The organism is Citrobacter sp. Cb031, from assembly GCF_030336725.1.
Classification (GTDB): domain Bacteria; phylum Pseudomonadota; class Gammaproteobacteria; order Enterobacterales; family Enterobacteriaceae; genus Citrobacter; species Citrobacter braakii.
Genome location: NZ_JAOWDA010000034.1, coordinates 290,178 through 347,848, shown reverse-complemented (window position 1 = coordinate 347,848; position 57,671 = coordinate 290,178). Strand labels below are relative to the sequence as shown.

56 protein-coding genes, 1 tRNA gene, 1 pseudogene and 1 other annotated feature (1 of these 59 only partly in view) are annotated in these 57,671 nt (G+C 50.8%); of the genes and pseudogenes, 28 read left to right on the top strand and 30 right to left on the bottom strand.

Translation table 11 applies throughout. The features are described 5' to 3' along the window. The 6 genes from OGV93_RS18125 to osmB form a co-directional block, all read left to right on the top strand. On the top strand, positions 1 to 554 hold the 3' end of the coding sequence (locus OGV93_RS18125; RefSeq protein WP_287109913.1) for a carboxymuconolactone decarboxylase family protein. The gene continues 592 nt to the left of window position 1, outside the view; 554 of the gene's 1,146 nt are visible here — the last part of the coding sequence; its start codon lies beyond the left edge, outside the window; it ends in the stop codon at positions 552 to 554. An 89-nt stretch (positions 555 to 643) separates the two neighbouring features. Continuing rightward, complete coding sequence (locus OGV93_RS18120) at positions 644 to 2,578, top strand: exoribonuclease II (protein WP_109017874.1); 1,935 nt, start codon at positions 644 to 646, stop codon at positions 2,576 to 2,578. A gap of 265 nt (positions 2,579 to 2,843) precedes the next feature. Next, entirely contained in the window at positions 2,844 to 4,835 is a 1,992-nt protein-coding gene (pdeR, locus tag OGV93_RS18115; RefSeq protein WP_047502364.1) for a cyclic di-GMP phosphodiesterase, read from the top strand. 182 nt (positions 4,836 to 5,017) lie between these two features. Beyond that, positions 5,018 to 5,200 (top strand): YciZ family protein, encoded by a 183-nt coding sequence (locus tag OGV93_RS18110; protein ID WP_016153241.1) that lies wholly within the window; start codon positions 5,018 to 5,020, stop codon positions 5,198 to 5,200. A gap of 95 nt (positions 5,201 to 5,295) precedes the next feature. Next, complete coding sequence (gene yciT, locus OGV93_RS18105) at positions 5,296 to 6,048, top strand: DNA-binding transcriptional regulator YciT (RefSeq protein ID WP_109017875.1); 753 nt, start codon at positions 5,296 to 5,298, stop codon at positions 6,046 to 6,048. Between the two features lie 268 nt (positions 6,049 to 6,316). Continuing rightward, positions 6,317 to 6,535, top strand: a complete 219-nt coding sequence (gene osmB / locus OGV93_RS18100; protein WP_003020583.1) for an osmotically-inducible lipoprotein OsmB — start codon at positions 6,317 to 6,319, stop codon at positions 6,533 to 6,535. Positions 6,536 to 6,625: 90 nt separating this feature from the next. Here the strand turns inward: osmB and yciH are convergent, their stop codons facing one another. The 5 genes from yciH to pgpB all read right to left on the bottom strand — a co-directional run bounded on the left by yciH (position 6,626) and on the right by pgpB (position 10,278). Continuing rightward, positions 6,626 to 6,952 (bottom strand): stress response translation initiation inhibitor YciH, encoded by a 327-nt coding sequence (yciH, locus tag OGV93_RS18095; protein WP_016153243.1) that lies wholly within the window; start codon positions 6,950 to 6,952, stop codon positions 6,626 to 6,628. Further along, complete coding sequence (gene pyrF / locus OGV93_RS18090; protein ID WP_131405208.1) at positions 6,953 to 7,690, bottom strand: orotidine-5'-phosphate decarboxylase; 738 nt, start codon at positions 7,688 to 7,690, stop codon at positions 6,953 to 6,955. Positions 7,691 to 7,879: 189 nt separating this feature from the next. Continuing rightward, positions 7,880 to 9,049 (bottom strand): lipopolysaccharide assembly protein LapB, encoded by a 1,170-nt coding sequence (gene lapB / locus OGV93_RS18085; protein ID WP_016153245.1) that lies wholly within the window; start codon positions 9,047 to 9,049, stop codon positions 7,880 to 7,882. A gap of 6 nt (positions 9,050 to 9,055) precedes the next feature. Next, positions 9,056 to 9,364, bottom strand: coding sequence for a LapA family protein (locus OGV93_RS18080; protein ID WP_006684318.1), 309 nt, complete (start codon positions 9,362 to 9,364; stop codon positions 9,056 to 9,058). Positions 9,365 to 9,513: 149 nt separating this feature from the next. Then, positions 9,514 to 10,278 (bottom strand): phosphatidylglycerophosphatase B, encoded by a 765-nt coding sequence (gene pgpB, locus OGV93_RS18075; RefSeq protein ID WP_049043120.1) that lies wholly within the window; start codon positions 10,276 to 10,278, stop codon positions 9,514 to 9,516. 202 nt (positions 10,279 to 10,480) lie between these two features. Between pgpB and ribA the strand changes: the two genes are divergently transcribed. After that, positions 10,481 to 11,071: a GTP cyclohydrolase II gene (gene ribA / locus OGV93_RS18070; RefSeq protein WP_016153247.1), complete on the top strand. Its 591-nt coding sequence runs from the start codon at positions 10,481 to 10,483 to the stop codon at positions 11,069 to 11,071. 50 nt (positions 11,072 to 11,121) lie between these two features. Here the strand turns inward: ribA and acnA are convergent, their stop codons facing one another. From acnA to topA, 5 genes are all read right to left on the bottom strand, one after another. Then, positions 11,122 to 13,797, bottom strand: coding sequence for an aconitate hydratase AcnA (gene acnA, locus OGV93_RS18065; protein ID WP_287109910.1), 2,676 nt, complete (start codon positions 13,795 to 13,797; stop codon positions 11,122 to 11,124). A gap of 266 nt (positions 13,798 to 14,063) precedes the next feature. Then, positions 14,064 to 14,234, bottom strand: coding sequence for a YciX family protein (locus tag OGV93_RS18060; RefSeq protein WP_165500163.1), 171 nt, complete (start codon positions 14,232 to 14,234; stop codon positions 14,064 to 14,066). Positions 14,235 to 14,237: 3 nt separating this feature from the next. Then, complete coding sequence (locus OGV93_RS18055; protein WP_481967620.1) at positions 14,238 to 14,399, bottom strand: YmiA family putative membrane protein; 162 nt, start codon at positions 14,397 to 14,399, stop codon at positions 14,238 to 14,240. Positions 14,400 to 14,692: 293 nt separating this feature from the next. Continuing rightward, a complete protein-coding gene (gene cysB / locus OGV93_RS18050; protein ID WP_016153251.1) occupies positions 14,693 to 15,667 on the bottom strand; it encodes an HTH-type transcriptional regulator CysB in 975 nt (324 codons plus the stop codon). A gap of 208 nt (positions 15,668 to 15,875) precedes the next feature. Then, positions 15,876 to 18,473, bottom strand: a complete 2,598-nt coding sequence (gene topA, locus OGV93_RS18045; protein WP_200084019.1) for a type I DNA topoisomerase — start codon at positions 18,471 to 18,473, stop codon at positions 15,876 to 15,878. 397 nt (positions 18,474 to 18,870) lie between these two features. Here topA and OGV93_RS18040 point away from each other — a divergent pair, with 397 nt between their 5' ends. Continuing rightward, complete coding sequence (locus OGV93_RS18040) at positions 18,871 to 19,122, top strand: YciN family protein (protein ID WP_003020616.1); 252 nt, start codon at positions 18,871 to 18,873, stop codon at positions 19,120 to 19,122. Positions 19,123 to 19,175: 53 nt separating this feature from the next. On the opposite strand, the gene sohB is transcribed toward OGV93_RS18040, so the two are convergent. Beyond that, positions 19,176 to 20,222, bottom strand: coding sequence for a protease SohB (gene sohB, locus OGV93_RS18035; protein ID WP_200084018.1), 1,047 nt, complete (start codon positions 20,220 to 20,222; stop codon positions 19,176 to 19,178). 210 nt (positions 20,223 to 20,432) lie between these two features. Here sohB and OGV93_RS18030 point away from each other — a divergent pair, with 210 nt between their 5' ends. Both OGV93_RS18030 and cobO read left to right on the top strand, forming a co-directional pair. Further along, entirely contained in the window at positions 20,433 to 21,194 is a 762-nt protein-coding gene (locus tag OGV93_RS18030; protein WP_016156651.1) for a YciK family oxidoreductase, read from the top strand. Then, complete coding sequence (cobO, locus tag OGV93_RS18025; RefSeq protein ID WP_016153255.1) at positions 21,191 to 21,781, top strand: cob(I)yrinic acid a,c-diamide adenosyltransferase; 591 nt, start codon at positions 21,191 to 21,193, stop codon at positions 21,779 to 21,781. Before OGV93_RS18030 ends, cobO begins: the two co-directional genes overlap by 4 nt. Before the next feature lie 83 nt (positions 21,782 to 21,864). Here cobO and rluB read toward each other — a convergent pair whose 3' ends face one another. The 3 genes from rluB to rnm all read right to left on the bottom strand — a co-directional run bounded on the left by rluB (position 21,865) and on the right by rnm (position 24,336). Then, complete coding sequence (gene rluB / locus OGV93_RS18020; protein ID WP_006684306.1) at positions 21,865 to 22,740, bottom strand: 23S rRNA pseudouridine(2605) synthase RluB; 876 nt, start codon at positions 22,738 to 22,740, stop codon at positions 21,865 to 21,867. A gap of 100 nt (positions 22,741 to 22,840) precedes the next feature. Continuing rightward, positions 22,841 to 23,461 (bottom strand): L-threonylcarbamoyladenylate synthase, encoded by a 621-nt coding sequence (locus OGV93_RS18015; RefSeq protein ID WP_016153256.1) that lies wholly within the window; start codon positions 23,459 to 23,461, stop codon positions 22,841 to 22,843. Then, positions 23,458 to 24,336, bottom strand: coding sequence for an RNase RNM (gene rnm, locus OGV93_RS18010; RefSeq protein WP_029139558.1), 879 nt, complete (start codon positions 24,334 to 24,336; stop codon positions 23,458 to 23,460). The genes OGV93_RS18015 and rnm overlap by 4 nt, the downstream gene beginning before the upstream one ends. A 135-nt stretch (positions 24,337 to 24,471) precedes the next feature. Here rnm and trpL point away from each other — a divergent pair, with 135 nt between their 5' ends. The 6 genes from trpL (at position 24,472) to trpA (ending at position 31,140) form a co-directional block, all read left to right on the top strand. Further along, positions 24,472 to 24,516 (top strand): trp operon leader peptide, encoded by a 45-nt coding sequence (gene trpL, locus OGV93_RS18005; protein WP_012905981.1) that lies wholly within the window; start codon positions 24,472 to 24,474, stop codon positions 24,514 to 24,516. Further along, positions 24,493 to 24,587: a sequence feature (Trp leader region), on the top strand. It overlaps the preceding gene by 24 nt. A gap of 23 nt (positions 24,588 to 24,610) precedes the next feature. Further along, the gene (locus tag OGV93_RS18000) at positions 24,611 to 26,173 is read left to right on the top strand and encodes an anthranilate synthase component 1 (protein ID WP_016156654.1); all 1,563 of its coding nucleotides are present in this window, start codon (positions 24,611 to 24,613) and stop codon (positions 26,171 to 26,173) included. Then, positions 26,173 to 27,768, top strand: coding sequence for a bifunctional anthranilate synthase glutamate amidotransferase component TrpG/anthranilate phosphoribosyltransferase TrpD (gene trpD / locus OGV93_RS17995; protein ID WP_003020639.1), 1,596 nt, complete (start codon positions 26,173 to 26,175; stop codon positions 27,766 to 27,768). The genes OGV93_RS18000 and trpD overlap by 1 nt, the downstream gene beginning before the upstream one ends. A gap of 3 nt (positions 27,769 to 27,771) precedes the next feature. Then, positions 27,772 to 29,130 (top strand): bifunctional indole-3-glycerol-phosphate synthase TrpC/phosphoribosylanthranilate isomerase TrpF, encoded by a 1,359-nt coding sequence (gene trpCF / locus OGV93_RS17990; RefSeq protein ID WP_287110149.1) that lies wholly within the window; start codon positions 27,772 to 27,774, stop codon positions 29,128 to 29,130. A 10-nt stretch (positions 29,131 to 29,140) separates the two neighbouring features. Beyond that, the gene (gene trpB / locus OGV93_RS17985; protein ID WP_003020645.1) at positions 29,141 to 30,334 is read left to right on the top strand and encodes a tryptophan synthase subunit beta; all 1,194 of its coding nucleotides are present in this window, start codon (positions 29,141 to 29,143) and stop codon (positions 30,332 to 30,334) included. Continuing rightward, entirely contained in the window at positions 30,334 to 31,140 is an 807-nt protein-coding gene (gene trpA, locus OGV93_RS17980; RefSeq protein ID WP_016156657.1) for a tryptophan synthase subunit alpha, read from the top strand. Before trpB ends, trpA begins: the two co-directional genes overlap by 1 nt. A 32-nt stretch (positions 31,141 to 31,172) precedes the next feature. Here trpA and OGV93_RS17975 read toward each other — a convergent pair whose 3' ends face one another. The 3 genes from OGV93_RS17975 to ompW all read right to left on the bottom strand — a co-directional run bounded on the left by OGV93_RS17975 (position 31,173) and on the right by ompW (position 33,877). After that, positions 31,173 to 32,645, bottom strand: coding sequence for a GGDEF domain-containing protein (locus tag OGV93_RS17975; RefSeq protein WP_287109907.1), 1,473 nt, complete (start codon positions 32,643 to 32,645; stop codon positions 31,173 to 31,175). Between the two features lie 185 nt (positions 32,646 to 32,830). Beyond that, positions 32,831 to 33,106, bottom strand: a complete 276-nt coding sequence (locus OGV93_RS17970) for a hypothetical protein (RefSeq protein WP_016153262.1) — start codon at positions 33,104 to 33,106, stop codon at positions 32,831 to 32,833. A 132-nt stretch (positions 33,107 to 33,238) separates the two neighbouring features. Beyond that, positions 33,239 to 33,877, bottom strand: coding sequence for an outer membrane protein OmpW (gene ompW, locus OGV93_RS17965; protein WP_016153263.1), 639 nt, complete (start codon positions 33,875 to 33,877; stop codon positions 33,239 to 33,241). Positions 33,878 to 34,160: 283 nt separating this feature from the next. On the opposite strand from ompW, the pseudogene OGV93_RS17960 reads away from it, so the two are divergent. The 4 genes and pseudogenes from OGV93_RS17960 to yciA all read left to right on the top strand — a co-directional run. Next, positions 34,161 to 34,247 (top strand): annotated as a pseudogene (locus OGV93_RS17960) (YkgJ family cysteine cluster protein); the annotation flags it as partial. Positions 34,248 to 34,275: 28 nt separating this feature from the next. Beyond that, positions 34,276 to 35,019, top strand: coding sequence for a YciC family protein (locus OGV93_RS17955; RefSeq protein ID WP_016153264.1), 744 nt, complete (start codon positions 34,276 to 34,278; stop codon positions 35,017 to 35,019). Positions 35,020 to 35,073: 54 nt separating this feature from the next. Beyond that, a complete protein-coding gene (locus tag OGV93_RS17950; RefSeq protein WP_016153265.1) occupies positions 35,074 to 35,613 on the top strand; it encodes a septation protein A in 540 nt (179 codons plus the stop codon). Positions 35,614 to 35,778: 165 nt separating this feature from the next. Continuing rightward, on the top strand, positions 35,779 to 36,180 hold the full coding sequence (gene yciA / locus OGV93_RS17945; RefSeq protein WP_016153266.1) for an acyl-CoA thioester hydrolase YciA: 402 nt from the start codon (positions 35,779 to 35,781) through the stop codon (positions 36,178 to 36,180). 75 nt (positions 36,181 to 36,255) lie between these two features. Here yciA and tonB read toward each other — a convergent pair whose 3' ends face one another. Beyond that, positions 36,256 to 36,972, bottom strand: a complete 717-nt coding sequence (gene tonB / locus OGV93_RS17940) for a TonB system transport protein TonB (RefSeq protein WP_287110148.1) — start codon at positions 36,970 to 36,972, stop codon at positions 36,256 to 36,258. Positions 36,973 to 37,196: 224 nt separating this feature from the next. Between tonB and OGV93_RS17935 the strand changes: the two genes are divergently transcribed. Then, positions 37,197 to 37,493: a YciI family protein gene (locus OGV93_RS17935; protein WP_003020675.1), complete on the top strand. Its 297-nt coding sequence runs from the start codon at positions 37,197 to 37,199 to the stop codon at positions 37,491 to 37,493. A 51-nt stretch (positions 37,494 to 37,544) separates the two neighbouring features. Here the strand turns inward: OGV93_RS17935 and OGV93_RS17930 are convergent, their stop codons facing one another. Next, positions 37,545 to 37,718 carry a YciY family protein gene (locus OGV93_RS17930; protein WP_016153268.1) on the bottom strand — a complete coding sequence of 58 codons (174 nt, stop codon included), beginning with the start codon at positions 37,716 to 37,718 and terminating at the stop codon, positions 37,545 to 37,547. 142 nt (positions 37,719 to 37,860) lie between these two features. Here OGV93_RS17930 and cls point away from each other — a divergent pair, with 142 nt between their 5' ends. After that, on the top strand, positions 37,861 to 39,321 hold the full coding sequence (cls, locus tag OGV93_RS17925) for a cardiolipin synthase (RefSeq protein ID WP_047418116.1): 1,461 nt from the start codon (positions 37,861 to 37,863) through the stop codon (positions 39,319 to 39,321). A 34-nt stretch (positions 39,322 to 39,355) separates the two neighbouring features. After that, positions 39,356 to 39,685, top strand: a complete 330-nt coding sequence (locus OGV93_RS17920) for an HI1450 family dsDNA-mimic protein (RefSeq protein ID WP_003020691.1) — start codon at positions 39,356 to 39,358, stop codon at positions 39,683 to 39,685. A gap of 36 nt (positions 39,686 to 39,721) precedes the next feature. On the opposite strand, the gene OGV93_RS17915 is transcribed toward OGV93_RS17920, so the two are convergent. The 7 genes from OGV93_RS17915 to ychE form a co-directional block, all read right to left on the bottom strand. Continuing rightward, on the bottom strand, positions 39,722 to 40,558 hold the full coding sequence (locus OGV93_RS17915) for an ion transporter (RefSeq protein ID WP_287109905.1): 837 nt from the start codon (positions 40,556 to 40,558) through the stop codon (positions 39,722 to 39,724). A gap of 46 nt (positions 40,559 to 40,604) precedes the next feature. After that, entirely contained in the window at positions 40,605 to 41,609 is a 1,005-nt protein-coding gene (gene oppF / locus OGV93_RS17910; protein ID WP_016156729.1) for a murein tripeptide/oligopeptide ABC transporter ATP-binding protein OppF, read from the bottom strand. Beyond that, positions 41,606 to 42,619, bottom strand: a complete 1,014-nt coding sequence (gene oppD / locus OGV93_RS17905; RefSeq protein ID WP_003833364.1) for a murein tripeptide/oligopeptide ABC transporter ATP-binding protein OppD — start codon at positions 42,617 to 42,619, stop codon at positions 41,606 to 41,608. The genes oppF and oppD overlap by 4 nt, the downstream gene beginning before the upstream one ends. Before the next feature lie 11 nt (positions 42,620 to 42,630). Next, on the bottom strand, positions 42,631 to 43,539 hold the full coding sequence (oppC, locus tag OGV93_RS17900; protein ID WP_247799633.1) for an oligopeptide ABC transporter permease OppC: 909 nt from the start codon (positions 43,537 to 43,539) through the stop codon (positions 42,631 to 42,633). Between the two features lie 14 nt (positions 43,540 to 43,553). Further along, positions 43,554 to 44,474 (bottom strand): oligopeptide ABC transporter permease OppB, encoded by a 921-nt coding sequence (gene oppB, locus OGV93_RS17895; RefSeq protein WP_003020708.1) that lies wholly within the window; start codon positions 44,472 to 44,474, stop codon positions 43,554 to 43,556. Positions 44,475 to 44,595: 121 nt separating this feature from the next. Further along, a complete protein-coding gene (gene oppA / locus OGV93_RS17890) occupies positions 44,596 to 46,227 on the bottom strand; it encodes an oligopeptide ABC transporter substrate-binding protein OppA (RefSeq protein WP_016153271.1) in 1,632 nt (543 codons plus the stop codon). Positions 46,228 to 46,999: 772 nt separating this feature from the next. Then, positions 47,000 to 47,647: an NAAT family transporter YchE gene (gene ychE, locus OGV93_RS17885; protein WP_003020714.1), complete on the bottom strand. Its 648-nt coding sequence runs from the start codon at positions 47,645 to 47,647 to the stop codon at positions 47,000 to 47,002. Positions 47,648 to 48,134: 487 nt separating this feature from the next. Here ychE and adhE point away from each other — a divergent pair, with 487 nt between their 5' ends. After that, the gene (gene adhE, locus OGV93_RS17880) at positions 48,135 to 50,813 is read left to right on the top strand and encodes a bifunctional acetaldehyde-CoA/alcohol dehydrogenase (protein WP_016153272.1); all 2,679 of its coding nucleotides are present in this window, start codon (positions 48,135 to 48,137) and stop codon (positions 50,811 to 50,813) included. A gap of 237 nt (positions 50,814 to 51,050) precedes the next feature. Here adhE and tdk read toward each other — a convergent pair whose 3' ends face one another. Next, a complete protein-coding gene (tdk, locus tag OGV93_RS17875) occupies positions 51,051 to 51,668 on the bottom strand; it encodes a thymidine kinase (RefSeq protein WP_019076935.1) in 618 nt (205 codons plus the stop codon). A 623-nt stretch (positions 51,669 to 52,291) separates the two neighbouring features. Here tdk and hns point away from each other — a divergent pair. After that, complete coding sequence (hns, locus tag OGV93_RS17870; RefSeq protein ID WP_003020723.1) at positions 52,292 to 52,705, top strand: histone-like nucleoid-structuring protein H-NS; 414 nt, start codon at positions 52,292 to 52,294, stop codon at positions 52,703 to 52,705. 137 nt (positions 52,706 to 52,842) lie between these two features. Here hns and galU read toward each other — a convergent pair whose 3' ends face one another. The 3 genes from galU to rssA all read right to left on the bottom strand — a co-directional run bounded on the left by galU (position 52,843) and on the right by rssA (position 55,971). Beyond that, positions 52,843 to 53,751 carry a UTP--glucose-1-phosphate uridylyltransferase GalU gene (gene galU, locus OGV93_RS17865; protein ID WP_016153274.1) on the bottom strand — a complete coding sequence of 303 codons (909 nt, stop codon included), beginning with the start codon at positions 53,749 to 53,751 and terminating at the stop codon, positions 52,843 to 52,845. A 204-nt stretch (positions 53,752 to 53,955) separates the two neighbouring features. Then, the gene (rssB, locus tag OGV93_RS17860; protein ID WP_016153275.1) at positions 53,956 to 54,969 is read right to left on the bottom strand and encodes a two-component system response regulator RssB; all 1,014 of its coding nucleotides are present in this window, start codon (positions 54,967 to 54,969) and stop codon (positions 53,956 to 53,958) included. A gap of 90 nt (positions 54,970 to 55,059) precedes the next feature. Continuing rightward, a complete protein-coding gene (rssA, locus tag OGV93_RS17855; protein WP_016156731.1) occupies positions 55,060 to 55,971 on the bottom strand; it encodes a patatin-like phospholipase RssA in 912 nt (303 codons plus the stop codon). A gap of 111 nt (positions 55,972 to 56,082) precedes the next feature. Between rssA and OGV93_RS17850 the strand changes: the two genes are divergently transcribed. The 3 genes from OGV93_RS17850 (at position 56,083) to OGV93_RS17840 (ending at position 57,671) form a co-directional block, all read left to right on the top strand. Then, positions 56,083 to 56,538, top strand: coding sequence for a YchJ family protein (locus tag OGV93_RS17850; protein WP_287109902.1), 456 nt, complete (start codon positions 56,083 to 56,085; stop codon positions 56,536 to 56,538). A gap of 55 nt (positions 56,539 to 56,593) precedes the next feature. Continuing rightward, positions 56,594 to 57,436, top strand: coding sequence for a formyltetrahydrofolate deformylase (gene purU, locus OGV93_RS17845; RefSeq protein ID WP_016153278.1), 843 nt, complete (start codon positions 56,594 to 56,596; stop codon positions 57,434 to 57,436). Positions 57,437 to 57,592: 156 nt separating this feature from the next. Next, positions 57,593 to 57,671, top strand: a tRNA-Tyr gene (locus tag OGV93_RS17840).

Genomic DNA, 57,671 nt, shown 5'->3' with positions numbered 1-57,671 from the left:
AATTCGCTCACGCTTCGCCATTTAGTGCAACAAACGCTACCTGGCACGCTGCGCCATTCCCAATCGAAAAATATCATTCTCAGGACGAGACGACGGCCAGACATTTTCCCGATGAACTGCAAGCGTTGGTGCCATTACTGATCCATTCACCGGTCATTTTGGATTTATTCACGACACTGATTTCCAGTACCCGGCGTAGCGCTGTACCGGTGCGGGCATTTTCACTGGCGGCGCTAATGACGTCACGGATTAACGGCAGCGTGGCCTGCTTTAATGAACAGGCACATACAGCCAATGAATTAGCCAACGTTATCGCCCTGCTTCGCCAGGAGGAACGTGAATTACAGCGTTGGGAACAGCGACATCCGGTTGAGCGCGTCACCCTGCAGGCGGTACAATGGCTAACCCGAGCGCCCGACCGTTTTAGCGCCGCGCTGTTAACCCCTTTGTTCGATCAGGGCATCTCTTCTGGACAAGCGATTAACCTGCTGGCCTGGAGCGGATTGTGCGGATGGTTGAATCGCTTGAAAATCGCGCTGGGCGAGACTTATTAACCGATCCACTTACTGAAAGAGCGCTTGCCGCAACTGAGAGAATCGCGTAAAACTGTCAGCCGCTCTTTTAGCCACGAAAATAGACAATTATGCTTCAGGACAACCCGCTGCTAGCGCAGCTTAAACAGCAACTGCATTCCCAGACGCCACGTGCTGAAGGGGTGGTAAAAGCCACGGAAAAAGGCTTTGGCTTCCTGGAAGTCGATGCACAAAAAAGCTATTTCATTCCACCGCCGCAGATGAAAAAAGTGATGCATGGCGACCGCATTGTTGCGGTTATCCATACAGAAAAAGATCGTGAATCTGCCGAGCCGGAAGAACTGATCGAACCCTTCCTGACGCGCTTCGTGGGTAAAGTTCAGGGCAAAAATGATCGTCTGTCCATTGTGCCGGATCATCCGTTACTGAAAGAAGCGATCCCTTGCCGTGCCGCCCGCGGCGTTGAGCACGATTTTAAAGAAGGTGACTGGGCCGTCGCTGAAATGCGTCGCCACCCGCTGAAAGGCGATCGCACCTTCTATGCCGAGTTAACCCAATTTATCACTTTTGCTGATGACCACTTTGTCCCGTGGTGGGTCACGCTGGCACGCCATAATCTCGAAAAAGAAGCGCCGGACGGTGTGGCAACTGAGATGCTGGATGAAGGTCTGGTTCGTCAGGACTTAACCGCCCTCAACTTTGTCACCATCGACAGCGCCAGCACCGAAGATATGGACGATGCGCTTTATGCTGAAGAGCTGGCCGACGGCAAACTGCAATTAACTGTCGCCATTGCCGACCCTACGGCCTGGATTGCAGAAGGCAGCAAGCTGGATAAAACAGCAAAAATTCGCGCGTTTACTAACTATCTGCCGGGGTTCAACATCCCGATGCTACCACGCGAACTGTCTGACGATCTGTGCTCTTTACGCGCGAACGAAGTGCGTCCGGTTCTGGCTTGTCGTATGACCATCGCCGCGGATGGCGCGATTGAAGACAACATCACCTTCTTCGCAGCGACGATTGAGTCGAAAGCGAAGCTGGTCTACGACAACGTCTCCGACTGGCTGGAAGGCGCCGGCGACTGGCAGCCTGCAAATGACGCGATTGCTGAACAAATCCGTCTGCTACACCGTATTTGCCTGAGCCGCGGTGAATGGCGTCATAACCATGCTCTGGTATTTAAAGATCGCCCGGATTACCGTTTTGTTCTTGGTGAAAAAGGTGAAGTCCTGGACATCGTCGCTGAGCCACGCCGCATCGCAAACCGAATCGTGGAAGAATCCATGATTGCGGCAAACATTTGCGCCGCCCGCGTGCTTCGCGACAAGCTCGGCTTCGGTATTTATAACGTCCATATGGGATTCGACCCGGCCAACGCCGACGCTCTGGCCGCGCTGCTAAAAACCCATGGTATGCACGTTGATGCCGAGGAAGTCCTGACGCTGGAAGGTTTCTGCAAACTGCGCCGCGAGCTGGATGCGCAGCCTTCTGGTTTCCTCGACAGCCGAATTCGCCGTTTCCAGTCTTACGCTGAAATCAGTATCGAGCCAGGGCCGCACTTTGGGCTGGGTCTGGAGGCTTATGCCACCTGGACCTCTCCTATTCGAAAATATGGCGATATGATTAACCACCGCCTGCTTAAGGCCGTCATCAAAGGTGAAACCATCGCCCGCCCTAGGGATGATACCACGGTGCAAATGGCGGAACGTCGTCGCCTGAACCGGATGGCTGAGCGCGATGTGGGCGACTGGTTATATGCCCGTTTCCTGAGTGACAAAGCCGGGACCGATACCCGCTTTGCGGCCGAGATAATTGACGTTAGCCGCGGCGGTATGCGCGTACGTTTAGTTGATAATGGCGCAGTCGCATTTATTCCTGCCCCATTCCTGCACGCCGTTCGGGACGAGCTGGTATGCAGCCAGGAAAGCGGCACGGTGCAAATTAAAGGTGAAGTGGTTTACAAAGTCACGGATGTGATTGACGTAACCATCGCCGAAGTTCGCATGGAAACCCGCAGCGTTATCGCGCGTCCAGCCGCGTAACTCGTATCAATCCAGCGACCTTTCTCATTTTGTGAAAGGTCGTTTCTTTTTTCCGCCCAAATTCCCACCACCGCACTACACTTCTTTCATTCGGTCAATTTTATTTTTTTACTTTTTTCAGTTCCGCTGGCTTTGCTTTTTACGGATTCTGGATTAAACATAAATATATAAAAAAAACAATACGTTCAGCCATAATCACCCCGAATGAATCATGGCTACCCATACTTTTGAGGCTCTATGCGCTTTAAACGGGATAGTACACATGATGAAAGACGTCCGGGAGCTGGTTACGTTGTATAGCTATGTGGGCACTCATAACCCCTACTGGCGTTTGTCAGAGGATTGCAACATCCTGCATTTCTCTATCGACGAAGCGTCAGAAGCTGATCAGACCATCGAATTATTACCTGAACAAGCCGATCGCATTCGCGAGATGACGGTGATCACGTCAAGTCTGTTAATGACGTTGCCCATTGAAGATGACGACATTCCCGTGCATCTGGTCGGTCGAAAAATCAATAAGCGCGAATGGGCTGGTAGCGCATCCGCCTGGGATGACACCCCCTCCGTCGCCCGCGATCTGGCCCACGGCCTCTCTTTTGCCGAACAAGTCGTTTCCGAAGCCAATTCCGTTATTGTCATTCTTGACCGCATGGGCAACATTCAGCGGTTTAATCGCCTGTGCGAAGAGTACACCGGCCTCAAAGAACGTGAAGTCATTGGTCAAAGTGTATTCACATTATTTATGAGCCGTCGTGAAGCGGCGGCTTCACGGCGCAATATTGAGGTCTTTTTTCGCGAAGGTAACTCGTATGAGGTTGAACGCTGGGTCAAGACCTGCAAAGGCCAGCGTCTGTTTCTGTTTCGCAATAAATTTGTGCATAACGGTAGCGGCAAGAACGAAATTTTTCTGATCTGTTCCGGGACCGATATCACTGAAGAACGCCGCGCGCAGGAACGACTGCGGGTGTTGGCAAATACCGACTCCATCACTGGATTACCAAACCGCAACGCAATTCATGAACTGATCAGCAATGCAATTGAGAACGCGGGCGATACGCAGGTCGGTATTGCATACCTCGATCTGGATAACTTCAAAAAGGTAAACGATGCCTACGGGCATATGTTTGGCGATCAGCTACTACAAAGCGTGTCGCTGGCAATCCTCAGTTGCCTCGAAGACAACCAGATCCTGGCGCGATTTGGCGGTGATGAATTCATTGTTCTTGCCACCGAAACATCCCAGGGCACACTGGAAGCCACCGCATCACGCATTCTGACGCGCCTGCGCCAGCCCTTCCGCATCGGTCTGATTGAAGTCTATACCGGATGCTCTATTGGTATATCCCTCGCACCTCAGCATGGTCAGGACTGCGAGAGCGTCATTCGTAACGCGGATACAGCCATGTACACCGCGAAAGAAGGCGGCCGTGGGCAGTTTTGTGTTTTTTCTCCGGAAATGAATCAGCGAGTATTTGAATATCTGTGGCTGGATACTAATCTGCGTAAGGCGCTGGATAACGATCAACTGGTTATCCATTATCAGCCAAAGATAACCTGGCGCGGTGAAGTGCGCAGCCTGGAGGCGCTGGTTCGCTGGCAATCTCCGGAACGCGGCCTCATTCCACCGCTGGAGTTTATCTCCTACGCCGAAGAATCGGGGCTCATCGTCCCGCTGGGGCGTTGGGTTATTCTCGACGTTGTGCGCCAGGTCGCGAAATGGCGCGACAAGGGAATAAACCTGCGCGTGGCGGTAAACGTTTCTGCCCGCCAGCTCGCCGACCAGACGCTGTTTACCGCACTTAAGCAGGTACTTCACGAGCTCAACTTTGAGTATTGCCCCATCGATGTTGAATTAACGGAAAGCAGTTTGATAGAAAATGAGCAACTGGCGTTGTCAGTCATTCAGCAGTTTAGCCAGTTAGGAGCGCAAATCCATTTGGATGATTTTGGTACCGGTTATTCGTCGCTGTCTCAACTGGCCCGCTTCCCGCTAGATGCCATTAAACTGGATCAGACCTTTGTCAGAGAGATCCACAAACAACCTATTTCACAATCGCTGGTACGGGCCATAGTTGCGGTAGCGCAGGCGCTCAACCTGCAGGTCATCGCCGAAGGCGTGGAAAGCGCGAAAGAGGATGCGTTTCTGACCAAAAATGGCGTCAATGAGCGTCAGGGGTTTTTATTCGCCAAACCAATGCCAGCCGCCGCATTTGAACGTTGGTATCGCCGCCATCTGAGTAAAAAAATGCGCTAATGCAGAGAGAATGAAGGTGATAAATAGCCATAAATGGACATTACATGACGACGCTATCCGCATGTAATCACAGAATATATAATATTCTTCAATCGTTCAGGTTAATACTATTTTTCCCTTCTCTTTTGCCATGAAATTCTGCATCATGAAATTCACACTCTATTGCCATTAGGATGACGACCATGTCTGATATCGACGCTCAGCGTCTGGCCGAACGTATTGATACCGTGCTGGATATCCTCGTTGCAGGTGATTACCACTCAGCCATCCACAATCTTGAAATTTTGAAAGCTGAACTGTTAAACACGGTCAAAGAAGATGCCGAATCTTTGGCGAAAAAGCAGAAGGCGCCATGGGAGATCTGATGACAGTGATCTTTTGATGTCGCTGCTATCAGCAAACTGCAGATAATGCAGTTTCCGTTTAATTTCCGATACGATATCGCAATAAAATTAATACTATGAATTCCCGACAACAATCTATTTTGCAGATGGTGACCGATAAAGGTCAGATGAGCGTCGCCGATCTGGCAAAAGTCACCGGTGTCTCCGAAGTGACGATTCGACAGGATCTGAACACGCTGGAAAAACTGAGTTACTTACGCCGAGCCCACGGTTTTGCTGTTTCATTGAACAGCGATGATGTTGAAACGCGCATGATGACCAATTTCACTCTGAAACGTGAACTGGCTGAATTCGCTGCATCTCTGGTCAGTCCAGGCGAATCCGTATTCATTGAGAATGGCAGCAGCAATGCACTTCTGGCCAGAACGCTGGCAGAGCAAAAAGATGTCACCATCATCACCGTGAGCAGCTACATTGCTCATCTGCTCAAAGAAACGCCCTGTGAAGTGATACTTCTCGGTGGAATTTACCAGAAAAAAAGTGAGAGCATGGTCGGCCCCTTAACTCGCCAGTTTATCCAGCAGGTACACTTCAGTAAGGCCTTTATCGGCATTGACGGCTGGCAGGCTGATACCGGTTTTACCGGACGCGATATGATGCGTTCCGACGTGGTTAACGCGGTGCTGGAAAAAGGCGCAGAAGTTATTGTGTTGACCGACAGCTCAAAATTCGACGCCATTCACCCTTACACGCTGGGTCCATTAGAGCGATTCAGCCGCGTAGTAACGGACTCCAGACTCAGCGCCAGCGTACAAATGCAGCTCGAACATTCAGGATTAATCGTCAATATCATTGATGCCCACGCATAAAATCTTCAGTAGATGGTTTGTCAGCAGACAAATCATCTGCTCTCTGAGAGTTATCTGACAATCCAATTAAGACTTTTTACCTGTCGTTAACAGGATAAAGTCGTAAAATTAATGTTAGCGATATAACAGGAACGAACCTCCAACTTCAGGATAGTGTTTGTAATGACTTCGCTAAACGGTTTCACGGAAATATCTTCGATAGTCTTAATTTGACGCTATCCTTAAAGAACACTGGATTCCGTGAATCAATAATTCAGGAGAAAGTATTATGTTAGTAACGAGCAAAAAAATGACCGCTGCCATTCTGGCGATTACTCTGGCAATGTCGCTGAGTGCCTGCTCTAACTGGTCCAAACGAGATCGTAACACCGCAATCGGTGCTGGTGCAGGTGCAATAGGTGGTGCAGTCCTGACTGACGGTAGCACGCTGGGTACGCTGGGTGGTGCTGCAGTAGGTGGTATTATTGGCCACCAGGTGGGTAAATAATCTACGGTTAAACGGCTCGATATAATAATACGTTTACTTTTTCAGGTCTGTATTATTAAAAAGCCACGGAAATTTTCCGTGGCTTTTTTATTAACCGCCAGCCAGTTTAACTTTCATTCCTTTAGCTTCCAGCAGCGATTTAATCAGGTCGCGTTTATCCCCCTGAATTTCAATCACGCCATCTTTCACTGCTCCACCGCAACCACACTTTTTCTTCAGTTCTGCGGCTAATTTGGTCAGTTCGGCATCGTCTTGGTCAATACCGGTAATCAGGCACACGCCCTTCCCTTTGCGACCACTGGTCTGGCGCTGGATACGAACAATGCCATCGCCTTTTGGACGCTCAGGCGCTGTTTTCGGTTCATCAATACGCCCGGAGTCGGTAGAGTAGACCAGACGAGAGTTTGAGTCGTTCATTTACGCACCTCGTTTCAGGGAAGCATTGATCATCTTCAGCGTCTGCGCGGGATCAGCCGACTGGGTGACCGGACGACCAATCACCATGTAATCCACACCTGCTAACTGCGCCTGTTCCGGTGTCATAATACGACGCTGATCGCCCGCCTCGCTGCCTTCTGGACGAATCCCCGGCGTCACCAGCTTAAATGCCTGGCCCAACGCCTGCTTGAATCGCACCGCTTCCTGAGCTGAGCATACGACACCATCCAGACCACAATTCTGGGTTAAGCGCGCCAGTCTTTCAGCATAATCCGCAGGTGACAACGTCACGCCGAGATCGGCGAGGTCGCTGGCTTCCATACTGGTCAGAACCGTCACGGCAATCAGCAGCGGCGCGTCCTGGCCAAAAGGCACTAAGGCTTCACGGGCTGCAGTCATCATACGCGCCCCGCCAGAAGCGTGAACGTTAACCATCCAGACGCCAAGGTCGGCAGCAGCGGCAACTGCATGTGCGGTGGTATTGGGAATATCATGAAATTTCAAATCAAGAAAGATGTCAAAACCACGCTGTTGTAGATCGCGAACCAACTGAGGTCCAAAAAGCGTGAACATCTCTTTGCCCACTTTCAAACGGCAATCACGAGGATCAATTCTGTCGACAAAAGCTAATGCTTTATCACGATTAGAATAATCGAGAGCGACAACGACAGGAGAATCGGTAACAGCACGAGAAGAAGATGAAGCAGTAAACGTCATGACCAGACCTTCTTGAGGATGGGCGCCCACGGCGGCGCGAAATGGGTAAACGGCGTGCATTCTACCTGCGGTAATAGAAAATTAACAGGCGCGATTACATTTCTGCCAGGCGAGCCGGCAACGGAGGTTGAGGATGGATCTATTACACATCAACAGTATGTTGTAACTAAAATGAGTTTTTTTTAAAAATTACAGCCCATCAAGTCCGCGAATGGGCTTAATGGTTGACCATGAACGGCAGGATGGACAGTGCCAGTACAGCGTATACGCCGTAAAACCGCACTTCTGGCAGCGGTAGCGCGGTTTACTGCGTACCTGCTCTCCGACCATATCGCGCAGAACCATCAGGCTCTCTTTGGCACGCCCTTCTTCGGCTTCGTGGAGATGATAATCCATCAGCTTGTGGAACACGCGCATCGTAGGATGACGTTGCAGCTGACGAGTGATATAGACCTGAGCGGTATCAGCCCCCTCACGCGCCTCAAGAATATCAGCCAGCATCAGTTCGGCGGCGGCACCAGTATTCTCCTCGACGGCCCGACGTAAAAACTCCGCCCACTCATCGTTTTTCCCCAGATGCTGGTAGCAGCTTTGCAGCATTTCCAGCGTTTCGCTGACCAGCTCTTTGTCCTGGGAAATGACCCGTTGCAGGCTTTCAACCGCCTTCGCGTAATCACCTTTTTCCATGTACACGCGACCCATCATGATGGATACACGTGCACTGTTTTTGTCTGCCGCGGCGCCTTTTTTCAACAGCGTCATGGCGCGATCCATATCGTCGCTGCCCATTTGCTGTAAGGCCAGTTCGCAGTAGAAGTGGGCTATCTCATTACGCTGCTTGTCTTTGCCGAGTTTTACCAGACGCTCTGCTACATCAATGGCTTTTTGCCATTCGCTGGTGGCCTGATAAATTTGCAACAGTTGCTGTAATGCGCCAACCCGAAAATCAGTTTCATCGGTAAGCTGATTGAACATGTCTTCCGCGCGGTCGTACAGTCCCGCGGCCATGTAGTCGCGCCCCAGCTGTTGCACGGCCAGCAAACGCTGCTCGTAGGTCAGCGAGGCACTTTCCATTAACGTTTGATGGATGCGGATTGCGCGATCGACTTCACCGCGAGAGCGGAACAGGTTTCCGAGGGTGAGATGAGCCTCAACGGTGCCTGTGTCCTCTTTTAGCATATCAAGGAACAGATCCACCGCTTTATCTTGTTGGTTGCTCAGGAGGAAGTTAACCCCGGCGACATAGTCACGAGAAAGACGGTTAGCTTCATCCTGCTTGGTTTGTTGCGCACTTCTGCGACCCATATACCACCCATAGGCAGCGGCTACAGGTAAAAGCAGAAACAACAACTCCAACATAAATAATTATTCCTTCACAACCGACGAATCGGCAGATACCGCAACGTCGGTCGCAGGCGCAAGCTGGTTTTCCAGTCGTTTGATTTTACGTTCGGCGCGCGCAAGAGACACACGAACCTTCAGCCAGAAAAGGCCGCAAATTAGCCAACCAATCGCAAACCCTGCGGCAAACAATACAGCAAGCAGCGTAGAGATACGATACTCACCCTGAGCCAGCAGGTAATTAAACGTAACCTGTTGATCGTTTTGCGCACCCAATGTCACCGAAATAACAAAAATCGCCAACACCAGTAAGAAAATGAGTAAATATTTCACATTACTTCCCGTTATGTGGTTTGAGCGAATAAATCGTGTCCAACTTACCGCGTTGAGCCCTTTAAATTACCATTTTCACAACGAGTGCGAAACGGAAAAGCGCTTTCCACTTTCTGATTTGAGGGCAAAATTTGAAAAATCAATCATCGCTAGCTTTCTTGTTCTCGCTGCGCGATTTCTTTTTTCTCCTGCACTGGTGGGGTTAATGGTCCGCATACCCGCTGTGCAAGCCAGGTTGCCAGCGTCACCAGCAGCCACGAAATCAGCGTTGCCACCACCAAATCACGGGGCCAGTGCATGCCTAACAGCAAGCGGCTGCCCATCACGCCGGTCGCCCAGGTCAGCAAAAACACAATCGTCAGCGTACGTCTGCGCGGCCATAACAGCCCTACGCCCAATAAAGCCCAACTGGCGGCAAACATCGTATGTCCGGACGGAAAGGCAAACCCCGTTTCTTTTTGCCAGTGCTTGCGTAAAAACGTTGGAATATCCTGCTGTTCAGCCAATTGTTCTTTGACTAAATGCCCACGATCTTTACGTTTTAAAGTGTAGAACTCATCAACCGGAATATGGTGCGTTTTTTCCAGCCACACGACAAAAGGTCGCGGTTCTTGCACCCTGTCTTTTACCCAGGACTTCACGCCCTGTCCCACTAAAATCGCCGCTGCCAGAATAGCAAACAACATTATCGCGGCTTTAAGACGAAAACGCAGGCACCACAGAAACCATGCACAAAGCGCAACGTGAGTGATAATTCCCCACGGCTGCGTCACCGTTTCCGTTACCCAGTACAAGGACTTTAACCACCAGACATTGTGCCCCGGCTGCCAGCTCCAGCCTGATACCCATACGGCAACCGGCATGATAAGTAGCAGTCCGGTCCCCACTGCGGTGCGCTTTGCAATAGACAGCATTGCCTCTCCTTTCGTCGATAAGTATCACAATCATAACTGAAAAATTCACACGTCGGGAAAATTGACAATTTTGTGCCATTCCAAAAGCGAATCCGTGGTCGCGATTAGGTGAACGTCGTTGCCTTATGGCAAAATAGTGTAATACAGAACAGAAGCCGACAGGCGAAGGCACGACGAGTGCCAGCATAATCTGGAGAATTACATGCAGCTTAAACGTGTGGCAGAAGCCAAACTGCCAACCCCCTGGGGTGATTTCCTGATGGTGGGATTTGAAGAACTGGCAACCGGACACGATCATGTCGCACTGGTTTTTGGTGATATAACAGGCCAAACACCTGTCCTGGCGCGCGTCCACTCCGAATGTTTGACTGGTGATGCGCTGTTTAGCCTGCGTTGCGATTGCGGTTTCCAGCTCGAAGCGGCCCTCACCCACATTGCAGAAGAAGGGCGTGGCATTCTGCTTTATCACCGTCAGGAAGGACGCAACATTGGCCTGCTCAACAAAATCCGCGCTTACGCGTTGCAGGACCAGGGTTATGATACCGTTGAAGCGAATCATCAGTTGGGATTTGCGGCAGACGAGCGCGATTTCACGCTGTGTGCCGATATGTTCAAGCTGCTGGGCGTGGATGCGGTACGTTTGCTGACCAATAACCCGAAGAAAGTAGAAATCCTGACCGAAGCGGGAATCAATATTGTTGAACGCGTGCCGCTGATCGTGGGCCGTAATCCAAAAAATGAACATTATCTGGACACCAAAGCCGCCAAGATGGGACATTTGCTGGGCAAATAATCGTTGTCACCGCCTATCAAAAAGCCTGCTCTCGCAGGCTTTTTTTAATTTTAATTCAACATATTACGAATCACGTAGTGCAGAATGCCGTCGTTTTGGTAATACGTTAGCTCCGTCGCGGTATCAATGCGACAGCGGCATAGAATCACCTCTTTACGCCCATCTGCGCGTACCATACTCACCGGAACTGTCGCCCCCGGTTTAATGTGTTGTAGGTCCGTAATATCGATCGCCTCCTCACCGGTTATTCCCAGCGTTTTACGCGTGACGCCCTGCGGGAATTCCAGCGGTAAAATGCCCATGCCAATCAGGTTAGAACGGTGAATTCGCTCAAAAGACTCTGCGATAACCACGCGAACTCCCAGCAAACGTGGGCCTTTCGCCGCCCAGTCGCGGCTGGAGCCGGATCCATACTCTTTCCCGGCAATCACCGCCAGAGGCACGTTCTCCTGCTGGTATTGCATGGCCGCATCATAAATAGCCACCACTTCGGTTCCCGGCAAATGACGCGTCATGCCACCTTCCACGCCGGGTACCATCTCATTGCGAATACGAATATTGGCAAAGGTACCACGCATCATCACTTCATGATTTCCGCGTCGTGAACCGTAGGAGTTAAAATCTTTACGCTCAACGCCATGGCCTTGCAGATAACGCCCCGCTGGGCTGTCTGGCTTAATACTGCCGGCAGGAGAAATATGGTCGGTGGTAACAGAATCTCCGAGCATCGCCAGAATACGCGCACCGTGAATGTCCTGAACCGGATCCGGCGTAGCCTGCATATCATCGAAGAACGGTGACAAACGGATATAGGTCGAGTCAGACTGCCAGCCATAGGTATCAGCGCGATCAACCTGGATTGCTTTCCATTCTGGCGTGCCTTCAAAGACTTCAGCATACTCTTTATGGAACATGGCGGTAGAGACCTGCTCAACGGCGCGGGCAATTTCCTTGGCTGTCGGCCAAATATCTTTCAGATAAACGGGATCGCCTTTTCTGTCATGGCCTAACGGATCTTTCGTCAGATTGATATTCATATTCCCCGCCAGCGCGTAGGCCACCACCAGCGGCGGAGATGCCAGCCAGTTGGTTTTCACGAGCGGATGGATACGACCTTCAAAGTTACGGTTTCCAGAAAGCACTGCCCCAACTGTAAGATCGCCTTTTTTGATAGCTGTTTCGATAGGATCGGGTAAGGGTCCAGAGTTGCCAATACAGGTGGTACAGCCATAACCCACAAGATTAAATCCCAGCTCATCAAGGTACGGAGTGAACCCTGCCTTTGCCAGATAATCGGAAACCACCTTCGATCCTGGCGCCAACGAGGCTTTCACCCATGGCTGACGTTTCAAACCAAGCGTTACGGCTTTTTTCGCCAGCAGCCCCGCCGCCATCAATACGCTTGGGTTTGAGGTGTTGGTACAAGAGGTGATAGCGGCTATCACCACCGCGCCGTCCGGCAGCTTATACTGCTGACCGCTCATGGTATAGTCCACTGGCTGACGGTCTTTCAGCGAGCTATTCACCTCGAGTTCATTACTCGCCGAGAAGGCTTTCGGCACATCAGCCAGCGCCACCCGATCCTGCGGACGCTTCGGTCCAGCAAGGCTTGCCTCTACGCTGCCCATATCCAGCTCCAACGAACTGGTAAACACAGGTTCATCCCCTGGGTTACGCCACATTCCCTGCGCTTTAGCATAGGCATTGACCAACTCAACCTGTTCCTCACTGCGCCCGCTCAGACGCATATACTCAAGGGTAATGTCATCGATCGGGAAGAAACCGCAGGTTGCGCCGTATTCCGGAGCCATGTTCGCAATGGTTGCTCGATCGGCCAGAGGTAAGGTGTCCAGCCCATCACCGTAGAATTCAACGAATTTACCGACTACACCGTGCTTACGCAGCATCTGAGTGACGGTCAGAACCAGGTCGGTGGCAGTGATGCCTTCCCGCAGTTTACCCACCAGTTTAAAGCCCACAACATCCGGGATCAGCATTGAGACCGGTTGACCCAGCATTGCCGCTTCAGCTTCAATGCCTCCAACGCCCCAGCCCAGCACACCGAGACCATTAATCATCGTGGTATGGGAATCGGTACCGACCAGTGTATCGGGATAAGCCACCCACTCACCGTCCTGTAACTCGCTCCAGACAGCTTTGCCAAGATATTCAAGGTTAACCTGGTGGCAAATCCCCGTACCCGGCGGTACAACGCTGAAGCGACTAAATGCCTGCTGTCCCCATTTCAGGAACACATAACGTTCATGGTTACGTTCCATTTCCAGGCGCACGTTTTCTTCGAAAGCATCATCATCACCGAAACGATCCACCGTTACCGAGTGGTCAATGACAAGATCCACTGGCGAAAGCGGATTCACTTTTGCCGTATCCCCACCCAGACGTTTCACCGCTTCGCGCATGGCGGCGAGATCGACCACCGCCGGCACGCCGGTAAAATCCTGCATCAGAACACGAGCAGGTCGATAGGCAATTTCTCGATCGGCATGGGCGGTCTTCAGCCAATGCGCAAGCACATGAATATCATCTTCGGTAACGGAATTACCGTCCTGCCAGCGAAGCAGGTTTTCCAGCAAAACTTTTAGCGATTTCGGTAAACGGGTGATATCACCCAGTGATTTAGCGGCCAGCGGCAGACTGTAGTAACGGTAGGTTTTATCTTTAACCTGCAATGTGTCCTTACTGGCTTCTCGTAGAGTCGACGACATAGCTCCTCCTTAATGACAGGGTTGGATCCCCTGATTTTCCTCAGGGTTAGTATTAAAGATAACACAAACAAAATGTAACGCTTTGATAACAACTCAAATTGATAAAAGTGAAGAGCTACAAAGGGGGAACTGAAGTATCTGGCGAGGAGAAAGGTTTAAGCGGTCAAGGTTAATACGGTGATAAGCATGGCTCATCACGATTGCCCGGAATAAAATATTTGCAGTACAAGACAACAGACTAATAATAATTATAAAATTCGTATCAATTATTGTTTCTGTTCATCATCATCCGCAAACAGATCGATAAACGCCCGTTGTTCAGGAGAGAGTTTCCAGGTCGCTGGAATATTCGGCTTATTCTCTGCGCTGCGTTGACTCTCTTGTTCAGGGTCATCCGGAGATGGCATCACGGTGGAGCGTTGTTCCAGTGTGGACATGACCTACCCCCACACGTTCCAGGCCACGAGCGAGACAATAACCCAGAACACGGCAGAGCCAAGAAACACAGCGAACCAAGCTTTACGTTTCATGACGGGATCCCGGCGTGCTGGCTGGTTTCCTGAAGGCATCGCTAACCTCATACTATCGAAATCACTTATCATTTAAGCACCAAACAATCGGTACAATTAATCATCAGATAGGAGGAATCCTAATAAAAAAGGTCAAAAAAAGCCAGTTAATTTTCATACTCGACCTGATAAATAAATTAATTATTTGATCGGTTATAAATATTTGAGAGGGATTTTTGGCGACCTTACTAATTTGAAACTACTTTAGCAAGTGTTTACCATAAACAATATATGGTTAATATATAGAGGAAAAATATTGAATAGATTCAGACTCTGCCGTCGGTATCGCTTTATGTTTGAGGATACCGACGAGGTAACAGCCGTTATTATTTCTCAGGCAATTTAATATCTTTAAACATGGCTTCAATATCGTCGTTGGAACGTAGCGCCACCGCCGTATCCACCACATCACGTGTCAGATGCGGCGCGAAACGTTGAATAAAATCATACATGTAACTGCGTAAAAAAGTGCTGCGACGAAAACCAATCTTGGTGGTGCTATGGCTGAAGATATCATGGGCATCAACGCGCACCAGGTCAGGGTCGGAGACAGGATCAACCGCCATACTGGCAATTACCCCCACGCCGAGGCCCAGGCGTACATAGGTCTTAATGACATCGGCATCGGTCGCGGTAAAAACTATACGCGGCTCAAGCCCCGCACGGTTGAACGCGGTGTCCAGTTCCGAACGTCCGGTAAATCCAAACGTGTAGGTCACCAGCGGGTACTGCGCCAGTTCTTCAATGGATACGGCGGATTTGCCCGCCAACGGATGGTCCGGCGTAACGACAATCGAACGGTTCCAGTGGTAGCAAGGCAGCATCACCAGATCGTCATACAGGTGCAGGGCTTCCGTCGCGATAGCAAAATCGGCATTCCCTTTCGAGACGGCTTCGGCGATTTGCGTCGGCGATCCCTGGTGCATATGCAATGAGACGCGTGGATAACGCTCAATAAAGCCTTTAATAACGTTCGGCAAAGCGTAACGCGCCTGAGTGTGCGTGGTGGCGATATACAGTGAGCCTTTGTCCGGCCAGGTATGTTCGCCAGCAACGGACTTAATGGCATCCACCTTCGACAAAACTTCTCGCGCGATTCGAATGACTTCCTGGCCCGCTGGCGTAACCTGGGTCAGGTGCTTACCGCTACGGGCAAAAATCTGGATGCCAAGTTCATCTTCCAGCATACGAACTTGCTTACTGATACCTGGCTGCGAGGTATAAAGCCCTTCCGCCGTTGAGGAGACATTAAGGTTGTGGTTCACCACCTCAACAATGTAGCGAAGCTGCTGTAATTTCATGTTAAGCCATCCCGATTTGCGCCATCAAATCATCGTTTCAGAGCAGGCTCGTTGGCGCTGCTAATACGATTTAATAATAAAAAGTGTGTTAACTATAACCACTATATCATTTCTATGTGAGCTGTATAGGGATGACAAAAAATAATACGCCAGAAACAAAAAGGGCCGCTTACGCGACCCTTTGAGGAGAAACTCAGCCGGAATGCTGTTATTTCTTCCCTTCTACCCATTTACCGTCAACGAAGAACGCGGACCAGCCGGTCGCCTTACCGTCTTTCTCCGCAGCAACGTATTGCTGCTTGGTTTTACGGCTGAAACGAACCATCGACTTGTTGCCGTCCGGGTCAGTCTGCGGCGCATCTGCCAGATAGCGCAGTTTTTCCGGCAGACGATCGCGGAAGCGGTACAACTCTTCAACCAGCGGCGCACGTGTCTCACGTGATTTCGGGAACGTATTTGCCGCCAGGAAGATCCCTGCAGCGCCATCACGTAACACGAAATACGCATCAGATTTTTCACACGGCAGTTCCGGCAACGGAACCGGATCCTCTTTCGGTGGAGCAACTTCACCGTTACGCAGGATCTTACGGGTATTTTTGCACTCGTCGTTGGTACACGCCATGTACTTGCCGAAACGTCCCATTTTCAGGTGCATTTCAGAGCCACATTTCTCGCACTCAACAATAGGACCGTCATAACCCTTGATGCGGAATTCGCCTTCTTCGATCTCATAGCCGTCGCAGGTAGGGTTATTACCACATACATGCAGCTTGCGCTTAGGATCGATAAGGTAGCTGTCCATCGCCGTGCCGCACTTCTGGCAGCGACGTTTGGCGCGCAAAGCGTTGGTTTCCGCATCGTCGCCTTCCAGCACGTTCAGCACTTCGTTTTCCGGCACCAGGTTAATGGTGGTTTTGCAACGCTCTTTCGGGGAAAGCGCATAGCCAGAACAACCCAGGAAAACGCCGGTGCTGGCGGTACGAATACCCATCTTGCGACCGCAGGTTGGGCAATCAATGCTGGTCAGCACCATCTGGTTCGGACGCATACCGCCCTCTTCAGGATCTTTCTCGGCTTTATCCAGTTGCTGAGTAAAATCAGTGAAGAAGTTGTCGAGTACGCCCTTCCATTCGGCTTCGTGATTTGCCACCTGGTCGAGGCTGTCTTCCATCTGCGCGGTAAAGTCGTAGTTCATCAGTTCGCGGAAGTTTTCTTCCAGACGATCGGTGACGATTTCACCCATTTTTTCAGCGTAGAAGCGACGGTTCTCAACGCGAACATAACCGCGATCCTGAATCGTAGAAATGATCGACGCATACGTGGATGGGCGACCAATACCACGTTTTTCAAGCTCTTTCACCAGCGAAGCTTCACTGAAGCGCGCAGGCGGTTTGGTAAAGTGTTGCGCTGGTGTCAGTTCGATGAGCGTCAACGTATCGCCTTTATCCACCGCAGGTAAAATGCGGTCTTCATCGCCCTTACGCAGCGCAGGCATCACTTTCGTCCAGCCATCGAAGCGCAGAATACGACCACGCGCCTTCAGACGGAAATCACCCGCGCCCACCGTCAGCGTGGTGGAATCATATTTAGCAGGCGTCATCTGACAGGCAACAAACTGGCGCCAGATCAGCTGATACAGTTTTTGCGCATCGGCTTCCATATCTTTCAGCGATTCCGCCTGAACGGCGACATCGGAAGGACGGATAGCTTCGTGCGCTTCCTGCGAGTTCTCTTTGCTGGCGTACTGGTTCGCGCTATCCGGCAGATACTTTTTGCCGAAATTATCGCTGATGTAATCGCGAACCATGTTCACCGCATCCTGACTCAGGTTGGTTGAGTCAGTACGCATATAAGTGATGTAGCCCGCTTCATACAAGCGCTGCGCCATCATCATGGTTTTCTTCACGCCGAAGCCCAGACGCGTGCTGGCGGCCTGCTGTAGCGTGGAGGTGATGAACGGCGCACCCGGCTTGCTGCTGGTCGGCTTATCTTCGCGTTCCAGAACGCTGTAGCGCGCTTTTTCCAACAGGCTAACGGCGGCAAGCGTTTGTTCCCGGTTGACCGGACGGAACGGTTTATCATTCTGATGCGTCACCTCAAGCGGTAACGCGTCACCGCCTGGCGTGGTCGTGTTAGCATCAATTTCCCAGAACTCTTCAGGAACGAATGCTTTGATTTCGCGTTCACGCTCAACCACCAGACGCACGGCAACCGACTGTACGCGGCCTGCTGACAGGCCTCGCGCAATTTTTTTCCACAGCAGCGGCGACACCATATAGCCCACAACACGGTCCATAAAGCGGCGCGCCTGTTGCGCATTGACGCGGTCGATGTTCAGCTCACCCGGTTTTTCAAACGCCTGACGAATAGCGTTTTTGGTAATTTCGTTAAACACCACGCGACTGTAGCGGGTGTCGTCGCCGCCGATCACTTCCCGCAGGTGCCACGCAATGGCTTCCCCTTCGCGGTCAAGGTCGGTTGCGAGATAGATGTGGTCGGCTTTTTCAGCCAGTTGCTTCAGTTCAGAAACAACTTTTTCTTTCCCGGGCAGCACTTCATAGCGCGCATCCCAGTTGTGCCACGGGTCAACACCCATACGATTGACGAGAGCGCCACGTTCATCCTTTTTGGGCTTTTTAGCCGTTTTGGTGGAGGTTGAGTCGGCGCTCTTTTTAGTTGCTGAGCCACTGGTCGGCAAATCACGGATATGACCGACGCTGGATTTCACCACGTAGTCATTACCCAGATACTTGTTGATCGTTTTGGCTTTTGCCGGGGACTCAACGATGACAAGAGCTTTACCCATATTCACCTTTACCTAATTTGATTCTTCCAGAATGCGTCGCACGTTGATTCACCTTCCACTGGCGACGAGACATCGATATGGTCTCTACGTCGGCGGATATCAACCCTTAAACTGATTCGCGCTTGTAATGTAACTCTCATGTAACTGAGTTAACAGGCTTTTTCGCTCACAAACGCTATAGCACGACGGAGTATTGGTCGAATGTCAAGCAAATCTGTTGCCAGATTGACGAAAGCGTCACACTGTACCTGATAAAATGCGTTACGCAACTTTATTAGCATGCAAAAACAAATCTCGCCACTTGCAACACTGTCGTAAGACCTTCATTTAAGTCAGGGAATATTTGCCCATAAGCCGGGCTCGGCGTAGACTAATGTCCTTGTTTAAGGAGTAAATAATGCATAAAGACACTCAACCCATCGATCGCGAAACACTGCTGATTGAAGCCAACAAAATCATTCGTGAGCATGAGGACACGCTGGCGGGGATTGTCGCCACCGGCGTAACGCAGCGAAATGGCGTGCTGGTTTTCAGCGGAGATTACTTTTTAGACGAGCAAGGGCTACCGACGCCCAAAAGTACGGCGGTGTTTAATATGTTTAAACATCTGGCGCACGTACTTTCTGAAAAGTATCACTTGATCGATTAACACGAGAAATGATTTGCCGGATGACGGCTGCGCCTCATCCGGCAATTACAATTTTACATCAGCGGTTTTTGTCCTCGCTGCCACCAACGCATCAGTAAACGATCGGCGCTCTCGGCGGCACTGCCGGTAAAACGGTCCATCAGTTTTTTACGCTGCAGATAACGTACGTTCAATACGTCACGACCGTCCATCAGTCCGAGGATCACCTCATCACTGGTATTGATCTCATCCACCAGCCCGTTGGCCAGCGCCTGTTGACCAAACCAGTGTTCACCCGTGGCAACCTGTTCAATGTCCAGAGCCGGACGCATGCGCTGTACAAAATCTTTAAACAGATGATGGGTTTCGTTCAGATCTTCGCGGAATTTCTGCCGCCCTTCTTCCGTGTTTTCACCAAGTAAGGTCAGCGTACGCTTATACTGTCCGGCGGTGTGCAGTTCGATATCAATATCTTTCCCTTTCAGGAAGCGGTGAAAGTTCGGGATCTGTGCCACAACGCCAATAGAGCCGACAATAGCAAACGGCGCCGAGACAATTTTATCCGCCACGCAAGCCATCATATATCCGCCGCTCGCAGCGACTTTATCTACCGTAACGGTCAGCGGGATCTGCTTATCGCGCAGACGTTGTAACTGGGACGCGGCCAGGCCATAGCCGTGTACTACGCCGCCCGGACTTTCCAGACGAACCACGACCTGATCCTGGGGTTTAACGACCGCCAGCACTGCCGTCACCTCTTCGCGTAATGCGCTGACCTCATGGGCATCCATACTGCCTTTAAAATCAAGTACCCATACCCGTGGTTTATGAGATGACGTACTGTCTCCCAGTTTCGCTTTTGCCTTAGCGGCCTTCGCCTCAAGTTTGTGTTTCTTTTTCTGCGCCTTATGCCAGAATTTTTGCTGATGCCCATCCAATAAAGCCAGCGACAGGTCTTCTTTCATCTCTTTATATTGATCGCTGAGATTAATAACCCGCAATTCCCCACGCTGACGTTTGCGTTGTGTCGCGTTTACGATCAGCATAACTACCACCGCAATAGCCACCACGACAGTGACAATTTTTGCCAAAAACAACCCATATTCAGACAACAATTCCACGTGACCCACCTTGGTTAAACAACGCTACTTTCGCTCAGTGTACAACAGCCTTGTTAACCCGTCTTGCTTCATCCATTCAGTAAAAAGCATGACAACGCGTTCATTTTGCGGTGTTATTGCCTTTGGCTGATTGAAAAAGAACAGGGTTTAAGGCATAAAGCCCAAAAGTTATCGCGAACGAGATGGCCAGGACGTCGCCGAGGAGTAGCCGTGCATTATCAACCGAAACAAGATCTTCTACAGGACCGCATTATTCTGGTCACCGGTGCCAGCGATGGTATCGGGCGTGAAGCCGCACAGACCTACGCGCGTTACGGCGCGACCGTGATTCTGTTAGGGCGTAACGAAGAAAAACTGCGTCAGGTTGCCCGCTCCATCGCCGAAGAAAAAGGTACGCAACCACACTGGTTCACGCTGGATCTGCTCACCTGTACGTCTGACGAATGCCACCAGCTCGCACAGCGCATTGCCGCGCATTTCCCGCGTCTGGATGGCGTATTGCATAATGCCGGATTGCTCGGTGACATTTGCCCGATGAGCGAGCAAAACCCGCAGGTATGGCAGGACGTGATGCAGGTAAACGTGAACGCCACCTTTATGCTGACTCAGGCATTGCTGCCGTTGTTGCTCAAATCCGATGCCGGATCGCTGGTCTTTACCTCCTCCAGCGTCGGTCGCCAGGGGCGCGCCAACTGGGGGGCATACGCCACCTCCAAATTTGCTACCGAAGGAATGATGCAGGTTCTGGCTGATGAATATCAGAACCGCCACCTGCGCGTAAACTGTATCAATCCTGGTGGAACGCGTACCGGCATGCGAGCCAGCGCGTTCCCGACGGAAGATCCGCAAAAATTGAAAACCCCCGCCGATATTATGCCGCTCTACCTGTGGCTGATGGGCGATGACAGCCGCCGTAAAACCGGTATGACTTTCGATGCCCAGCCGGGCCGTAAACCAGGAATCGCCCAATGAGTGAAGAACGCTATCAGCAGCGCCAGCAGCGCGTAAAAGACCGGGTTGACGCCCGTGTTGCCGCCGCCAGAGACGAGCGCGGGATTATTATTGTGTTCACCGGAAATGGTAAGGGTAAAACCACCGCCGCGTTCGGTACCGCCACGCGCGCAGTAGGCCACGGTAAAAAAGTCGGCGTAGTGCAATTTATTAAGGGGACATGGCCAAACGGTGAACGAAACTTACTCGAACCCCACGGCGTTGAGTTTCAGGTCATGGCGACAGGATTTACCTGGGAAACGCAGAACCGCGAGTCCGACACCGCAGCCTGCATGGCCGTATGGGAACACGGCAAGCGGATGCTGGCCGACGCTGAGCTGGATATGGTGATACTGGACGAGCTGACCTATATGGTTGCATACGACTATCTGCCACTCGACGAGGTCATCAATGCCCTAAACGCGCGCCCTGCCCATCAAACGGTCATTATCACCGGTCGTGGATGTCATCGCGATATTCTGGAGTTAGCGGATACGGTCAGCGAACTGCGGCCGGTTAAGCACGCCTTTGAAGCGGGCGTGAAAGCCCAGATGGGGATCGATTACTGATAGTAGGCCGGATAAGGCGCTTACGCCGCATCCGGCTCCACGCTAACGCCTGATGGCGCGTTGCTTATCAGGCCTACTCATGATTAACCGTTGTTGCTGCGACCGCCCGGACGACGGCTGCCGCCAACCTGCGAGTGGCGCTTCACCGCACGGCGGATCTGGTTTGCCTTCATACGGCGACGATCTTTCTCGACGGCAACTTTAGAGGTGGTTTCCGGCTTCAGTTCCACCAGTTCACGCAAATAGTTGGTCTGCGCGAGGTCAAGTTCCGTCCAGCCGCCACGCGGCAGGCCCTTCGGCAGTGGGATATCACCGTAACGTACACGGATAAGACGACTTACCTGCACGCCCACGGCTTCCCACAGGCGACGGACTTCACGGTTACGCCCTTCGGTCAACGTGACGTTATACCACTGGTTGATCCCTTCACCGCCGCTGAACTTGATCGTTTTAAATGCGGCCGGACCATCTTCCAGCTGCACGCCACGACTCAGATCGCGCAGTTTCGCGTCATCAACCTGACCAAACACACGCACCGCATATTCACGTTCAACTTCGCGGCTTGGGTGCATCAGACGGTTCGCCAGTTCGCCATCGGTGGTAAACAGCAGTAAACCACAGGTATTCACGTCCAGACGTCCCACGGCAATCCAGCGCGCATCGCGCAGTTTTGGCAGACGATCAAACACGGTCGGACGACCTTCCGGGTCGTTACGGGTACACAGTTCACCTTCTGGCTTGTAATAAGCCAGAACACGGCAGATTTGCTCCGCAGATTCTTTCACCGAAATCAGATGACCGTCGATACGGATTTTCAGACCCGGCGTAACTTCAACGCGATCGCCGAGCGTGGCAATTTTGCCATCAACGCTCACGCGACCCGCGGCAATTATGGATTCAATTTCACGGCGAGAACCGTGGCCAGCGCGCGCCAGCACTTTTTGTAACTTTTCGCTCATAGAGCTTCCTTTAGATGTCGCCTTCACAGGCGTCGAACAGGAGAATCAACGGCGCCAGTCAGCGCCATTTTAAGGCCGCGTAGTATAGCGGTTCGCGCCCTTATAAGAAAGGTTTAACGTCGCCGACGCCTTCGCGCAATACCACCGGGGAATCATCGGTTAAATCGATAACCGTGGTTGGCTGCTGGCCGAGATATCCACCGTGGATAATCAAATCCACCACTTTCTCCAGACGATCTTTGATTTCTTCCGGATCTGACTCGGTAAATTCGCTGCCCGGCAGCATCAGTGATGTAGAGAGCATAGGCTCGCCCAGCGCTTCCAGCAGCGCCAGCGCAATCGGATTCGAGGGTACACGCAAACCGATGGTCTTACGTTTTTCCTGCAACAGTCGACGTGGTACTTCTTTCGTCCCCTTCAGGATGAACGTGTAGTTGCCCGGCGTGTTGTTTTTAATTAAACGGAAGGCCACGTTGTCGACAAACGAATAGGTCGACAGTTCGGACAGGTCACGACACATCAGCGTAAAGTTGTGCCCGTCCGGCAGGTGACGGATGCGACAAATGCGCTCCATTGCGCCTTTATCTTCAATTTTGCAACCCAACGCATAGCCGGAATCAGTTGGATAGACGATCACCCCTCCTTTACGCACGATTTCAACGGCCTGATTGATCAGTCGCTGCTGTGGGTTTTCGGGATGAATATAAAAAAACTGGCTCATACTTTCCTCTCTGTGGTCTCGGGCTGTTCCCAAAGTTGCCAGACGCCTTCTACGCCTGCGGGCAACCAGAGTTTACGACCCAGCTCAATCCATGGGCAGGGTAGATGAAAATCAGACCCTTGCGATGCCCACAGTTGATGCTGACGCGCAAGCGTCGCCAGATGGGTGCGTTCATTGGGAGACTGCTGGCACTGTGCCACTTCCATCGCGTCGCCGTGATGTTCAGCAAAATGCGCAACCAGTCTTTTCAGCCACTTAGCGCTAAGATCGTACCGCCCAGGATGAGCCAGAACTGCCTTACCGCCAGAATGATGAATGACATCAATAGCTTGTTCTATTGTACACCACTGTGGCGGAACGTAACCGGTTTTCCCACGAGCAAGATATTTTTTAAAGACATCCGCCATGGTTGTGGCTTTTCCGCACTCCACCAGGAAACGCGCGAAATGCCCCCGAGTGATCGCCCCGCCATCAGCCAGGCGTAATGCCCCTTCCCACGCGCCGGGAATATGCGCTTTGTCGAGTCGTTCAGCAATCAGGCGCGCGCGCTGCTGACGACGTTCCGTTTGCTGCGCCAGAAATTCGCACATCATTGGATGGGCGATATCAATGTTCAGACCCACGATATGGATCTCATGGTTTTCCCAGACTGTTGATATCTCGACGCCAGGGATCAAATTTAACGCTAAACCCGCACGTGAAATTTCTTCTCTTGCCGCCGCAATACCCGCCGTGGTGTCATGATCGGTGATCGCCAGTGTACCGACTCGCATCTCTACCGCACGGTGTACTAAGGCTTCTGGCGTTAATCGCCCATCGGAGGCTGTAGTATGACTGTGCAGGTCATAAATCACTGCGTAATTCGTGTCGCTCAATGCGGCTCCCGTTTCACTAAATGTCTTAACCCGCTCATCATAGCGGTTTAGACAAATATACTGAAATCAGGTGTTGACTTTATTCCATTGAACTAGTTAACTAGTACGCAAGTTCACATGAAGAAGGTATCTGAGATGAAAGCAACATTTGTTCTGCACGGTTGGTGGCGCACTTCCTGATTTCGGGCAGTGTCTTACGTCTGCAATATGCAACCAGATACCCGGCCCGCCAAATGAGCGGGCTTTTTTTTGAACAAAATTAATGAGAATAACGATGCAAACACAAAAACCGACACTCGAACTGCTTGCCTGCGATGCCGCCTACCGTGAAAATCCGACGGCGCTGTTTCATCAGGTGTGTGGCGCACGTCCAGCAACGCTGCTGCTGGAATCTGCCGATATCGACAGCAAAGACGATCTGAAGAGCTTGCTGCTGGTCGACAGTGCATTACGCATTACCGCCATCGGTGACACTGTCACCATTCAGGCATTATCCGCTAACGGCGCATCGCTGCTGCCGCTGCTGGATGCTGCCCTGCCCGCGGGCGTTGAGAACAAACAACAGCCGAATGGTCGCCATCTGCGATTCCCTGCCGTTAGCCCGCTGCTGGATGAAGACGCCCGCTTATGTTCCCTGTCCGTATTTGATGCCTTCCGTTTATTGCAGGAGCTGGTTAATGTTCCTGCGCAAGAACGTGAAGCGATGTTCTTCGGCGGTCTGTTTTCCTACGACCTGGTTGCCGGTTTTGAAGATTTACCTCAGCTTGAAGCGGGCAACCGTTGCCCTGACTACTGCTTCTATCTGGCAGAAACGCTCATGGTCATCGACCATCAGAAGAAAAGCACCCGCATTCAGGCCAGCATATTTACCCCCAGCGATGCAGAAAAACAGCGTCTTAATGCCCGTCTGGCGCAACTGAGCCAGCAGCTTACCGAACCTGCGCCGCCGCTGCCCGTCACTGAAGTTCCGCACATGCGCTGCGAATGCAATCAGAGCGATGAAGAGTTTGCCGCCGTGGTTCGTGGTATGCAAAAAGCCATTCGCGCTGGCGAAATTTTCCAGGTGGTTCCATCCCGTCGTTTCTCGCTGCCCTGCCCGTCACCGCTGGCGGCCTACTATGTGCTGAAGAAAAGTAACCCCAGCCCGTACATGTTTTTTATGCAGGACAACGATTTCACACTGTTCGGCGCCTCTCCGGAAAGCTCGCTGAAATACGATGCCACCAGCCGGCAGATTGAAATCTACCCGATTGCCGGGACCCGCCCACGCGGTCGTCGTGCGGACGGTTCGCTGGACCGCGATCTCGACAGCCGTATTGAGCTGGAGATGCGTACCGATCATAAAGAGCTTTCCGAACACCTGATGCTGGTAGACCTGGCACGTAACGACCTGGCGCGCATCTGTACGCCCGGCAGCCGCTACGTTGCTGACCTCACCAAAGTGGATCGTTATTCCTTCGTTATGCACCTGGTTTCCCGCGTAGTCGGCGAGCTGCGTAGCGATCTGGATGTGCTGCATGCTTACCGCGCCTGTATGAACATGGGCACGCTAAGCGGCGCGCCGAAAGTTCGCGCCATGCAGCTTATCGCCGAGGCCGAAGGCCGTCGTCGCGGCAGCTATGGCGGCGCAGTGGGTTACTTCACGGCCCATGGCGATCTGGATACCTGTATTGTGATTCGTTCCGCCCTCGTGGAAGACGGTATTGCCACCGTACAGGCTGGCGCCGGAATTGTTCTGGATTCCGTTGGGCAGTCAGAAGCCGATGAAACCCGTAATAAAGCGCGTGCGGTTCTGCGTGCTATCGCCACCGCACACCACGCACAGGAGACCTTCTAATGGCTGATATTCTGCTGCTCGATAATATCGACTCTTTTACCTATAACCTGGCAGATCAGCTGCGTACTAACGGTCATAACGTGGTGATTTACCGCAACCATATTCCGGCCCAGACATTAATAGACCGCTTAGCGACCATGAAAAATCCGGTGCTGATGCTCTCTCCAGGTCCAGGTGCGCCAAGCGAAGCGGGCTGCATGCCGGAGCTGTTAACCCGCCTGCGCGGCAAGCTGCCGATCATCGGCATTTGTCTGGGGCATCAGGCCATTGTCGAGGCCTATGGTGGATACGTGGGACAGGCGGGGGAAATCCTGCACGGTAAAGCGTCCAGCATTGAACACGATGGTCAGGCAATGTTCGCCGGTCTGGCAAATCCGCTGCCGGTGGCGCGCTATCACTCGCTGGTTGGCAGCAACGTTCCGGCCGGATTGACCATCAACGCCCACTTTAACGGCATGGTGATGGCGGTACGTCACGATACCGATCGCGTATGTGGCTTCCAGTTCCATCCAGAATCCATTCTGACCACCCAGGGCGCACGTCTGCTGGAGCAAACGCTGGCCTGGGCGCAACAGAAACTCGAACAGACTAATACGCTGCAACCTATTCTGGAGAAACTGTATCAGGCCCAGACGCTGTCTCAGCAGGAAAGCCACCAGCTGTTCTCCGCCGTGGTACGCGGTGAACTGAAGCCGGAACAACTGGCTGCGGCGCTGGTGAGCATGAAAATTCGCGGCGAGCACCCGAATGAAATTGCCGGTGCGGCAACCGCGTTGCTGGAAAACGCCGCCCCGTTCCCGCGACCTGATTATCTGTTTGCCGATATTGTCGGTACCGGCGGTGATGGCAGCAACAGTATCAATATTTCCACCGCCAGCGCCTTTGTGGCGGCCGCTTGCGGACTGAAAGTCGCCAAACACGGCAACCGCAGCGTCTCCAGCAAGTCGGGCTCTTCTGATCTGTTAGCGGCTTTTGGCATCAATCTGGATATGAACGCCGATAAATCCCGTCAGGCACTTGACGACCTCGGTGTGTGTTTCTTGTTTGCGCCGAAATACCACACCGGTTTTCGCCATGCTATGCCGGTACGCCAACAGTTGAAAACCCGTACGCTGTTTAACGTCCTCGGCCCGTTGATTAACCCGGCACATCCGCCGCTGGCGCTGATCGGCGTTTACAGTCCGGAACTGGTGCTGCCAATTGCCGAAACGCTGCGCGTGTTGGGGTATCAGCGGGCAGCCGTGGTGCACAGCGGCGGCATGGATGAAGTTTCCCTGCATGCGCCGACCATTGTGGCAGAGCTGCATGATGGCGAAATCAAGAGCTATCAACTGACGGCGGAAGACTTTGGCCTGACGCCTTACCACCAGGAACAGCTGGCTGGCGGCACGCCGGAAGAAAACCGTGACATTCTTAGTCGCTTGTTACAAGGTAAAGGTGAAGCCGCTCATGAAGCTGCTGTTGCCGCGAATGTCGCCATGTTAATGCGCCTGCACGGTGAAGAAGATTTAAAAGCCAATGCGCAAACCGTGATTAATGTACTGCGCAGCGGTGCGGCCTATGACCGTGTCACTGCACTGGCAGCAAGAGGGTAAATGATGCAAACCGTTTTAGCGAAAATTGTCGCAGACAAGGCGATTTGGGTAGAAGCCCGCAAACAACAACAACCGCTGGCCAGCTTTCAGAATGATGTTCAACCCAGCTCTCGTGATTTCTACGATGCGCTGCAAGGTGCACGTACCGCCTTTATTCTGGAGTGCAAGAAAGCGTCTCCGTCAAAAGGCGTGATCCGTGATGACTTCGACCCGGCACAGATTGCGGGCGTATATAAACAATATGCTTCCGCGATTTCCGTACTGACCGATGAGAAATATTTCCAGGGGAGCTTTGATTTCCTGCCCATCGTCAGCCGCATCGCACCGCAGCCGATTCTGTGTAAGGACTTTATTATCGATCCTTACCAGATTTACCTGGCGCGCTTCTATCAGGCGGACGCCTGTCTGCTGATGCTGTCGGTGCTTGATGATGAGCAATATCGTCAACTCGCCGCCGTCGCCCACAGTTTGAAAATGGGCGTACTGACTGAAGTCAGTAACGATGAAGAGCTGGAGCGTGCTATCGCACTGGGTGCCAAAGTCGTCGGTATCAACAACCGTGATTTACGCGACCTGTCGATCGATCTGAATCGCACCCGCCAACTGGCGCCGCGACTGGGTCATGGCGTAACCGTCATCAGCGAGTCCGGTATCAATACCTATGGTCAAGTGCGAGAACTCAGCCACTTCGCCAACGGTTTTCTGATTGGCTCCGCGTTGATGTCGCATGATGATCTGCATGCTGCCGTGCGTCGCGTTCTGCTCGGCGAAAATAAAGTCTGCGGTTTAACCCGGGCTCAGGATGCAAACGCGGCATACGAAGCGGGTGCCATATACGGCGGGTTGATTTTTGTGTCCACATCGCCACGCGCGGTCAGCGTTGAACGCGCACGCGAGGTCATGACCGGCGCACCGCTGCAATATGTCGGGGTGTTCCGCAACACAGAGATCACCGACGTGCGCGAAACAGCGGTGGCTCTGGGGCTAACAGCCGTGCAATTGCATGGTAGCGAAGACCAGGCCTATGTTGACGCCCTGCGCGACGCGCTACCCGAACAGGTGCAAATCTGGAAGGCATTAAGCGTCAGCGAAACGTTGCCAACTCGTGATTATCAGCACGTCGATAAATACGTATTCGACAATGGTCAAGGCGGCAGCGGTCAACGCTTCGACTGGTCACTTTTAGGCGGACAATCGCTGGATAACGTTTTACTGGCTGGCGGACTCGGCGCTGATAACTGCGTTGACGCGGCAAAAACCGGCTGTGCCGGTCTCGATTTCAATTCTGGCGTAGAGTCACAGCCGGGCATCAAGGATGCACGTCTTTTGGCTTCGGTCTTTCAGACGCTGCGCGCATATTAAGGAAAAGGACATGACAACATTACTCAATCCGTATTTTGGTGAATTTGGCGGTATGTATGTGCCACAGATTCTGATGCCTGCCCTGCGCCAGCTGGAAGAAGCTTTTGTCAGCGCGCAAAAGGATCCTGAATTTCAGGCGCAGTTTACAGACCTGCTGAAAAACTATGCTGGTCGTCCAACTGCACTGACCAAATGCCAGAACATTACTCAAGGCACCAACACTACGCTATATCTCAAACGTGAAGATTTGCTGCACGGCGGCGCGCACAAAACCAACCAGGTGCTGGGCCAGGCATTGCTGGCGAAACGTATGGGGAAAACGGAGATCATCGCCGAAACCGGCGCGGGCCAGCACGGTGTTGCATCAGCTCTCGCCAGCGCACTGCTGGGGCTGAAATGCCGTATTTATATGGGTGCAAAAGACGTTGAACGCCAGTCGCCAAACGTTTTCCGTATGCGTCTGATGGGGGCTGAAGTTATCCCGGTTCACAGCGGTTCTGCAACGCTGAAAGATGCCTGTAACGAAGCGCTGCGCGACTGGTCTGGCAGCTACGATACCGCGCACTATATGCTCGGTACGGCGGCGGGTCCACATCCCTTCCCGACCATTGTTCGTGAATTTCAGCGCATGATCGGCGAGGAAACTAAAGCGCAGATCCTTGAAAAAGAAGGTCGCCTGCCGGACGCGGTTATCGCCTGCGTGGGCGGCGGTTCTAACGCCATCGGTATGTTCGCGGACTTTATTAATGAAACCAGCGTCGGTCTGATTGGCGTCGAGCCTGGCGGTCATGGGATTGAATCAGGGGAACATGGCGCACCGTTGAAGCATGGTCGTGTCGGGATTTACTTCGGCATGAAGTCCCCGATGATGCAGACCGAAGAAGGACAGATTGAAGAGTCTTACTCTATTTCCGCGGGGCTGGATTTCCCGTCTGTCGGGCCGCAGCATGCGTATCTGAACAGCATTGGTCGCGCCGATTATGTTTCGATCACCGACGACGAAGCGCTCGAGGCCTTTAAAACGCTGTGTCTGCACGAGGGGATTATTCCGGCGCTGGAGTCCTCCCATGCCCTGGCACACGCATTGAAAATGATGCGTGAAAACCCGGAAAAAGAGCAGTTACTGGTGGTTAATCTCTCCGGTCGCGGCGACAAAGACATTTTCACCGTACACGATATTCTGAAAGCGCGAGGGGAAATCTGATGGAACGTTACGAAAACCTGTTTGCACAGCTGAAGGACCGCAAAGAAGGTGCTTTTGTCCCCTTCGTAACCCTGGGCGATCCGTCTGTTGAGCAGTCACTGAAAATCATTGATACGCTGATTGAAGCCGGTGCCGATGCCCTTGAGCTCGGTATTCCGTTCTCCGATCCGCTGGCTGACGGTCCAACCATTCAGGAAGCCACCCTGCGTGCGTTTGCCGCCGGCGTCACGCCGTCGCAATGCTTTGAAATGCTGGCGCTGATTCGCCAGAAGCACCCTACGATTCCCATTGGCTTGCTGATGTATGCCAACCTGGTGTTTAGCAAGGGCATTGACGAGTTTTACGCCCAGTGTGAAAAAGTGGGCGTGGATTCCGTGTTAGTAGCCGATGTTCCCGTTGAAGAGTCCGCGCCATTCAGAGCTGCGGCGCTCCGCCACAACATTGCGCCAATTTTTATCTGCCCACCGAACGCTGATGAAGAACTGCTGCGCCAGATCGCCTCTCATGGCCGCGGCTATACCTATTTGCTTTCGCGTGCGGGCGTGACCGGTGCAGAAAATCGAGCGGCATTACCGCTGCATCACCTGGTCGAAAAGTTGAAAGCATATGATGCTCCGCCTTCTTTACAGGGGTTTGGTATCTCTGCACCTGAACAGGTAACCGGCGCGATTGACGCTGGCGCTGCCGGCGCTATTTCCGGCTCGGCAATTGTGAAAATCATTGAGAAAAATGTTGCGGCACCGGAACAGATGCTGGCTGAGCTGAAAGCTTTTGTCAGCGCGATGAAAGCCGCCACCCGGCAGTAAGCTAAATCAACCGCCAGAGACTTCTGGCGGTTTTACGCTTCTTTCGTGTGCTTCATTTTATACATGGCGCTATCTGCATTCTGAATAGCCACATCCAGTTCACCGTTCACCTCTGCAATCCCCCACGATACTGACAATGGCACGGTATGACCGTCCACTACAAACACATGACTGGTCACCTGCCCGCTGATACGTTGAGCAATTGCGATGGCATCAGTTGCCTGCGAGCGAAACAGCAGGATCATAAATTCATCCCCGCCGGTACGAATCACAATATCGTGGCTGGTGCGGGTGTTTGATAACATCCTGTTGGCGATAATTTGCAGCGCACGATCGCCTGCCGCGTGACCCCAGGTATCATTGACGGCCTTGAACTTATTGCAGTCCAGTAGCACCACCGAACAGTGGGATAAATCACGGCGCTTGATGATGTCGAGTATTCGGCGATTAAAGCAACCGGTCAGGGTGTCTATATAAACCTTCAGGTCGCTTTCGTTTAGCCATGATTTTAGCGAGAAACTAATCATGATGAAAAAGAACGGTGCCAGCAGGATCACGATCCCGGCATGGGGATCGCGTGTCATAAAACGGCCTAATGAAAGCGAATAGTGCAGCGCATATTTCTCCGAAAAATTGCGCACTAAAAAACGGGATTGACCTGTACATTTACCGGATAAACAAAGACTTTCATTGTTGGTCAAATTTACCAATTCCACATTCAGCTCTGGTGGGAGTCGGTAGTCAAATGCTTGAGCCAACGCTTCCTGCAATTCGGGCTTTGAATGGTCATAAACCAGATAGGCCACGATTTGGTCTGATATCTCTTTGCCAGACAGATCGTAGATATAGCTCACCACGCTGTAAGCTTTTTCACCGGTAATTTTATCGGTATAGAAGTTCGTTGAACTAAGGGCTTTGTTTTTGACGTTTTTTTGCAACAGTCGGGTATAGAAATCGACCGGCGGATAGAAAAAGTTGGTGAGATCCCGCGCCATTTCAGAATTTGAGAAACTGAAGTTGCGCGAATCGGAAGCCATAAACCAGTAAAAATAATCTGAATTTTTGGCGATAATATAACGATGTGCATCGAAGCTGCCCGGATTTAGCTCATTAACCATACCGCGAATAAACTCCGCCGCCGTATACATACACAGCGCGTTGTGGCTGGCTTGCTGGGCAATAATTGTCCCCGTTACCGAATGCAGACGCTTTGGGTCGGCGTTAATTCCCCATTCCATTTCATTGCGGGGAGCAAATTGTGAAATATCGCCACATTGCTCACCCGATTTAATATGGTGATAGCGCTCACCAATCGCATCGGCGATCAGCTCATTATCGTTAAAAATGTCCATCATGCGCGCTTGCATGCGGTTAACACCGTCACTGACTGCAGCCATCCGCTGCTCATAAATTATAAACAGAAACAACGACGTAAATATCAACGTAATGAGCCCTGATACCAGCAGTGCCTGCCTGTTTCTGAGCTTGTCCTGCACAATCTTCACGAGTTCACCCTGATAGTTAACATATTGCCAAACCGGTTACCCGTTTCTGTCATTGCATAGCTGCGCTGTATGTTGATTGAGAATGTTAACCGTCCCTAAGCTGATGCCTTAGAAGCCCGCCGTTGTGTGCGCTAAAGTTACAGACTTATACAATAAAAGCACATTTTTGTTAACATAAATGCAAACTAATCATCACCCTCAATCGGATACCCTGCCCGACGAATAGCCTCACGACAATCGCTCACGCCTGCGGCATAGCCCGCTTCGATCTCACAAACAGGACTGGCGCTGCAATAAGGTAGTTTAACCGGAGTCGCAATGCGTTTCTCCAGCACTTCAATTTTATCCATAAAATTCAATAAGTCACGCGCAGCGCTCACGGCGAACTCTGCCGTTTCATCTCCGGTGAATGGTTCCAAAAGTGTGATTTTTTGTTGTAGCAGGTGGCGAGTCAACATCATCGTCAATGCCCTCAAAGCCAGTTTGCTTAAAGAGTAGCATTACATCGACGGGGAGAAAGGCAGGAAGAAATAAACTGGTAATAAAAAAGCTGACCGTGGAGCGATCAGCTTTTCAGTATTTTAATCACGGACTTAGAAGCGATAACCCGCGGAGAACATAAACACCCACGGATCGAGGCGTACGCTGTCATGCTGCTGCGCGCCAGCCAGTTTGTAGCTCGCGGTGGTGTCGATATCCATGTACCAGACCGACATGTTAATCAGCCAGTCGCGGTTAATCAGATAGTCCATACCCACTTGCCCTGCTGCGCCCCAGGAGTCTTTCAGGCTCAGGTCAGATAAACCGGTTTCTTTGCCGTTATTGTTAAAGCCTTCGTCAAAGAAGGTGGTGTAGTTCACACCGACACCAACGTACGGACGCAGTTTGCTGCTGGAATCGCCGAAATACCACTGTGCCATTAAGGTTGGTGGTAAATGGTGAACGGTCGCAATATCACCTGTTGTGGCAGTGCCAATTTTATGGCGGAACGGCGTGGCTGCCAGTAATTCAACACCGATATTGTCGGTTGCCATGTAGGTAAATGTCAGACCCAACTGCGTGTTATTGCTGACATCAAAGCCACCCAGGCTTCCCAGCGTACCACCCGCGCCTTCCGTCGGTCTGACGGTGGCAGAACCTGCACGAATAAAGAATTCTCCGGCCTCATGCGCAAATACGTTACCAGAGAGAAGAGTTGTTAAAGCCACTGCTGCAACTGTTAATTTTTTCATGTCCGCTCCATCGTTATGGTTATAAAAGCGGAACGAATATACCCACATTGGAGTAATAAGTGATCTAACCTGGATCACATTGACTTTGATAATTTAACATTTATTGATCCAGATTAAGTTAGAACTTGCATTCAAAATCCTGGTTAACCTAACTCAGATCAATTTTGATATATTTTCGCCACGCAAGTACCTGACCTCCGTTGCAGAATAGCGATGATTATTTGTTCGTGATGCGCAGAGAACAACCAACGTTCTTGCATGACGCTGAAGTCATAGTCAAAAATTACCGGGGCTTTACAAAGATATGCTTTTCCATACACCGCGCGATGCTGCCACTGTAGAGTTATCCAGGGTACAATTGCCCACAAATGAACACCTGCAAAACTCAAGGAGAGTGCATGTCTATCACGGCGAAATCCGTTTACCGTGACACGGGAAACTTTTTCCGTAATCAATTCATTACCATCTTGCTGGTATCGTTGTTGTGCGCGTTTATCACAGTGGTGTTAGGGCATGCCTTTTCTCCCACCGACGCACAAATTGCGCAACTCAGTGAAGGCGATCAGTTAACCAGCAGCGTGGGATTGTTCGATCTGGTGCAAAACATGACCCCGGAGCAACAGCAAATTTTGCTACGCGCTTCCGCGGCGTCGACGTTTTCCGGTCTGATTGGTAATGCCATCCTCGCCGGAGGCATTATCCTGATGATTCAGCTGATTTCAGCCGGTCATCGGGTCAGCGCGTTACGCGCCATCGGTGCCAGCGCGCCGGTTTTGCCGAAGCTGTTTATTCTGATTTTTCTGACTACTCTGCTGGTGCAAATCGGTATTATGCTGGTTGTGGTACCCGGTATTCTGCTGGCTATCCTGCTGGCACTTGCACCGGTGATGTTAGTACAGGACAAAATGGGTGTCTTTGCCGCTATGCGCAACAGTATGCGTCTGGCGTGGTCGAATATGCGCCTGGTTGCACCAGCAGTGATCGGTTGGCTGTTGGCAAAAACGTTGTTGTTGCTTTTTGCGCCAAGTTTTGCGGTACTTACGCCAAATGTAGGCGCGGTATTGGCGAATACGCTGAGCAATATGATCTCCGCCGTGTTGCTGATCTATTTGTTCCGCCTGTACATGCTAATTCGCCAATAAACCCTGAACGCATTCCGGGCTTGTACCCGGTGCTTTTGATGACGGAATCGAAGAATGAAGCAGTTTCTTGATTTTTTACCGCTGGTTGTCTTTTTTGCTTTTTATAAGCTCTATGACATCTACGCGGCGACCTCGGCGCTGATTGTTGCGACGGCTGTGGTTTTGATTTACAGCTGGGTCCGCTATCGCAAGGTCGAGAAGATGGCATTAATCACTTTTGTTCTGGTAGCCGTGTTCGGTGGCCTGACCATTTTCTTCCACAATGATGAATTCATTAAGTGGAAAGTAACGGTGATTTACGGGCTGTTTGCCGGTGCGCTGCTGGTTAGCCAATGGGTGATGAAAAAGCCGCTGATTCAGCGCATGTTAGGTAAAGAGCTGAGCTTGCCACAGCCGGTTTGGACAAAACTTAACTTCGCCTGGGCCGTCTTCTTTATCCTGTGCGGTCTGGCGAATATCTATATCGCGTTTTGGCTACCGCAGAATATTTGGGTCAACTTTAAAGTATTCGGCCTGACCGCCCTGACTTTACTATTTACGTTACTGAGCGGAGTCTATATTTACCGCCACCTTCCGCAGGAAGATAAATCGTAATAAATGCTCGCCAGATCTCCGGATCTGGCGAATTTTTATCCCTTCGCGTTCCTTGTTGCCATCAACCTGGCGTACTTCCGCCCCGCAGGCCGCATCCCCTCTGTTCTCAGCGCGTAAATTCTAGTAGCATCGCGCCTGTAATCTTTCTCTATAGTCGGTTCTACAATGACAACAACGAATAACACTCCCCAGGGCGAACTGGTTTTACGCACTCTGGCTATGCCTGCCGATACCAACGCAAACGGTGATATTTTTGGCGGCTGGCTGATGTCACAAATGGATATAGGTGGCGCTATTCAGGCCAAAGAGATCGCACATGGTCGCGTGGTAACGGTGCGGGTTGAAGGAATGAGCTTTTTGCGCCCGGTTGCCGTGGGCGATGTGGTTTGTTGCTATGCACGCTGCGTGAAACGCGGGACGACCTCGATCAGCATTAATATTGAAGTCTGGGTGAAGAAAGTCGCTTCAGAACCTATCGGCCAGCGCTATAAAGCTACCGAAGCCCTGTTTATCTACGTTGCCGTTGATAAAGACGGTAAACCGCGGCCGATTCCCTCCCTGGCTTGATAGCACGCGCAAGCATCGCCATCCGGCAATCATTCTGCCGGATTTGGCGGCGTAACGCCAAATCCGGCCTGATGCTTACTCGATCTGTGTTGTGCCGTTCAGGCGGAAAACAATATTCACCACCAGCCCGGAACCTGGCTTACCGGCTTCATAACGCCATCTGCGCATCGCATTTTTCACTTCACGCTCAAACATATTCGCAGGCTGTGCGGACAGAACTTCCACATTTTCAACCCGGCCATCCGAGGTCACGTCAAATTTGACCTTCACACGGCCTTCAATGCGCAACGCCTGTGCACGTGCCGGATATTGAGGCTGATTACGACTTAAGGCTCGCGGACCCGATGGTACGCTCACCGCCGGTTTAGTGGTTGCCGGAGCGGTACTGGTTGTTGGACGCGCAGGCGCCGTATTTTCAAACGGGGACGTCGGACGCTGCTCTGCTGGTTTAACATCACGCTTCGGCTGCTCTTCCACCTTTTTCACCGGTTTTGGCTTCGGTTTAGGCTTGGGCTTCGGTTTCTCAATCACTACCGGCGCTTCTTTTGGCGGTTCGGGGATCGGTTCTGGCTCCGGTTCAGGCTCGACGACGGGTTCCGGCGGCGGCTGAACGGCCTGAGGCGGTTCAAGATCGGCAGGCGCAACCATCGTAACGGAGATCGGCTGCGCTGGCGCAGGCAGTTCAATAACCTGATGTACCGAGGTATACAGCAAACCTGCCACGACAGCACCATGAATGCCGACAGAAAGTAACGTAGGCCAGGGAAAGCGACGAGGTAAATCAAGGGTCATTGAAGTCATAATCGTTTCAGTAAAAAAACCAGGCCCTGATTTTAAATGCAAATAGCAATCATATTCAATAAGACCGTGAAGCTAACTGGCATTTAAAACGCGATTTTATGATAAAAAACCATTTTCAAAGTATGGCCTTAACATATTAGTTATCTTTCCGTTGCAGTTACCAGGCCTTTCCAATAACGTAAATATGACCTTTTACCGTTCAAGGAGCTCTACCCGTGCTGTACGTTATTTACGCTCAAGATATCGCAGACTCTCTCGAAAAACGTCTTTCCGTACGCCCTGCTCATCTGGCTCGTCTGCAACTCCTTCATGACGAAGGCCGTTTGCTCACGGCGGGTCCTATGCCAGCGGTTGACAGTAACGATCCGGGCGCCGCAGGCTTTACCGGCTCAACGGTGATCGCAGAATTTGAATCTTTAGAAGCCGCGCAGGCGTGGGCGGAAGCCGATCCCTACGTGGCGGCAGGTGTTTACGCGCAGGTTTCAGTAAAACCGTACAAAAAAGTATTTTAAAAACAAAACGAAAAGCAGACATTGGGCACCGACAGCGGTGCCCTTTTGAGATCAGATGTTGTGGATCGCAAACAGCAACGAGTTACGTTGATGGTTGAGAATACACTTTCTGATGGTATGGATACGCATATTACGGCGCGATTGTCCTTCAAGCCAACGTGCTTTACGGCGGCTAGCCTGACGCAGCATCCGCCAGCGTCCCACTTCCGTTCTACTACGCTTCATGTTTACTACTCTTTCAGTCACTGAACGGCCATTATAACGCCACACCGAATGCAGACCAGTGGTTTTCCCGTGTTTTTATTTGCCAGATTAATCCTGATGCGTAAACTCTTAACAATACGCTTTCAAAAGGATTTTTAAATTTATGACAACCTTCTACACCGTGGTGAGTTGGCTGGTCATTCTGGGTTACTGGGTACTCATTGCTGGCGTAACATTACGCATTCTAATGAAACGACGCGCAGTGCCCTCCGCAATGGCCTGGCTTTTGATCATCTATATTCTGCCATTGGTAGGGATCATTGCTTATCTGTCCTTCGGTGAGCTCCACCTGGGTAAACGTCGCGCCGAACGCGCCCGGGCAATGTGGCCGTCAACGGCCAAGTGGCTGAACGATCTTAAAGCCTGTAAGCATATTTTTGCGCAGGAAAACAGCAGCGTCGCGTCATCCTTATTTAAGCTGTGCGAGCGTCGTCAGGGAATCGCTGGCGTTAAAGGGAATCAACTGCAGTTGCTCACCAGTTCAGAGGACGTGATGCAGGCATTGATCCGTGATATTCAACTGGCGCGTCACAACATCGAGATGGTGTTCTACATCTGGCAACCGGGCGGTATGGCCGATCAGGTCGCCGAGTCATTAATGGCTGCCGCAAGGCGTGGAATTCACTGTCGCTTAATGCTGGATTCCGCGGGTAGCGTGGCGTTCTTCCGCAGCCCATGGGCGGCGATGATGCGTAACGCGGGTATCGAGGTTGTTGAAGCGCTGAAAGTAAACCTGATGCGTGTATTTTTACGCCGTATGGACCTGCGTCAGCACCGCAAAATGATCATGATCGATAACTATATTGCTTATACCGGCAGCATGAACATGGTCGATCCCCGTTTCTTCAAACAAGATGCAGGCGTCGGGCAATGGGTGGATTTGATGGCGAGAATGGAAGGCCCGGTAGCCACCGCTATGGGCATTGTCTATTCCTGCGACTGGGAAATTGAGACCGGCAAGCGCATTCTGCCCCCGCCGCCAGACGTCAATATCATGCCGTTTGAGCAGGCCAGCGGCCACACCATTCACACTATAGCTTCGGGACCTGGTTTCCCTGAAGATTTGATTCATCAGGCGCTGTTAACCGCGGCTTATTCGGCGCGTGAATATTTAATTATGACCACGCCCTACTTCGTTCCCAGTGACGATCTGCTGCACGCGATCTGTACAGCGGCGCAGCGCGGGGTTGACGTCAGTATTATTCTTCCACGCAAGAATGATTCCCTGCTGGTTGGCTGGGCAAGCCGGGCCTTTTTCACTGAGCTGCTGGCCGCTGGCGTTAAAATCTATCAGTTCGAAGGTGGCTTACTGCACACCAAGAGCGTACTGGTCGATGGCGAGCTGAGCCTGGTCGGTACCGTTAACCTGGATATGCGCAGTCTGTGGCTCAATTTTGAAATCACGCTGGTCATTGATGATTCCGGATTCGGTGGCGATCTCGCGGCAGTACAGGATGATTATATTTCGCGTTCCCGTCTGCTTGATGCCCGTTTGTGGGTAAAACGACCACTCTGGCAGCGGATCGCTGAGCGACTGTTTTACTTCTTTAGTCCGTTGCTGTAAAACGTGCCCATCAGACAGTAAACAGGTAGTCATTATGGATATGGATTTGAACAATCGCCTGACTGAAGACGAAACGCTTGAGCAGGCTTACGATATTTTTCTCGAACTGGCTGCGGACAACCTGGATCCAGCAGACATCATTCTGTTCAATTTACAGTTTGAAGAGCGCGGTGGTGCCGAGTTATTCGACCCGGCAGAAGACTGGCAGGAGCATGTTGATTTTGACCTGAACCCTGACTTCTTTGCCGAAGTGGTGATTGGTCTGGCAGATACAGAAGACGGCGAGATTAACGATATTTTTGCGCGCGTTTTATTATGTCGCGAAAAAGATCACAAACTCTGCCATATTCTCTGGCGCGAGTAACAAACAAAAAAGCTGCTCTCGCAGCTTTTTTCATTTTTATCCCGGCAGTTTACTTCCGCAGCGGTTACAAAACTGCGCACTATGTTCATGCTGCGCCTGCTGACACTGTGGACATCTACGCTGATATCCTCGCTGTTGGAACGCACTGCTCATGTGTGTAGTTATCAATCCGGTCGGTATCGCAATCACAGAGTATCCAATCAGGATAAGCACTGACGCCACCATGCGTCCCAACGGCGTGTGCGGTGTAATGTCACCGTAGCCGACGGTGGTGACCGTAACAATTGCCCAATACACAGACGCATTCAGCGTAGTAAAGCCATATTTGGGCCCTTCTATCAGATACATCATCGCGCCGAAAACAACCATCAGAATGGCAATAAAGGAATAGAACAACATCAGTTGATGACGGGCGCTTTTTAACGCATTCCAGAACACTCGCAGAGAAGGCATAAAACGCAGCAGCTTGAGAATACGCAAGACGCGCAGGACACGCATCGCTCGCCAGGCGAAGACATAGCTCAGACTGATTTCAGGCCATAGCCACATCACGTACAGCGGTAGAATGGTGGCCAGATCGATAATCCCCCAGAAGCTAAACACATATTTAGCGGGATTGGCCCAGCTGCATAAGCGAAGAAAATATTCGAGGGTAAAGACCAGAGTAATAAAGACCTCCAGCCAGACAAAAATGCGCCATTCCTCGAAGGTTAAATGGTATTGCGTCCCGACGCCGGACTCAATGAAGATAACAATAACGCTGAGCAAGGCGAACAGCGCACACATACCTTCAATGCGACGCCCTGAACGGGTGTTTAAATCGAATAATTTGCGATAGAGCGCGCGGCGGACAGAAGAGACTAAACCTGACACATATACCTCACCAAAAAGAAGGGCTGACCTTTGTCAGCCCTCAGGATTATAGCGGGTCTACTTTCAGGCAGGAAACTGCGTGACGGAAACTTCCTTCGAGAACCGGGCGGGTTTTTGCGCATTCCGGTCCGGCAATCGGGCAGCGCGTACGGAACACGCAGCCGGAAGGAGGATTAATCGGCGACGGCAATTCGCCTTCCAGCAACTGGATAACCTTGTTCCTTTCCTGATCCGGGTCGGGAATTGGCACTGCAGACATCAACGCTTTGGTATAAGGGTGCAGCGGATTATGGTACACCTCATCATAAGTCCCTAATTCCACCGCGTGTCCGAGATACATGACCAGCACGCGATCGGAGATATGTTTCACCACCGCCAGGTCGTGAGCAATGAAGATTAACGATAATCCCATTTCACGCTGGAGCTGTTGTAACAGGTTCACCACCTGGGCCTGAATGGATACGTCCAGCGCCGAAACCGGTTCATCGCAAATAATCAGCTTCGGCTCGAGGATCAGCGCCCGGGCAATACCAATACGCTGACACTGACCGCCGGAAAACTCATGCGGGTAGCGGTTAATCAGATTTGGCAGCAACCCCACCTTCATCATCATCGCCTTCACACGGTCGCGGACTTCCTGACCAGACAGGTTCGGATGATAAGTCCGCAGCGGTTCGGCAATGATTTCACCGATGGTCATGCGCGGATTCAATGATGCCAGCGGATCCTGGAAAATCATCTGAATATCGCTACGCACTTCCCGCCACTCATCGGGTTTCATGCCCAGCAAATCTTTACCCAGCCAGGCGACTTTTCCATCGGTGGCTTTCACCAGGCCAATAATCGCACGGGCAAAAGTCGATTTTCCACAGCCTGATTCGCCGACCACGCCCAGGGTTTCACCTTCATACAGTCGCAGAGTCACGCCATCAACCGCTTTCAGGGTTTTAGACGGCTGCCAGAACCACTGCTTGCCGTCTTTAATGTCGAAATGGACTTTAAGATCGGCAATTTCAAGGAGCACTTTTCGTTGTTCGGTGACCGCATTCATACCAGTTCCTCCACCGGTTTAAAGCAGGCGCGCAGGCGGCCCGGACTAAACTCTTCCAGTGGCGGAGCACTGCTACAGATTTCCATCGCATGCGGGCAACGCGGTTGGAATGGGCAACCTTTTGGTAAACGCAACAGGTTCGGCGGGTTGCCCGGGATAGTCAGCATCTCTTCCCCTTCGGCATCCAGACGAGGTACGGCATTTAGCAAACCAATCGAATACGGATGAACGGGCTTATAAAAGACATCCCGTGCACTGCCATATTCCATGGTACGTCCGGCGTACATCACCAAAACTTTATCGCAAATACCGGCAACTACTCCCAGATCGTGGGTGATCATGATAATCGCAGTGTTGAATTCGCTTTTCAGTTCATTCAGCAGGGTCATGATTTGCGCCTGTACCGTAACATCGAGCGCGGTAGTCGGCTCATCGGCTATCAGTAATTTAGGCCTGCACAACAGCGCCATGGCGATCATTACGCGCTGACGCATCCCGCCGGAGAATTCATGCGGATACATTTTCATACGCTTACGCGCTTCCGGCATTTTCACCGCATCCAGCATTCTTACCGATTCTTCAAAGGCTTCCGCTTTGCTCATGCCTTTATGCAGCATGAGAACTTCCATCAACTGCTCACCGACTCGCATGTACGGATTGAGAGAGGTCATCGGGTCCTGGAAAATCATCGAGATTTGCTCGGCGCGCAGTTTGTTCAACTCACGTTCAGGTAAATTCAGAATTTCACGTCCGTTGAAGGTTGCGGAACCTCCGATACGGCCATTTGCCGCCAGAAGGCCCATCAGGGCAAAGGCCGTTTGCGATTTCCCTGAACCGGATTCCCCAACAATACCCAGCGTTTCTCCAGCTCGCAGAGAAAAGTTTAAATCGTTTACCGCAGTCACATCGCCGTCGGGGGTGGCAAACGTCACGCGCAGATCTTTAACGTTCAGCAGTGCGTTAGCCTGTTGTTGCGCGAGCGGCGCGGTTGAGGTTTCAATTACGCTCATGGCTGCACTCCTTAACGGTCTTTCGGGTCGAGGGCATCACGCAGGCCATCGCCAATAAAGTTAAAACAGAACAAAGTGACCACCAGGAATCCTGCCGGGAACAGCAGCAGCCATGGTGAGACTTCCATCGAGTTGGCACCATCACTCAGCAACGCCCCCCAGCTACTTAACGGCTCCTGCGTCCCTAATCCCAAAAAGCTCAGGAAGGATTCAAACAGGATCATGCTGGGCACCAGCAACGAAGCGTACACCACCACCACGCCCAGCACGTTCGGCACAATATGACGGATAACGATGCGTACGGTAGATACCCCACCCACTTGCGCTGCTTCAATAAACTCTTTGCGCTTGAGACTCAGCGTTTGTCCACGCACGATACGCGCCATATCCAGCCAGGATACCATCCCGATAGCGACAAAAATCAGCAGGATATTTTGCCCAAAGAAGGTGACCAGCAGAATCACGAAGAACATGAACGGGAAGGAGTTGAGGATTTCCAGCAGACGCATCATCACGGAGTCGATTTTACCGCCGAGGTAGCCCGACAGAGAACCGTATAGCGTGCCGACAACTACCGCGACCAACGCCGCGGCAATGCCGACCATCAGCGAGATGCGACCGCCAATCGCCACACGAACCAGCAGGTCTCGACCTGACGAGTCGGTGCCGAAATAGTGTCCAGATGCTGTATCCGGCGCGCTGGACATCATGCCCCAGTCGGTATCGAAGTAGGTAAACTGCGACAGCATCGGCGCCAGCGTCACAAACAGCGCAATAATCACCAGCACGACCAGGCTTGCTACCGCCGCGCGGTTATGCATAAAGCGTCGACGCGCGTCCTGCCACAGACTGCGGCCCTCGACCTCCAGCTTTTCACTGAAATTCTCCAGCGCTTCGCTGTTTTTCTTACTTAACATCATAGCGAGCTCCAGTATCAGTAACGAATTTTCGGGTCGATAACGGCATACAGCACGTCAACAATCGCGTTAAACACGATGGTCAGCGTCCCTACCAGTATGGTGAGGCTCAGGACCAGCGAATAGTCGCGGTTTAACGCGCCATTGACGAACAACTGGCCAATGCCCGGCAAACCATAGATGGTTTCAATAACCATCGAACCGGTAATAATGCCAACAAATGCTGGTCCCATATAGGACAGCACAGGCAACAGCGCAGGTTTTAACGCATGGCGGAAAATAATCCGCCGCATCGGCAACCCTTTAGCGCGCGCGGTACGAATAAAGTTAGAGTGCAGCACTTCAATCATCGAACCGCGGGTAATACGGGCGATACTGGCGATATAAGCCAGTGACAAGGCCACCATCGGCAGGATCATAAATTTCAACGCCCCGCCATTCCAGCCGCCTCCGGGCAGCCATTTCAAGGTTATGGCAAATATCATGACCAATAAGGGAGCGACCACGAAACTGGGGATAACCACCCCGGTCATTGCCACCCCCATCACCGTGTAGTCCCAGCGCGTATTTTGTTTCAGCGCGGCTATCACCCCAGCGCTAACGCCAACGAGGACCGCCAGAATAAAGGCCGCAGCTCCCAGCTTCGCAGAAACCGGAAAGCTCGATGCCACGAGGTCGTTTACCGTATAGTCTTTATATTTAAAAGATGGCCCAAAATCGCCATGTGCCAGCTGCTTGAGGTAGCTGAAGTACTGCGTCGAGATAGGATCGTTAAGATGATATTTCGCTTCGATATTAGCCAGTACCTCTGGCGGTAACGCGCGTTCCCCAGTGAATGGACTTCCCGGCGCAAGGCGCATCATAAAGAATGAAATCGTAATAAGTATAAACAGCGTCGGAATCGCTTCCAGACAGCGACGTAATATAAATTTTAACATTGCCCGTACCTTCTGGCGTGTGCCTTTACACCTCTTCTACCCCGACGTTCAGGTAAAGTGGTGTTAATAGTTCGAAGAAAAAAGACACTGTGGGGCAAAATGATTGCCCCACGTCTTGCCATTAATGCTTGATAATATACAAGTCTTTAACGTGGATATTATCCATCGGGTCTTTACCGGAGTATCCGCCAACCCATGGTTTTACCAGGCGGGCGTTAACATAGTAATAAACCGGTACAATCGCAGAATCTTTATCCAGCTGCTGTTCCGCTTTCGAATACAGTTCGCTGCGCTGCGCTTCATCAGTCACTTTCAGCGTATCCGCAATCAGCTTATCAAACGCCGGGCTCTTATAGTGGACTGTGTTGTTGGAGCTGTCAGACAGCACCATATTCAGGAAGGATGTTGGTTCGTTGTAATCCGCACACCAGCCCGCACGCGAAACATCATAGTTACCCTGATGGCGCGTATCGAGGAATGTTTTCCATTCCTGGTTTTCCAGCTTCACGTTGGCGCCCAGATTTTTCTTCCAGATAGATGCCGCAGCGATGGCCAGCTTTTTATGCAGATCTGAGGTGTTATACAGCAGGTCAAAGGTCAACGGTTTTTCAGCGGTATACCCGGCTTCAGCCAGCAGTTTTTTCGCTTCTTCATTACGTTTTTCCTGAGACCATTTGAACCACTCTGGTTCAACCAGTTTCGCGCCATCGGTGTAAGGAGGGGTAAAGCTATACGCCGGCAGGTCCCCCTGGTTTTTAACTTTGTTGACGATAATGTCACGATCCAACGCCAGTTTCAGGGCGGTACGAACACGAACATCGTTGAACGGTGCTTTCTGGTTGTTGATTTCGTAATAATAGGTGCACAGATACGGGTCAACGTGAACTTCGTTCGGGATCTCTTTTTTCAGTTTCTGGAATAACTCGATCGGCATGTTGTTATAGGTCATGTCGATTTCGCCGCTGCGATAGCGGTTAACGTCAGTCACTTCAGAAGAAATTGGCAGGTAGGTAACCTGGTTAATAACCGTTTTGGCGTTGTCCCAGTAGTTGGTGTTACGCTCAAGTACAATGCGCTCGTTGACCACCCAGTCTTTCAGCTTATAGGCGCCGTTGGTGACGATGTTAGCGGGCTGGGTCCATTTCTCACCGTATTTTTCAACCGCTGCTTTAGGAACCGGAGAAACGGATGAGTGCACAAGCAATTTGTAGAAATAAGGAACCGGCTCGCTCAGGGTGACTTCAAATGTATGATCGTCGAGAGCTTTGACACCGAGATCGGTGATCGGCTTTTTGCCGGCGATAATATCGTCAATATTGACAATGTGACCGTACTGTAAATAACTGGCGTACGGTGACGCGGTATTTGGATTAGCCAGGCGTTGCCAGCTATACACGAAATCTTGCGCGGTAACAGGCGTGCCGTCAGACCATTTAGCGTCTTTACGCAGATGGAATGTCCACACCTTAAAGTCTTTATTTTCCCACTTTTCAGCCACGCCAGGCGATGGTTTGCCATCGACATCGCTGATTAATAAACCTTCAAACAGGTCACGGTTGATATTGGATTCAGGTACACCTTCGATTTTATGTGGATCGAGTGACTGAACTTCCGAACCGTTATTACGCACCAGAGTCTGCTTTTCAGCAAGCTGCACACCTGCTGGCACAACTGCCGCCGTAGCAACATTCCCAGCGATTAGCGCAGTTAGGATCCCCGCAGCTACTAAACTTTTTTTAGTGATGTTAGTCATTGTGTTTGTACTCCCTCATTATTATGGCTGGTTTTTTAACCAGACTGTTAATCCTGTCAGGATCCCTGTACGGCACCGGAGATTTTCTGCCGTCAGGTAGTTTCTTGTTTTACTGCTTGCTATCACCGACTTTATTTATTTCTGGCGATTCGTATGATCGCCTTGCGTCGATTATCTACGTGCCTCCCCTGCCGGAAACACGCTATTACCCTGTTGAGAGAAACTAATTGAAAATGATTCTCATCAACGTGAATTCTTCTGCATAATACCTGGCCGGAAAGTATCAAATGCGTTTCTTAACCGCCAATACATTTTACAAATTTGTTAACCAATTCTCTTTTATTGGAAATAAATCTCACTAAAAAAGTCTTACGAATGAAAGATTATGACAATAAAACGATAAAAATCAATATATTGCATAACGCGCAGTGTTAACTCCCCAGTCCTGTGTCAACACCACGCCAAAATGCACATAAATTTAACAATTGGTTATTAATTAGCACATTCATCTAAAAAAAACGCTGAAATAACTAATAACATTTCGATAATCCTTCAGCAAGCCCCAGAGTATGATGTTAATAAAATAACAGTGACATCGGGATCCCTCTGGTGGACCATTGAGTGTTATATCCATAAAATCAATGAATAAATTAATGAATAACCATCAGATCTTTTTATATTTCTATGCTGATTTTCAACTTTAGTGAGAAGTTTTACTAATAACGAAAGGAAACGGAGCCGAAAGAGGCTCCGTTGATGCCGAAGAGGAATATCAGGCAAGCAAACCGGGGAAAATGGACTTGATTCCAGTCACAATGAATTCGATCCCTAAGGCCATTAACAACAACCCCATAATACGCGTAATGACGTTGATACCGGTTTGGCCCAGCAGCCGTACCAGCCACGGTGCCATGCGGAACAGTCCCCAACAGCACAGGGCAAACAACGCAATCGCCACAAAAAAACCAAACAGGTTAATCGCACTATGATAACGCGTACCCCAAACAATAGTTGAGCTTATCGCCCCTGGCCCCGCCATCAGCGGCAATGCCAGCGGCACTACGCCGATACTTTCGCGGATTGCTGTTTCTGATTTTTCCTGTTTGTTTTGCTTATCTTCGCCCAGTTTTCCGCTAATCATCGACATCGCGATAGTCACCACCAGAATGCCGCCGGCAATCCTGAACGAATCTATCGAGATACCGAAGAGCTGCAGAATACCGTCACCAAGGAACAGCGAAGTCCACAGGATGATGGCAACTGACAGGTTTGCCGTAAGGTTGGTTTTATTTCGCGCAGCAGCCGTTTGATAGCTGGTCATACTGATAAAGACAGGGATGATCCCGACCGGGTTAACCAATGCGAATAACCCAATGAAAAATTTAAAATAGACAGGAAAATCAAATAGCGTTTGGATCACGGTTAGCTCCGAAGCGTTAGCCGGATAAAATGAGTCATAAAAATTGATAAAATCCGCGCTGAAGATACGCCTTTTGTCAGCATACTTCACCTTCTATCTGTGTATATCTACGTAAATACACTTCCAATACTTAGTGTTATTAATATGTATTAAATATGCTAATGTTAATGACATTCACCCCATCAATTTATTAACACTTACCGATAAACGCTAAAAGGGCCTGCTGAAAGGTGTCAGCTTTGCGAAATTTTGATCCAGATCACGCAATTACTACTCAGAAGTGAGTAATCTTGCTTACGCCACCTGGAGGTAGCGCGTTAGAATTAAGTGGCGCTAGCGTATAAGCTCTTTTAGTAAATCAAGGTAAAGTGGACGTTAATTAACCGTTTGATTTTCAAAACGTTACACAAATTTTCGTCGATCTGTCTATACTCTCGTATCGAGCAGATGATTTACTAAAAAAGTTTAACATTATCAGGAGAGCATTATGGCTGTTACTAATGTCGCTGAACTTAACGCACTTGTAGAGCGCGTAAAAAAAGCCCAGCGTGAATATGCCAGTTTCACTCAAGAACAGGTTGACAAAATCTTCCGTGCCGCCGCTCTGGCTGCCGCAGACGCTCGAATCCCTCTCGCGAAAATGGCCGTTGCCGAATCTGGCATGGGCATCGTCGAAGATAAAGTGATTAAAAACCACTTTGCTTCCGAATACATTTATAACGCATATAAAGACGAAAAAACCTGTGGTGTGCTGGCTGAAGACCACACTTTCGGTACCATTACCATCGCTGAACCGATTGGTATCATCTGCGGTATCGTTCCAACCACTAACCCGACTTCTACTGCAATCTTCAAATCACTGATCAGCCTGAAGACGCGTAACGCCATCATCTTCTCTCCGCATCCGCGTGCTAAAGATGCCACTAACAAAGCGGCTGATATCGTTCTGCAGGCAGCAATTGCTGCTGGCGCACCGAAAGATCTGATCGGCTGGATCGATCAACCTTCCGTAGAACTGTCAAACGCGCTGATGCACCACCCGGACATCAACCTGATCCTTGCGACCGGTGGTCCAGGCATGGTTAAAGCAGCATACAGCTCCGGTAAACCGGCAATCGGTGTAGGCGCAGGTAACACCCCTGTGGTTATCGATGAAACCGCTGATATCAAGCGTGCTGTTGCATCTGTTCTGATGTCTAAAACCTTCGATAACGGCGTAATTTGTGCTTCTGAACAGTCCGTTGTTGTCGTTGACTCTGTATACGACGCAGTACGTGAGCGTTTCGCGACTCACGGCGGCTACATGCTGCAAGGCAAAGAGCTGAAAGCCGTTCAGGACGTTATCCTGAAAAATGGCGCGCTGAACGCGGCTATCGTTGGTCAGCCGGCATACAAAATTGCTGAACTGGCAGGCTTCTCCGTACCAGAAACCACTAAGATTCTGATCGGTGAAGTGACAGTTGTTGACGAAAGCGAACCGTTCGCTCACGAAAAATTGTCTCCGACGCTGGCAATGTACCGTGCGAAAGACTTCGAAGACGCCGTTATTAAAGCTGAAAAACTGGTTGCGATGGGCGGTATCGGTCATACCTCTTGCCTGTACACCGACCAGGACAACCAGCCAGAACGTGTTGCTTACTTCGGTCAGATGATGAAAACCGCACGTATCCTGATTAACACCCCAGCTTCTCAGGGTGGTATCGGTGACCTGTACAACTTTAAACTCGCGCCTTCCCTGACTCTGGGTTGTGGTTCCTGGGGTGGTAACTCCATCTCTGAAAACGTTGGTCCTAAGCACCTGATCAACAAGAAAACCGTTGCTAAGCGAGCTGAAAACATGTTGTGGCACAAACTTCCGAAATCTATCTACTTCCGTCGTGGCTCTCTGCCAATCGCACTGGATGAAGTGATTACCGATGGTCACAAACGTGCGCTGATCGTGACCGACCGCTTCCTGTTTAACAATGGCTATGCTGACCAGATCACCTCCGTGCTGAAAGCTGCTGGCGTTGAAACCGAAGTGTTCTTTGAAGTTGAAGCTGACCCAACTCTGACCGTTGTACGCAAAGGTGCTGAGCTGGCTAACTCCTTTAAACCAGACGTGATCATCGCGCTGGGTGGCGGTTCCCCGATGGACGCCGCGAAAATCATGTGGGTTATGTACGAACACCCAGAAACCCACTTCGAAGAACTGGCACTGCGCTTTATGGACATCCGTAAACGTATCTACAAGTTCCCGAAAATGGGCGTAAAAGCGAAGATGGTTGCCGTCACCACCACTTCCGGTACTGGTTCTGAAGTTACTCCGTTTGCGGTTGTTACTGACGATGCAACTGGTCAGAAATACCCGCTGGCAGACTATGCGCTGACTCCGGATATGGCGATTGTTGACGCCAACCTGGTGATGGATATGCCTAAGTCCCTGTGTGCGTTCGGTGGTCTGGATGCCGTCACTCACGCCCTGGAAGCTTACGTATCCGTGCTGGCTTCTGAGTTCTCCGACGGTCAGGCTCTGCAAGCGCTGAAACTGCTGAAAGAAAACCTGCCAGCGTCCTACCACGAAGGTTCTAAGAACCCGGTAGCGCGTGAGCGTGTACACAGTGCAGCAACCATCGCCGGTATTGCGTTTGCTAACGCCTTCCTGGGTGTATGTCACTCAATGGCGCACAAGCTGGGTTCTCAGTTCCACATTCCTCACGGTCTGGCGAACGCCCTGCTGATCAGCAACGTTATTCGTTATAACGCGAACGACAACCCGACTAAACAGACTGCATTCAGCCAGTACGACCGTCCGCAGGCTCGTCGTCGCTACGCTGAAATCGCAGACCATCTGGGTCTGAGCGCACCGGGCGACCGTACTGCTGCAAAAATCCAGAAACTGCTGGGCTGGCTGGACGAAATCAAAGCTGAACTGGGTATTCCTAAGTCTATCCGTGAAGCTGGTGTTCAGGAAGCTGACTTCCTGGCACACGTGGACAAACTGTCTGAAGATGCGTTTGATGACCAGTGTACTGGTGCTAACCCGCGTTACCCGCTGATTTCTGAACTGAAACAGATCCTGATGGATACCTACTACGGTCGTGAATACAGCGAAGATCAAACCGCCGTTAAGACTGAAGCAGTAGCTGCTCCGAAAGCTGAGAAGAAAGCGAAGAAATCCGCTTAATTCATCCAGATAAGTTTTAGTTTCACCATAAACGGTCCCGAATTGGGGCCGTTTTTTTTTGCATCTTACGTTATCAGAATCGAAACATGACCAATTCAGCGACGTTTAAAGGATGGACCTGTAAAAGGATGCTTAGGAGGATGCGAGAATAGCGTCAGGAGAGTGTCTGACAGGGTAGCGAACATTAGCGAATGCTCAGCCTACCCTGTGCTAATAAGCGCCCAGAAGCGCGTAGAGTTAGTCGTGGTTGTGTCGTTCTTGTATCGCCGTCAGAGAGCCCTCAGACTGTGCTTGCTTATAATGCTTACGGCACACCGATACATAGCGTTCGTTCCCGCCAATCACCACCTGTTCGCCCTCGTTATAAGGTCGTCCTGCCTGATCAAGACGCAACACCATGCTGGCCTTACGCCCACAGAAACAAATGGTTTTTAATTCAACCAGTTTATCTGACCACGCCAACAGGTATTCGCTGCCGCCAAATAACTCACCACGAAAATCGGTACGCAAGCCGTAGCACAACACGGGAATATCCAGCTGATCGACAACCTCAGATAATTCATAAACCTGCTGTCGAGTCAGAAACTGCGACTCATCAACCAGTACACAGTGAATTCTTTGCTGCTCATTCTCAGCCCGAATCTCTTCGAACAATGATGAATTTTGGTTAAACAATTTTGCAGGTGACGACAGACCTATACGTGAACTTACTTTTCCAGCACCAAAGCGGTCATCAATTTCCGCTGTATATACCACGGCACGCATCCCACGTTCCTGATAATTGTACGAAGATTGCAGCAATGCAGTCGACTTACCGGCATTCATTGCAGAATAGTAAAAATATAGCTGTGCCATTGACCGTAGGCCCTCACCTGGGGAAATAAATATGGGCAGGATTGTACCATATTTCACGAACGTGTCGGTGTAGCGTTGCCTGCATAGGCGTATAAATAGGCGTACAGACTCGCTCAGTGTCGCCTAAATAACCGATCCTCTAAGTGACATGGGAGCGTGAGTACACTCCAGCCATGGCCCAGGCAGCCTGAAACTGGACGGGTATATACACACTCTTTCACAAATAGTGCTCATGAAATTTATCCATACCTCTTATCTTCTTACGGCAATAAAGAAACCCTTCCCTTATTGTTATTGAATCTACCCACTGTCGTCATGTATTAGCGAATTCATGTAAGCAAAACTAATACAAAAGGTTGAAATCACTGCAAAGAGATACTATTTGTACACCATAAAATGTGACCTGAATCTTGAATTTTTACTCTCAGCCGCTGAGAAGCCCCCTCACCAATAAGCCTTTTTTATGCCCAACGTCGCGGAGAATTTAAGACAGATGAATTAATTCTGATACTAAATAAAGCGCAATTTTGAATTCCTTACATTCCTGGCTATTGCACAACTGAATTTATCGCTCTATTATTAGCTCAACAAACCACCCCCAATATAAGTTTGAGATTACTACAATGAGCGAAGCACTTAAAATTCTGAACAACATCCGTACTCTTCGTGCGCAGGCAAGAGAATGTACTCTGGAAACGCTTGAAGAAATGCTGGAAAAATTAGAAGTTGTTGTTAGCGAGCGCCGTGAAGAAGAAAGCGCTGCAGCTGCTGAAGTTGAAGAACGTACTCGTAAACTGCAACAATATCGTGAAATGCTGATCGCTGACGGCATTGACCCGAACGAACTGCTGAATAGCATGGCTGCTGTTAAATCTGGCACCAAAGCTAAACGCGCTGCACGTCCGGCGAAATATAGCTATGTTGACGAAAACGGTGAAACTAAAACCTGGACTGGTCAGGGTCGTACACCGGCAGTGATCAAAAAAGCGATGGAAGAACAAGGTAAACAACTGGACGATTTCTTAATCAAAGAATAATTCAGAAATAGTTTGCTTAAAATCCCGCCAGTGGCGGGATTTTTTTTACCTGTACTTAGCACAGTCCCTACCCAGTTCAGGTATAAAAAAACGGTGCTGGATTAACAGCACCGTTCAGACCTGATAATACCAGCAGGTTACTTCTTAATACCCATCTCATCTTCCAGCCAGGCTTTAAATTCAGCGCCGAGAGTATTATGGCGAATACCATATTCAACGAACGCCTGCATATAGCCCAGCTTATTACCACAGTCATGGCTTTTGCCCTTCATGTGATAAGCTTCAACCGTTTCTTTTTCAATCAGCATATCGATAGCATCAGTCAGCTGAATTTCGTCACCGGCTCCCGGAGGCGTTTTTGCCAGCAGAGGCCAGATATCCGCGCTAAGGACGTAACGCCCCACGACGGCCAGATTAGATGGCGCCACATTCGCTTTCGGCTTTTCAACAACGCCAACCATCGGTACGCTTTCGCCCGGCGCTAATTCAACGCCTTTACAATCAACAACACCATAAGCGGTAACATCTTCTACCGGCTCAACCATAATCTGGCTGCTGCCTGTTTCATCGAAACGATGAATCATTTCGGCAAGGTTGTCGCGTGATAAATCAGATTCGTATTCGTCAAGAATGACGTCCGGCAAGATAACCGCAACGGGCTCATCGCCAACCACCGGGTGCGCGCACAATACCGCGTGGCCCAGACCTTTGGCCAGTCCCTGACGCACCTGCATAATAGTGACATGTGGCGGACAAATAGATTGCACTTCTTCCAGAAGCTGGCGTTTTACACGTTTTTCCAGCATAGCTTCAAGTTCAAAGCTGGTATCGAAGTGGTTTTCAATCGAATTTTTAGACGAGTGAGTTACAAGTACAATTTCAGTGATGCCCGCAGCAATACATTCGTTTACGACGTACTGAATTAATGGCTTATCAACCAACGGTAGCATCTCTTTCGGGATTGCTTTCGTAGCCGGTAACATCCTGGTTCCTAATCCCGCAACCGGGATAACGGCCTTTTTGACTTTTGAATTAAGGGCAGCCATTTAAAACTCTCCTGGACTGTTCATGTATTGAACGTGTTCATCAATCTGTATCGCATCCAAGTATATCAGTACCGCGACAAGCTTCTGGTCTGAAAAGGACGCGCGTCGGTATAATTAAGATAAATACGAATAAATCTGGCGCTGATAGTAGCACTCACAGCATGAGGGGAGTGAGCCAATTTCATTCTCACTCCACTCGGTTGTTCATTCTGCAGACAACATCAGGCGTAGCCGACCACCGGCCCCCCAAATTTGGCATTGCCAGGATTCGCAACGTTGGCTCAGTTGATTAAGATACGCATTCCCTAAGGTTCCCAACGGAACACCATTGCTGATTTGTACATTGTGGGAACCTGTATTTAATGTCGCATTCAGCCCTGCTGATACCAGAATCAGGTTTTTTAATCCGCTGTGGTAATAACCCACCAGCAAAGGGAATTGTCCGGGCAAATTAGCCTGGCGCAATAAATGGTTAACCTGTTTCAATAACGCACCGAGCTCCGGCAATCGTTGATTTTGATGCGCGAGCTGTTCCTGCAGCAAACCGTTAAATAGCGCCCGCAGTAACAATGCTGCCAGAACGCCATTATCCCCTGCCCGCGTCACATCCAGACAATAAAACGCAAGGTCATGGTCCGATAGCGGTGCAATATCCAGTACCAGCCCCGGCTGATCGGCAGCCACCAATTGACGATAGTTGATCCGACATCGTGAAATAACTTGCGACACAGGAGGCTGTAATTCTTGCAACAGCTTTGCTGCAGCGGCGGGATCACCAACCATCGCATCCCAGTCGCGAAACAGCCGCTCTTCTTCTTCCACGCGTGAATTAAACATATTCGGATACAGACACGCAAAGACGGTTTCGCGCAGGCGGTTCAGGTCCTTTACCGGCTTTAGCAGCACATCATCCACACCCAATCGCAGTGCTTTGGCTATATCAGACATGTTTTCCGTCGCTGATATCACCAGGATGGGGGTCTGATCGCCACGATTACGCAGATACTCTACTAGCTTAAGGCCGTTCATTCGTGGCATAGCCAGGTCGCAGATAATCAGGTCGGGGTTAAAGTGCCCGAGTAATTCAAGTGCTTCAAGTCCATCGCCAGCTACCGCCGTTGTCGCTCCCAAAGAGGAAAACCATGAGTCCATGAGTGAGCGAAATACCGGCTCATCCTCAACGATAAGAATCTGTTTTCCGACCAATGGCTGCGTCATATTCTCCCCCCTGACTGGCTTTAGTAAATAGTGGCATGCTATTGCTACTCACGCCTGTCAGAATTTGCTTAAGTGTTGATAAAAAATGCGTTAGATGTTGGTTTTCACCAGGGGTAGAAGTTCATCCATTTTCTTCTCGACCGCCAGTTGTCCAGCAGCAATTGCTGCGCTGGCGCGGTGAAAATCCAGCGTGGATATTTGCGGACAAAACGGCTGGATCAGGATATCTGGCGGGTCACCGGCCATGCGGTTACGTTTCAGACGGTTTTCCAGAACCTGAATAGAAGTCGTCATGATCTCCATCGCCGTCGGCGCGGTTACCGCACGCCTGGCCGTTATGTTGCTCAAGCGCTCTTTCAGTCGGGCACGCCATGAAAGCGCGTCGACATCATCACCCGTTTCGGCATCACTGCTGACGTTGAAGGAGAGTAAATCTTGCTGCATAAGATGCGCATCGTGTTGCAGATCGACGGCAATAACGATGTCAGCGCCCAGCGCGCGAGTTAAGGATACAGGAACGGGATTCACCACCGCGCCATCGACCAGCCAGTAACCATTATGCGCTACAGGGGACATCAGACCAGGAATACTGCAGGAGGCCCGAACAGCCAGGTGCAAATCACCTTCCGTGAACCAGAGTTCCCGACCCGTACTCAGATTAGTAGCCACAGTTGCGAAACGGCGAGTGCATTGCTCAATTGCTTCTACCGGCATGACATTACGGTACTGATTGAATACCCGTTCACCACGCAGTAAACCGCCCCTGCGCCACGAGAGATCCATCAGACGTAAGACATCCCAATAGCTGAAAGAACAAACCCATTGTTCGAGAGCAGGTAACTTATTGCATGCGTAGGCTGCACCAACCAGCGAACCAATGGAGCACCCTGCCACAATATCAACATCAATGCCCATATGCTTTAGGGCTTTAATAACGCCAATATGCGACCAACCTCGCGCCGCGCCGGAACCTAGCGCCAGCCCAATTTTTATTTTTCTCATTGTACGTACAAACTTCCCCTGGCTTGCAGACGTAGCAACATCGCTACCGCTCAGTTAACATAGTGCTACCCTGGCGTTTTTACGCCGTTTTTTTATTCCAGGGAGTACTTTGTGTCTCAGCTTTGTCCCTGTGGTAGCGCTGTCGAGTATAGCCTATGTTGCTACCGTTATGTGTCCGGCGCGCAAGTAGCACCTACGCCATCACATCTCATGCGTTCTCGTTACTGTGCTTTTGTGATGAAAGACGCAGATTACCTTATCAAGACCTGGCATCCGGACTGTAATGCAGCCGAGTTTCGCGACGACATTATCGCAGGATTTAGCCACACCGAATGGCTCGGGCTGACCGTTTTTGAACAACAAACGGCAGACACAGAAAATATCGGCTATGTCAGCTTTGTTGCGCGATTTTCTGAACAAGGTAAAACAGGTGCAATTATCGAGCGCTCTCGTTTTTTAAAAGAAAACGGTCAGTGGTACTATATAGACGGTACACGCCCTCAAATTGGACGAAACGATACCTGCCCTTGTGGCTCCGGTAAAAAATTTAAAAAGTGCTGCGGCTAATCAACGCCCGACAGTATCAATTTTGCAAACATTCTCAACAGGATCACCGCTGCAAATGCATTCATTACAACGAAAAGTGCTGCGTACTATTTGCCCGGACCAAAAAGGTCTGATCGCGCGCATTACGAATATCTGTTACAAGCATGAACTGAACATCGTGCAGAACAATGAGTTCGTGGACCACCGTACCGGGCGCTTTTTTATGCGTACCGAACTGGAGGGTATTTTTAACGACGTCACGCTGCTTGCCGATCTGGATAGTGCCCTTCCAGATGGCTCCATTCGTGAATTAACACCAGCAGGACGCCGCCGTATCGTCATTTTGGTCACCAAGGAGGCACATTGTCTGGGTGACCTGTTAATGAAGGCCAATTATGGCGGGCTGGATGTTGAAATCGCCGCTGTGATCGGCAACCACGAGACGCTGCGACCTTTGGTTGAACGGTTTGATATCCCATTTGAGCTGGTCAGCCACGAAGGTTTAACGCGTGACGAACATGACCTGAAAATGGCCGACGCTATCGACGCGCACCAACCTGACTATGTCGTGCTGGCAAAATACATGCGCGTTCTAACACCAACGTTTGTTTCACGCTTCCCGAATAAGATTATCAATATTCACCATTCATTCCTGCCAGCGTTTATTGGCGCTCGCCCTTACCATCAGGCTTATGAGCGCGGCGTGAAGATCATCGGTGCGACAGCCCACTACGTGAATGATAACCTCGATGAAGGCCCAATCATTATGCAGGACGTAATTCATGTGGATCACACCTACACCGCGGAAGACATGATGCGTGCGGGTCGCGACGTTGAGAAAAATGTATTAAGCCGCGCGCTGTATCAGGTTCTGGCTCAACGCGTCTTTGTTTACGGTAACCGAACGATTATTCTGTAATCGATTGATAATTGAATTGGTTACCTTTACATCTTTACGCGTAAAAATCAGGCAACCAGTTCTTTTTTATCAACGGAATACTTTACAGGGGCGCATCATTTGATATGATGCGCCCCGCTTCCAACGGAAGCAGGCCAGTAACTAGCATTACCCCGTGGTGGGGTTCCCGAGCGGCCAAAGGGAGCAGACTGTAAATCTGCCGTCATCGACTTCGAAGGTTCGAATCCTTCCCCCA

What these genes read in the sequence shown, in the direction of transcription:
- OGV93_RS18120 (WP_109017874.1), top strand. Translation starts at nt 644, where the DNA reads ATGCTTCAGGACAACCCGCTGCTAGCGCAGCTTAAACAGCAACTGCAT.
- pdeR (WP_047502364.1), top strand. Translation starts at nt 2,844, where the DNA reads ATGAAAGACGTCCGGGAGCTGGTTACGTTGTATAGCTATGTGGGCACT.
- OGV93_RS18110 (WP_016153241.1), top strand. Translation starts at nt 5,018, where the DNA reads ATGTCTGATATCGACGCTCAGCGTCTGGCCGAACGTATTGATACCGTG.
- yciT (WP_109017875.1), top strand. Translation starts at nt 5,296, where the DNA reads ATGAATTCCCGACAACAATCTATTTTGCAGATGGTGACCGATAAAGGT.
- osmB (WP_003020583.1), top strand. Translation starts at nt 6,317, where the DNA reads ATGTTAGTAACGAGCAAAAAAATGACCGCTGCCATTCTGGCGATTACT.
- yciH (WP_016153243.1), bottom strand. Translation starts at nt 6,952, where the DNA reads ATGAACGACTCAAACTCTCGTCTGGTCTACTCTACCGACTCCGGGCGT.
- pyrF (WP_131405208.1), bottom strand. Translation starts at nt 7,690, where the DNA reads ATGACGTTTACTGCTTCATCTTCTTCTCGTGCTGTTACCGATTCTCCT.
- lapB (WP_016153245.1), bottom strand. Translation starts at nt 9,049, where the DNA reads ATGTTGGAGTTGTTGTTTCTGCTTTTACCTGTAGCCGCTGCCTATGGG.
- pgpB (WP_049043120.1), bottom strand. Translation starts at nt 10,278, where the DNA reads ATGCTGTCTATTGCAAAGCGCACCGCAGTGGGGACCGGACTGCTACTT.
- ribA (WP_016153247.1), top strand. Translation starts at nt 10,481, where the DNA reads ATGCAGCTTAAACGTGTGGCAGAAGCCAAACTGCCAACCCCCTGGGGT.
- acnA (WP_287109910.1), bottom strand. Translation starts at nt 13,797, where the DNA reads ATGTCGTCGACTCTACGAGAAGCCAGTAAGGACACATTGCAGGTTAAA.
- OGV93_RS18060 (WP_165500163.1), bottom strand. Translation starts at nt 14,234, where the DNA reads ATGTCCACACTGGAACAACGCTCCACCGTGATGCCATCTCCGGATGAC.
- OGV93_RS18055 (WP_481967620.1), bottom strand. Translation starts at nt 14,399, where the DNA reads ATGATAAGTGATTTCGATAGTATGAGGTTAGCGATGCCTTCAGGAAAC.
- cysB (WP_016153251.1), bottom strand. Translation starts at nt 15,667, where the DNA reads ATGAAATTACAGCAGCTTCGCTACATTGTTGAGGTGGTGAACCACAAC.
- topA (WP_200084019.1), bottom strand. Translation starts at nt 18,473, where the DNA reads ATGGGTAAAGCTCTTGTCATCGTTGAGTCCCCGGCAAAAGCCAAAACG.
- OGV93_RS18040 (WP_003020616.1), top strand. Translation starts at nt 18,871, where the DNA reads ATGCATAAAGACACTCAACCCATCGATCGCGAAACACTGCTGATTGAA.
- cobO (WP_016153255.1), top strand. Translation starts at nt 21,191, where the DNA reads ATGAGTGAAGAACGCTATCAGCAGCGCCAGCAGCGCGTAAAAGACCGG.
- rluB (WP_006684306.1), bottom strand. Translation starts at nt 22,740, where the DNA reads ATGAGCGAAAAGTTACAAAAAGTGCTGGCGCGCGCTGGCCACGGTTCT.
- OGV93_RS18015 (WP_016153256.1), bottom strand. Translation starts at nt 23,461, where the DNA reads ATGAGCCAGTTTTTTTATATTCATCCCGAAAACCCACAGCAGCGACTG.
- OGV93_RS18000 (WP_016156654.1), top strand. Translation starts at nt 24,611, where the DNA reads ATGCAAACACAAAAACCGACACTCGAACTGCTTGCCTGCGATGCCGCC.
- trpD (WP_003020639.1), top strand. Translation starts at nt 26,173, where the DNA reads ATGGCTGATATTCTGCTGCTCGATAATATCGACTCTTTTACCTATAAC.
- trpCF (WP_287110149.1), top strand. Translation starts at nt 27,772, where the DNA reads ATGCAAACCGTTTTAGCGAAAATTGTCGCAGACAAGGCGATTTGGGTA.
- trpB (WP_003020645.1), top strand. Translation starts at nt 29,141, where the DNA reads ATGACAACATTACTCAATCCGTATTTTGGTGAATTTGGCGGTATGTAT.
- trpA (WP_016156657.1), top strand. Translation starts at nt 30,334, where the DNA reads ATGGAACGTTACGAAAACCTGTTTGCACAGCTGAAGGACCGCAAAGAA.
- OGV93_RS17970 (WP_016153262.1), bottom strand. Translation starts at nt 33,106, where the DNA reads ATGATGTTGACTCGCCACCTGCTACAACAAAAAATCACACTTTTGGAA.
- ompW (WP_016153263.1), bottom strand. Translation starts at nt 33,877, where the DNA reads ATGAAAAAATTAACAGTTGCAGCAGTGGCTTTAACAACTCTTCTCTCT.
- OGV93_RS17955 (WP_016153264.1), top strand. Translation starts at nt 34,276, where the DNA reads ATGTCTATCACGGCGAAATCCGTTTACCGTGACACGGGAAACTTTTTC.
- OGV93_RS17950 (WP_016153265.1), top strand. Translation starts at nt 35,074, where the DNA reads ATGAAGCAGTTTCTTGATTTTTTACCGCTGGTTGTCTTTTTTGCTTTT.
- yciA (WP_016153266.1), top strand. Translation starts at nt 35,779, where the DNA reads ATGACAACAACGAATAACACTCCCCAGGGCGAACTGGTTTTACGCACT.
- tonB (WP_287110148.1), bottom strand. Translation starts at nt 36,972, where the DNA reads ATGACCCTTGATTTACCTCGTCGCTTTCCCTGGCCTACGTTACTTTCT.
- OGV93_RS17930 (WP_016153268.1), bottom strand. Translation starts at nt 37,718, where the DNA reads ATGAAGCGTAGTAGAACGGAAGTGGGACGCTGGCGGATGCTGCGTCAG.
- cls (WP_047418116.1), top strand. Translation starts at nt 37,861, where the DNA reads ATGACAACCTTCTACACCGTGGTGAGTTGGCTGGTCATTCTGGGTTAC.
- OGV93_RS17920 (WP_003020691.1), top strand. Translation starts at nt 39,356, where the DNA reads ATGGATATGGATTTGAACAATCGCCTGACTGAAGACGAAACGCTTGAG.
- oppF (WP_016156729.1), bottom strand. Translation starts at nt 41,609, where the DNA reads ATGAATGCGGTCACCGAACAACGAAAAGTGCTCCTTGAAATTGCCGAT.
- oppD (WP_003833364.1), bottom strand. Translation starts at nt 42,619, where the DNA reads ATGAGCGTAATTGAAACCTCAACCGCGCCGCTCGCGCAACAACAGGCT.
- oppC (WP_247799633.1), bottom strand. Translation starts at nt 43,539, where the DNA reads ATGATGTTAAGTAAGAAAAACAGCGAAGCGCTGGAGAATTTCAGTGAA.
- oppB (WP_003020708.1), bottom strand. Translation starts at nt 44,474, where the DNA reads ATGTTAAAATTTATATTACGTCGCTGTCTGGAAGCGATTCCGACGCTG.
- oppA (WP_016153271.1), bottom strand. Translation starts at nt 46,227, where the DNA reads ATGACTAACATCACTAAAAAAAGTTTAGTAGCTGCGGGGATCCTAACT.
- adhE (WP_016153272.1), top strand. Translation starts at nt 48,135, where the DNA reads ATGGCTGTTACTAATGTCGCTGAACTTAACGCACTTGTAGAGCGCGTA.
- tdk (WP_019076935.1), bottom strand. Translation starts at nt 51,668, where the DNA reads ATGGCACAGCTATATTTTTACTATTCTGCAATGAATGCCGGTAAGTCG.
- hns (WP_003020723.1), top strand. Translation starts at nt 52,292, where the DNA reads ATGAGCGAAGCACTTAAAATTCTGAACAACATCCGTACTCTTCGTGCG.
- galU (WP_016153274.1), bottom strand. Translation starts at nt 53,751, where the DNA reads ATGGCTGCCCTTAATTCAAAAGTCAAAAAGGCCGTTATCCCGGTTGCG.
- rssB (WP_016153275.1), bottom strand. Translation starts at nt 54,969, where the DNA reads ATGACGCAGCCATTGGTCGGAAAACAGATTCTTATCGTTGAGGATGAG.
- rssA (WP_016156731.1), bottom strand. Translation starts at nt 55,971, where the DNA reads ATGAGAAAAATAAAAATTGGGCTGGCGCTAGGTTCCGGCGCGGCGCGA.
- purU (WP_016153278.1), top strand. Translation starts at nt 56,594, where the DNA reads ATGCATTCATTACAACGAAAAGTGCTGCGTACTATTTGCCCGGACCAA.